At 69.7% G+C, this 56,492-nt stretch carries 56 protein-coding genes and 3 tRNA genes (2 of these 59 only partly in view); 33 read left to right on the top strand and 26 right to left on the bottom strand.

Features of this window, described 5'->3' with window-relative positions:
• Positions 1–180: the 5' portion of a Gmad2 immunoglobulin-like domain-containing protein gene (locus tag ncot_RS12640; protein ID WP_168617931.1), read on the bottom strand. 867 nt of this gene lie to the left of the window's left edge; only the first 180 of its 1,047 coding nucleotides appear in the window; its start codon is at positions 178–180; its stop codon lies beyond the left edge, outside the window.
• A complete protein-coding gene (locus ncot_RS12635) occupies positions 177–749 on the bottom strand; it encodes a SigE family RNA polymerase sigma factor (protein WP_168617930.1) in 573 nt (190 codons plus the stop codon). Before ncot_RS12635 ends, ncot_RS12640 begins: the two co-directional genes overlap by 4 nt.
• 87 nt (positions 750–836) lie before the next feature.
• Here ncot_RS12635 and ncot_RS12630 point away from each other — a divergent pair, with 87 nt between their 5' ends.
• The 9 genes from ncot_RS12630 (at position 837) to era (ending at position 8,918) form a co-directional block, all read left to right on the top strand.
• Positions 837–1,193, top strand: coding sequence for a histidine triad nucleotide-binding protein (locus tag ncot_RS12630; protein ID WP_168617929.1), 357 nt, complete (start codon positions 837–839; stop codon positions 1,191–1,193).
• A gap of 53 nt (positions 1,194–1,246) precedes the next feature.
• Positions 1,247–2,248, top strand: coding sequence for a PhoH family protein (locus ncot_RS12625; protein ID WP_168617928.1), 1,002 nt, complete (start codon positions 1,247–1,249; stop codon positions 2,246–2,248).
• Positions 2,245–2,694, top strand: coding sequence for an rRNA maturation RNase YbeY (gene ybeY, locus ncot_RS12620; protein WP_168617927.1), 450 nt, complete (start codon positions 2,245–2,247; stop codon positions 2,692–2,694). The genes ncot_RS12625 and ybeY overlap by 4 nt, the downstream gene beginning before the upstream one ends.
• The gene (locus tag ncot_RS12615) at positions 2,691–4,007 is read left to right on the top strand and encodes a hemolysin family protein (protein WP_168617926.1); all 1,317 of its coding nucleotides are present in this window, start codon (positions 2,691–2,693) and stop codon (positions 4,005–4,007) included. Before ybeY ends, ncot_RS12615 begins: the two co-directional genes overlap by 4 nt.
• A complete protein-coding gene (locus tag ncot_RS12610; RefSeq protein WP_168617925.1) occupies positions 4,000–4,332 on the top strand; it encodes a cytidine deaminase in 333 nt (110 codons plus the stop codon). The genes ncot_RS12615 and ncot_RS12610 overlap by 8 nt, the downstream gene beginning before the upstream one ends.
• Before the next feature lie 104 nt (positions 4,333–4,436).
• A complete protein-coding gene (locus tag ncot_RS12605) occupies positions 4,437–5,834 on the top strand; it encodes an FAD-binding oxidoreductase (protein WP_168617924.1) in 1,398 nt (465 codons plus the stop codon).
• A 26-nt stretch (positions 5,835–5,860) separates the two neighbouring features.
• The gene (locus ncot_RS12600; protein WP_206064960.1) at positions 5,861–7,123 is read left to right on the top strand and encodes a cyclopropane-fatty-acyl-phospholipid synthase family protein; all 1,263 of its coding nucleotides are present in this window, start codon (positions 5,861–5,863) and stop codon (positions 7,121–7,123) included.
• A gap of 20 nt (positions 7,124–7,143) precedes the next feature.
• The gene (locus tag ncot_RS12595) at positions 7,144–7,920 is read left to right on the top strand and encodes a siderophore-interacting protein (protein ID WP_168617922.1); all 777 of its coding nucleotides are present in this window, start codon (positions 7,144–7,146) and stop codon (positions 7,918–7,920) included.
• Complete coding sequence (gene era, locus ncot_RS12590) at positions 7,917–8,918, top strand: GTPase Era (RefSeq protein ID WP_168617921.1); 1,002 nt, start codon at positions 7,917–7,919, stop codon at positions 8,916–8,918. Before ncot_RS12595 ends, era begins: the two co-directional genes overlap by 4 nt.
• 120 nt (positions 8,919–9,038) lie before the next feature.
• Here era and ncot_RS12585 read toward each other — a convergent pair whose 3' ends face one another.
• Genes ncot_RS12585 through ncot_RS12575 form a run of 3 tightly spaced genes read right to left on the bottom strand, consistent with a single transcriptional unit; the run spans position 9,039 to position 11,183 of the window.
• Positions 9,039–9,875 (bottom strand): septum formation family protein, encoded by an 837-nt coding sequence (locus ncot_RS12585; RefSeq protein WP_168617920.1) that lies wholly within the window; start codon positions 9,873–9,875, stop codon positions 9,039–9,041.
• Complete coding sequence (locus ncot_RS12580; RefSeq protein ID WP_240937892.1) at positions 9,872–10,678, bottom strand: septum formation family protein; 807 nt, start codon at positions 10,676–10,678, stop codon at positions 9,872–9,874. The genes ncot_RS12585 and ncot_RS12580 overlap by 4 nt, the downstream gene beginning before the upstream one ends.
• Positions 10,679–10,691: 13 nt before the next feature.
• Positions 10,692–11,183: a flavodoxin family protein gene (locus ncot_RS12575; protein WP_168617919.1), complete on the bottom strand. Its 492-nt coding sequence runs from the start codon at positions 11,181–11,183 to the stop codon at positions 10,692–10,694.
• A 154-nt stretch (positions 11,184–11,337) separates the two neighbouring features.
• On the opposite strand from ncot_RS12575, the gene leuA reads away from it, so the two are divergent.
• Entirely contained in the window at positions 11,338–13,107 is a 1,770-nt protein-coding gene (gene leuA, locus ncot_RS12570; protein WP_168617918.1) for a 2-isopropylmalate synthase, read from the top strand.
• A 467-nt stretch (positions 13,108–13,574) separates the two neighbouring features.
• Here the strand turns inward: leuA and ncot_RS12565 are convergent, their stop codons facing one another.
• Both ncot_RS12565 and ncot_RS12560 read right to left on the bottom strand, forming a co-directional pair.
• A complete protein-coding gene (locus ncot_RS12565) occupies positions 13,575–14,045 on the bottom strand; it encodes a GNAT family N-acetyltransferase (RefSeq protein WP_168617917.1) in 471 nt (156 codons plus the stop codon).
• Positions 14,042–14,854, bottom strand: coding sequence for an ion transporter (locus tag ncot_RS12560; RefSeq protein ID WP_206064959.1), 813 nt, complete (start codon positions 14,852–14,854; stop codon positions 14,042–14,044). The genes ncot_RS12565 and ncot_RS12560 overlap by 4 nt, the downstream gene beginning before the upstream one ends.
• Positions 14,855–14,896: 42 nt before the next feature.
• On the opposite strand from ncot_RS12560, the gene ncot_RS12555 reads away from it, so the two are divergent.
• From ncot_RS12555 to recO, 3 genes are read left to right on the top strand one after another with little or no spacing between them, the layout of a single operon-like run.
• On the top strand, positions 14,897–15,427 hold the full coding sequence (locus ncot_RS12555; protein WP_168617916.1) for an FKBP-type peptidyl-prolyl cis-trans isomerase: 531 nt from the start codon (positions 14,897–14,899) through the stop codon (positions 15,425–15,427).
• 35 nt (positions 15,428–15,462) lie between these two features.
• Entirely contained in the window at positions 15,463–16,320 is an 858-nt protein-coding gene (locus ncot_RS12550) for an alpha/beta fold hydrolase (protein ID WP_168617915.1), read from the top strand.
• Positions 16,321–16,337: 17 nt separating this feature from the next.
• Positions 16,338–17,066, top strand: coding sequence for a DNA repair protein RecO (gene recO / locus ncot_RS12545; RefSeq protein WP_168617914.1), 729 nt, complete (start codon positions 16,338–16,340; stop codon positions 17,064–17,066).
• A gap of 40 nt (positions 17,067–17,106) precedes the next feature.
• Here the strand turns inward: recO and ncot_RS12540 are convergent, their stop codons facing one another.
• Entirely contained in the window at positions 17,107–17,559 is a 453-nt protein-coding gene (locus tag ncot_RS12540; RefSeq protein ID WP_168617913.1) for a MarR family transcriptional regulator, read from the bottom strand.
• A 46-nt stretch (positions 17,560–17,605) separates the two neighbouring features.
• On the opposite strand from ncot_RS12540, the gene ncot_RS12535 reads away from it, so the two are divergent.
• Together ncot_RS12535 and ncot_RS12530 are read left to right on the top strand one after the other, a co-directional pair.
• Positions 17,606–18,388 (top strand): isoprenyl transferase, encoded by a 783-nt coding sequence (locus ncot_RS12535; RefSeq protein ID WP_168617912.1) that lies wholly within the window; start codon positions 17,606–17,608, stop codon positions 18,386–18,388.
• A 58-nt stretch (positions 18,389–18,446) separates the two neighbouring features.
• Complete coding sequence (locus ncot_RS12530) at positions 18,447–19,517, top strand: type IV toxin-antitoxin system AbiEi family antitoxin domain-containing protein (protein WP_168617911.1); 1,071 nt, start codon at positions 18,447–18,449, stop codon at positions 19,515–19,517.
• Between the two features lie 119 nt (positions 19,518–19,636).
• On the opposite strand, the gene ncot_RS12525 is transcribed toward ncot_RS12530, so the two are convergent.
• Genes ncot_RS12525 through ncot_RS12510 form a run of 4 tightly spaced genes read right to left on the bottom strand, consistent with a single transcriptional unit; the run spans position 19,637 to position 22,827 of the window.
• Entirely contained in the window at positions 19,637–20,065 is a 429-nt protein-coding gene (locus ncot_RS12525) for a transcriptional repressor (RefSeq protein ID WP_168617910.1), read from the bottom strand.
• Positions 20,052–21,038, bottom strand: coding sequence for a metal ABC transporter permease (locus ncot_RS12520; RefSeq protein WP_168617909.1), 987 nt, complete (start codon positions 21,036–21,038; stop codon positions 20,052–20,054). The genes ncot_RS12525 and ncot_RS12520 overlap by 14 nt, the downstream gene beginning before the upstream one ends.
• Positions 21,038–21,853: a metal ABC transporter ATP-binding protein gene (locus ncot_RS12515; RefSeq protein WP_240937891.1), complete on the bottom strand. Its 816-nt coding sequence runs from the start codon at positions 21,851–21,853 to the stop codon at positions 21,038–21,040. The genes ncot_RS12520 and ncot_RS12515 overlap by 1 nt, the downstream gene beginning before the upstream one ends.
• Complete coding sequence (locus tag ncot_RS12510) at positions 21,850–22,827, bottom strand: metal ABC transporter substrate-binding protein (protein ID WP_168617908.1); 978 nt, start codon at positions 22,825–22,827, stop codon at positions 21,850–21,852. Before ncot_RS12510 ends, ncot_RS12515 begins: the two co-directional genes overlap by 4 nt.
• A gap of 106 nt (positions 22,828–22,933) precedes the next feature.
• Between ncot_RS12510 and ncot_RS12505 the strand changes: the two genes are divergently transcribed.
• The 5 genes from ncot_RS12505 (at position 22,934) to ncot_RS12485 (ending at position 27,734) form a co-directional block, all read left to right on the top strand.
• Positions 22,934–23,248 (top strand): antibiotic biosynthesis monooxygenase family protein, encoded by a 315-nt coding sequence (locus ncot_RS12505; RefSeq protein ID WP_168617907.1) that lies wholly within the window; start codon positions 22,934–22,936, stop codon positions 23,246–23,248.
• A gap of 169 nt (positions 23,249–23,417) precedes the next feature.
• The gene (locus tag ncot_RS12500; protein WP_168617906.1) at positions 23,418–24,815 is read left to right on the top strand and encodes a glycine--tRNA ligase; all 1,398 of its coding nucleotides are present in this window, start codon (positions 23,418–23,420) and stop codon (positions 24,813–24,815) included.
• A 48-nt stretch (positions 24,816–24,863) separates the two neighbouring features.
• Complete coding sequence (locus tag ncot_RS12495; protein ID WP_168617905.1) at positions 24,864–25,505, top strand: hypothetical protein; 642 nt, start codon at positions 24,864–24,866, stop codon at positions 25,503–25,505.
• 89 nt (positions 25,506–25,594) lie between these two features.
• Positions 25,595–26,728 carry a tRNA dihydrouridine synthase DusB gene (dusB, locus tag ncot_RS12490; RefSeq protein WP_168617904.1) on the top strand — a complete coding sequence of 378 codons (1,134 nt, stop codon included), beginning with the start codon at positions 25,595–25,597 and terminating at the stop codon, positions 26,726–26,728.
• 130 nt (positions 26,729–26,858) lie between these two features.
• Positions 26,859–27,734, top strand: coding sequence for a hypothetical protein (locus tag ncot_RS12485; RefSeq protein WP_168617903.1), 876 nt, complete (start codon positions 26,859–26,861; stop codon positions 27,732–27,734).
• A 92-nt stretch (positions 27,735–27,826) separates the two neighbouring features.
• On the opposite strand, the gene ncot_RS12480 is transcribed toward ncot_RS12485, so the two are convergent.
• Positions 27,827–28,489, bottom strand: coding sequence for a maleylpyruvate isomerase N-terminal domain-containing protein (locus tag ncot_RS12480; RefSeq protein ID WP_168617902.1), 663 nt, complete (start codon positions 28,487–28,489; stop codon positions 27,827–27,829).
• A gap of 306 nt (positions 28,490–28,795) precedes the next feature.
• Between ncot_RS12480 and ncot_RS12475 the strand changes: the two genes are divergently transcribed.
• The 4 genes from ncot_RS12475 to ncot_RS12460 all read left to right on the top strand — a co-directional run bounded on the left by ncot_RS12475 (position 28,796) and on the right by ncot_RS12460 (position 32,732).
• The gene (locus ncot_RS12475) at positions 28,796–30,037 is read left to right on the top strand and encodes a deoxyguanosinetriphosphate triphosphohydrolase (RefSeq protein ID WP_168617901.1); all 1,242 of its coding nucleotides are present in this window, start codon (positions 28,796–28,798) and stop codon (positions 30,035–30,037) included.
• Positions 30,038–30,142: 105 nt separating this feature from the next.
• The gene (gene dnaG / locus ncot_RS12470; RefSeq protein ID WP_168617900.1) at positions 30,143–32,068 is read left to right on the top strand and encodes a DNA primase; all 1,926 of its coding nucleotides are present in this window, start codon (positions 30,143–30,145) and stop codon (positions 32,066–32,068) included.
• Positions 32,065–32,571 (top strand): hypothetical protein, encoded by a 507-nt coding sequence (locus ncot_RS12465; RefSeq protein WP_168617899.1) that lies wholly within the window; start codon positions 32,065–32,067, stop codon positions 32,569–32,571. The genes dnaG and ncot_RS12465 overlap by 4 nt, the downstream gene beginning before the upstream one ends.
• An 88-nt stretch (positions 32,572–32,659) precedes the next feature.
• Positions 32,660–32,732, top strand: a tRNA-Asn gene (locus tag ncot_RS12460).
• A gap of 26 nt (positions 32,733–32,758) precedes the next feature.
• Here ncot_RS12460 and betC read toward each other — a convergent pair.
• On the bottom strand, positions 32,759–34,651 hold the full coding sequence (gene betC, locus ncot_RS12455; RefSeq protein ID WP_240937890.1) for a choline-sulfatase: 1,893 nt from the start codon (positions 34,649–34,651) through the stop codon (positions 32,759–32,761).
• Here betC and hrpB point away from each other — a divergent pair.
• Complete coding sequence (hrpB, locus tag ncot_RS12450) at positions 34,605–37,022, top strand: ATP-dependent helicase HrpB (protein WP_346766620.1); 2,418 nt, start codon at positions 34,605–34,607, stop codon at positions 37,020–37,022. The genes betC and hrpB overlap by 47 nt on opposite strands.
• 79 nt (positions 37,023–37,101) lie before the next feature.
• Here hrpB and ncot_RS12445 read toward each other — a convergent pair.
• The 3 genes from ncot_RS12445 to ncot_RS12435 form a co-directional block, all read right to left on the bottom strand.
• Positions 37,102–37,175 (bottom strand) — tRNA-Ile (locus ncot_RS12445).
• Between the two features lie 110 nt (positions 37,176–37,285).
• The gene (locus ncot_RS12440; RefSeq protein WP_168617896.1) at positions 37,286–38,704 is read right to left on the bottom strand and encodes a serine/threonine-protein kinase; all 1,419 of its coding nucleotides are present in this window, start codon (positions 38,702–38,704) and stop codon (positions 37,286–37,288) included.
• 98 nt (positions 38,705–38,802) lie between these two features.
• Entirely contained in the window at positions 38,803–39,351 is a 549-nt protein-coding gene (locus tag ncot_RS12435; protein ID WP_168617895.1) for a DUF2784 domain-containing protein, read from the bottom strand.
• Positions 39,352–39,469: 118 nt separating this feature from the next.
• Between ncot_RS12435 and ncot_RS12430 the strand changes: the two genes are divergently transcribed.
• The 3 genes from ncot_RS12430 (at position 39,470) to ncot_RS12420 (ending at position 41,899) form a co-directional block, all read left to right on the top strand.
• Positions 39,470–40,279, top strand: coding sequence for a protein phosphatase 2C domain-containing protein (locus ncot_RS12430; protein ID WP_168617894.1), 810 nt, complete (start codon positions 39,470–39,472; stop codon positions 40,277–40,279).
• 25 nt (positions 40,280–40,304) lie between these two features.
• Positions 40,305–41,228: an alpha/beta hydrolase gene (locus tag ncot_RS12425; RefSeq protein ID WP_168617893.1), complete on the top strand. Its 924-nt coding sequence runs from the start codon at positions 40,305–40,307 to the stop codon at positions 41,226–41,228.
• A gap of 146 nt (positions 41,229–41,374) precedes the next feature.
• Complete coding sequence (locus ncot_RS12420; RefSeq protein WP_168617892.1) at positions 41,375–41,899, top strand: DUF3145 domain-containing protein; 525 nt, start codon at positions 41,375–41,377, stop codon at positions 41,897–41,899.
• Between the two features lie 162 nt (positions 41,900–42,061).
• Here the strand turns inward: ncot_RS12420 and ncot_RS12415 are convergent, their stop codons facing one another.
• From ncot_RS12415 to aceE, 8 genes are all read right to left on the bottom strand, one after another.
• Positions 42,062–42,931 carry a crotonase/enoyl-CoA hydratase family protein gene (locus ncot_RS12415; protein WP_168617891.1) on the bottom strand — a complete coding sequence of 290 codons (870 nt, stop codon included), beginning with the start codon at positions 42,929–42,931 and terminating at the stop codon, positions 42,062–42,064.
• Between the two features lie 169 nt (positions 42,932–43,100).
• Positions 43,101–44,522 (bottom strand): carboxyl transferase domain-containing protein, encoded by a 1,422-nt coding sequence (locus ncot_RS12410; protein WP_168617890.1) that lies wholly within the window; start codon positions 44,520–44,522, stop codon positions 43,101–43,103.
• On the bottom strand, positions 44,522–45,772 hold the full coding sequence (locus tag ncot_RS12405; protein ID WP_168617889.1) for a beta-ketoacyl-[acyl-carrier-protein] synthase family protein: 1,251 nt from the start codon (positions 45,770–45,772) through the stop codon (positions 44,522–44,524). Before ncot_RS12405 ends, ncot_RS12410 begins: the two co-directional genes overlap by 1 nt.
• Before the next feature lie 59 nt (positions 45,773–45,831).
• Positions 45,832–46,077 (bottom strand): acyl carrier protein, encoded by a 246-nt coding sequence (locus ncot_RS12400; RefSeq protein WP_057324717.1) that lies wholly within the window; start codon positions 46,075–46,077, stop codon positions 45,832–45,834.
• Positions 46,078–46,147: 70 nt separating this feature from the next.
• Positions 46,148–47,149: a beta-ketoacyl-ACP synthase III gene (locus tag ncot_RS12395; RefSeq protein WP_168617888.1), complete on the bottom strand. Its 1,002-nt coding sequence runs from the start codon at positions 47,147–47,149 to the stop codon at positions 46,148–46,150.
• Positions 47,150–47,151: 2 nt separating this feature from the next.
• A complete protein-coding gene (locus ncot_RS12390) occupies positions 47,152–48,333 on the bottom strand; it encodes an acyltransferase domain-containing protein (RefSeq protein ID WP_168617887.1) in 1,182 nt (393 codons plus the stop codon).
• 100 nt (positions 48,334–48,433) lie between these two features.
• Complete coding sequence (locus ncot_RS12385; protein WP_168617886.1) at positions 48,434–49,648, bottom strand: helix-turn-helix domain-containing protein; 1,215 nt, start codon at positions 49,646–49,648, stop codon at positions 48,434–48,436.
• A gap of 19 nt (positions 49,649–49,667) precedes the next feature.
• The gene (aceE, locus tag ncot_RS12380; RefSeq protein ID WP_206064958.1) at positions 49,668–52,424 is read right to left on the bottom strand and encodes a pyruvate dehydrogenase (acetyl-transferring), homodimeric type; all 2,757 of its coding nucleotides are present in this window, start codon (positions 52,422–52,424) and stop codon (positions 49,668–49,670) included.
• 163 nt (positions 52,425–52,587) lie between these two features.
• Between aceE and ncot_RS12375 the strand changes: the two genes are divergently transcribed.
• Positions 52,588–53,019 (top strand): DUF3052 domain-containing protein, encoded by a 432-nt coding sequence (locus tag ncot_RS12375; protein ID WP_057324722.1) that lies wholly within the window; start codon positions 52,588–52,590, stop codon positions 53,017–53,019.
• Positions 53,020–53,066: 47 nt separating this feature from the next.
• Positions 53,067–54,671 (top strand): AMP-binding protein, encoded by a 1,605-nt coding sequence (locus ncot_RS12370; RefSeq protein WP_168617885.1) that lies wholly within the window; start codon positions 53,067–53,069, stop codon positions 54,669–54,671.
• A 65-nt stretch (positions 54,672–54,736) separates the two neighbouring features.
• On the opposite strand, the gene ncot_RS12365 is transcribed toward ncot_RS12370, so the two are convergent.
• Entirely contained in the window at positions 54,737–55,525 is a 789-nt protein-coding gene (locus ncot_RS12365) for a septum formation family protein (protein ID WP_168617884.1), read from the bottom strand.
• A gap of 79 nt (positions 55,526–55,604) precedes the next feature.
• Here ncot_RS12365 and ncot_RS12360 point away from each other — a divergent pair, with 79 nt between their 5' ends.
• The 3 genes from ncot_RS12360 to ncot_RS12350 all read left to right on the top strand — a co-directional run.
• Positions 55,605–56,069 (top strand): peroxiredoxin, encoded by a 465-nt coding sequence (locus ncot_RS12360; RefSeq protein WP_168617883.1) that lies wholly within the window; start codon positions 55,605–55,607, stop codon positions 56,067–56,069.
• A 175-nt stretch (positions 56,070–56,244) separates the two neighbouring features.
• A tRNA-Val gene (locus ncot_RS12355) sits at positions 56,245–56,319 on the top strand.
• 164 nt (positions 56,320–56,483) lie between these two features.
• A protein-coding gene (locus ncot_RS12350; RefSeq protein WP_168617882.1) for an AMP-binding protein crosses the window boundary here: on the top strand, positions 56,484–56,492 show its start. Its footprint extends 1,524 nt past the window's final position; 9 of the gene's 1,533 nt are visible here — the first part of the coding sequence; the start codon lies at positions 56,484–56,486; its stop codon lies off the right edge, out of view.

Below are 56,492 nucleotides of genomic sequence, written 5' to 3'. Positions count from 1 at the left end.
GATCGTGGCGGCGGTGGCGATGACGGCACCACCGGCGCCGTAGAGCCACGGACGACGGGAGGTCGTCGAGCTGGCCCGGGTCCGCTCGCGGATGCTCCCCAGGGCATCGTCCGGCTCGATGTCGGAGACGGCGTCGGAGAGCAGCTCCCGCAGCGGATCGTTGTTCTCGGGGCGGTTCATGACTGGTCCTCCAGGACTTCTCCGAGCTGGTGACGCAGGGCGGTGGCGCCCCGGGAGGCGTGGCTCTTGACTGCTCCGCGACTGATGCCGAGGGTCTCGGCGATCTGGGCCTCGCTGAGATCGAGGTAGTAGCGCAGCGCCAGCACCTCGCGTTGCCGGCGGGGGAGCCTGCTGAGCGCGTCGAGGACGGCCGCGCGTCGCTCGTGGTCGATCGTGGCCTGGTCGGCTCCCGGAGTCGTGCGCGGTGCCGCGTGCTTCTCGGAGGCGATGTGGCGATCGACCACCTTGCGGTGCCTCAGGACCGAGCGCGAACGGTTCACCACCGCCTGCCGGAGGTAGGCCAGCGCCTTGTCGGGCTCCCGCAGCGTGTGCCAACGACCGTGCATCGCCACGAAAGCGTCCTGGACCACCTCCTCGGCCGTGCCGACGTCACGCACGAGGAGCACCGAGAGGCGGACCAGGGAACGCCAGTGGGCGGCGTAGAGCTGCTCGACCGCCGAGTCGGCGTCGAGCGGCCGAGCCGGCGTGGTCACCGGTCTGGTCGCAGTCGTCGCCCATGCATGGGTCATCACGCTAGTGGCACGCGCCGCCGACCCCGGGGGTTTACACGCCGACAGCACTTTCTTGCTCCAGCACTCACACCTAGGGTTGGGGGCATGACGACTCCCGTGCCTCCTGACGACTGCATCTTCTGCAAGATCGTGGCGGGTGACCTGCCCGCCGAGGTCGTTCATGCCAGTGACTCCTCGGTGGCGTTCAAGGACCTCAACCCCCAGGCGCCCACGCACTTCCTGGTCATTCCCCGCAGCCACTACGCGAATGCTGCGGAGCTGGCCGTCCACGAGCCCTCGGCGCTGGCCGACCTCTTCACGACCGCCCGCGATGTCGCCGAGGAGAAGGGGCTCGAGGGCTATCGGGCGGTGTTCAACACGGGTGCTGCCGCCCAACAGACCGTGTTCCATGCCCACCTGCACGTCCTCGCGGGCCGTGAGCTGACCTGGCCGCCCGGCTGAGCGGGCAAACGCGATGGGCGTACGCCGGGGTGGCGCCGTAGCATGGAGGCCTCATGACTGAATCCCAAAGCGCCTCCGGTCCACGGGGCAAGGCCACCAAGCACACCGTCGTGGTGCCCGCGAGCGTCAACATGGTCAGCCTGCTCGGCCCCCGCGACGAACACCTCTCCCTGATCGAGAACGCCTTCGACGCCGACGTGCACGTGCGCGGCAACCAGGTGACCCTGCACGGCGCCCCCGCGGAGATCGCGTTGGTCGAGCGCCTGCTCGAAGAGCTGGTCACCATCATCCGCACCGGGCAGGGCATCACCGACGAGACGGTCGAGCGGGTGATGTCCATGCTGCGCACCGAGACCACCGAGCACCCGGCCGAGGTCCTCTCCCTCAACATCCTGTCCAACCGCGGCCGCACCATCCGGCCCAAGACGCTCAACCAGAAGCGCTATGTCGATGCCATCGACAAGCACACGATCACGTTCGGCATCGGCCCGGCCGGCACCGGCAAGACCTACCTGGCGATGGCCAAGGCAGTGCAGGCCCTGCAGGCCAAGGAGGTCAACCGGATCATCCTCAGCCGGCCCGCGGTCGAGGCCGGCGAGAAGCTCGGCTTCCTGCCGGGCACCCTGACCGAGAAGATCGACCCCTACCTGCGCCCGCTCTACGACGCGCTCCACGACATGATCGACCCCGAGAGCATCCCGAAGCTGATGGCGGCCGGCACGATCGAGGTGGCGCCGCTCGCCTTCCTGCGCGGGCGCTCGCTCAACGACTCGTTCATCATCCTCGACGAGGCCCAGAACACCACGCCCGAGCAGATGAAGATGTTCCTGACCCGCTTGGGCTTCGGCTCCAAGATCGTGGTCACCGGTGACGTCACCCAGGTCGACCTGCCCTCCGGGATGAAGTCGGGCCTCCGGATCGTCGAGAACATCCTCACCGACGTCAAGGACATCTCGTTCAACCGGCTCACCGCCCACGACGTCGTCCGCCACCGGCTGGTCGGCAAGATCGTGGCCGCCTACGAGAGCTTCGACGTGAAGGGGACGCACCAGTGACCATCGAGGTGCTCAACGAGTCGGGCCACGAGCTCGACGTCCACCACCTGGCCACGCTGAGCCGCTTCGTGATGGACGAGATGCGGGTGCACCCCCAGGCCGAGCTGTGCATCAAGGCCGTCGACGAGCCCACGATCGCCCAGCTCAACGAGCAGTGGATGGAGAAGCAGGGCCCCACCGACGTACTGGCCTTCCCGATGGACGAGCTGCGACCGGGCCTGGTCAACGAGGAGCCCGAAGAGGGTGTGCTCGGTGACCTGGTGCTGTGCCCCGACGTGGCCGAGAAGCAGGGGGAGACCGCAGGGCACGGCAAGCTCGCCGAGCTCGAGCTGCTCACCGTCCACGGCATCCTGCACCTGCTCGGCTACGACCACGCGGAGCCCGAGGAGCACAAGGAGATGTTCGGCCTCCAGGACGACCTCCTGGCCAGGTGGCGCTCCCGATGACCAGCGGCGATCTCTGGCTGCTGGGTTCAGCAGCCGTCCTCGTGGTCCTTGCCGGCGTGTTCTCCGCCGCCGATGCAGCCTTCTCCTCCTTCTCCCGCGCCCGGGCCGAGGAGATCGTGGCCGAGAAGAAGCCGGGCGCCAAGAAGCTGTTGGCGATCCTCGATGACCCGGCGCGCTGTCTCAACACCACGCTGATGCTGCGCATCCTGTGCGAGGTGGCCGCGATCGTGCTGGTGGCCCGGTTGGTCTCCAGCAACGTGTCCGGCTGGTGGGCCTCGATCCTGATCGCGATCGGCGCGATGCTGGTGGTCTCCTTCGTGGTGATCGGCGTCGCCCCACGCACCCTCGGACGCCAGCACGCGATCACCGTGGCGTTGCTGTGTGCCGGACCGATCCAGGCGATCACCCGCGTGCTCGGCCCGATCCCGCAGCTGCTGATCCTCATCGGAAACGCGCTCACCCCCGGCAAGGGCTACAGCGACGGCCCGTTCTCCTCGGAGACCGAGCTGCGTGAGCTGGTCGACATGGCCGAGGCCTCGAGCGTGATCGAGGACGGCGAGCGCAAGATGATCCACTCCGTCTTCGAGCTCGGCGACACCACCGTGCGCGAAGTGATGGTGCCGCGCCCCGACGTGCTCTTCGTCGAGCGCCACAAGAACCTGCGGCAGACGATGTCGCTGTTCCTGCGCAGCGGCTACTCGCGGATCCCGGTCGTGGGGGAGAACCTCGACGACGTGGTCGGGTTCGCCTACCTCAAGGACGTAACCAAGCGGGTCTTCGACAACGCCGACGCCGAGACCACCGAGCGCATCGACCAGCTGCTGCGTCCCGTGCACTGGGTGCCGGACAGCAAGCCCGCCGATGAGCTGCTCTCCGAGATGCAGGCCCGGCGCCAGCACATCGCCGTGGTGGTCGACGAGTACGGCGGCACGTCCGGCATCGTCACCATCGAGGACGTGCTCGAGGAGATCGTCGGCGAGATCACCGACGAGTACGACCAGGGCGAGATCGAGATCGAGGTCTTCGAGGACGGCTCGACCCGGGTCTCCTCCCGCTACCCCGTCGACGACCTCGACGAGCTGTTCCCGGGTCACGTCTTCGTCGACGACGACGTCGACTCCGTGGGGGGCCTGCTGGCCAAGGAGCTCGGCCGGGTGCCGATCCCCGGATCCACGATCGAGGCCCACGGCCTGCGCTTCGAGGCCGAGGCGCCGACCGGGCGCCGCAACCGGATCGGCACCGTGCTGATCAGCAAGGTCGAGCCGGCGCCGCAGTCGGCGGAGGACGACGACTACGCTGAGCCGCATGCCTGATCTCGCTCCCGAGGACGCCAAGCTGGTCACCCTTGCCCGGGCCACCCGGGCCCGGACCCGTGCCGTTGAGGGCGCCGCCGTGCGGGACACCGACGGACGCACCTATGCCGCCGGCACCGTCGACCTGCCGTCGTTGAAGATCTCCGCGGTCCAGGTCTGCGTGGCGATGGCCTTCGCGTCGGGCTCGACAGGTCTCGAGGCCGTCGTGGTGCTCGGTGGGGCGACGGAGCTCGCGGATGCCGACCGGGCTGCCCTGGACGACTTCGCCGGCCCCGGCGTCGTCGTACGCCTCGGGGACCCGAAGGGCACCCTCCACACCCGATAGTCCCCAACGTCAGGCAGGTCGAACCGGTGGTTCCACCTGCGGCACGTTGGGGACTACCGAGACATGGTTGGGATGGTCAATTAGTTTCGCGCTACCGTGGGGACGTGACCTTCACAGGTGGGTGGGGAGCCCACGACGACGCCGTACGCCGACTGCTCGACTCGTATGCCGAGATCTCGCCGCAGGGACCGATCAGGTTGGCCAAGCGCACCAGCAACCTCTTCCGCCCACGTTCCGCGGCCGGTGCACCGGGCCTCGACGTCAGCGGCCTGGACGGGGTGATCGAGGTCGACGTCGAGAACCGGACCGCCGACGTCCAGGGCATGTGCACCTATGAGCACCTGGTCGAGGCGACCCTGCCGCACGGACTGATCCCGCTGGTGGTCCCGCAGCTGCGCACGATCACCCTCGGCGGAGCGGTCACCGGGCTCGGCATCGAGTCGACCAGCTTCCGCAACGGGTTGCCCCATGAGTCGGTCATCGAGATGGACATCCTCACCGGCGCCGGTGACGTCGTCACCGCCAGTCCCGACGAGCACGCCGACCTCTTCGCGACCTTCCCCAACTCCTACGGCTCGCTCGGCTACGCCACCCGGCTCAGGATCGAGCTCGAGGAGGTGCCGGGGTACGTCGCGCTGCGTCATGTCCGCTTCGACGACACCGACCAGCTGGGCAAGGCGATCGAGGCCATCGTCGAGTCCGGCGAGTGGCAGGGCCAGCGTGTCGACGGGCTCGACGGCGTGTTCTTCGAGCCCGGAGAGCTCTACCTGACCCTCGCCAGGTGGAGTGACGGTCACGAGCCGGGTGCTGCCACCGACGCGCAGCCGTTGGTGGGCGACTACACCGGCCAGCAGATCTACTACCGGTCCGTGCAGCAGCGCGCGACCGACCTGCTCACCATGCACGACTACCTGTGGCGGTGGGACACCGACTGGTTCTGGTGCTCCGGCGCCTTCGGGCTGCACGACCCGAGGATCCGCAGGCTGTGGCCCCGCCGCTGGCGCCGCTCCGACGTGTTCCACAAGCTGGTCGGGCTGGATCGTCGCTTCGGCATCATCGACCGGATCGACCGGCGCAGGGGACGCCCCGCCCGCGAACGCGTGATCCAGGACGTCGAGGTGCCGATCGGCGAGCTGCCCGCCTTCCTCGCGTGGTTCGACGACAACGTGGGGATGCGACCGGTGTGGCTGTGCCCGCTGCGCCTGCGCGGCGAGCGCACCTGGCCGACCTACCCCCTCGAGCCGGACACGACCTATGTCAACGCGGGCTTCTGGGGCACGGTACCCGTGGGTGACAGCGCGCAGGAGGCGCCCACCAACCGGGCCATCGAGTCGTGGTTGGGCGACCACGACGGCCACAAGTCGCTCTACTCCGAGGCGTTCTACGACCGCGACGAGTTCGACCGGCTCTACGACGGAGCGAACCTCGCCACGGTCAAGGACCGCTACGACCCCGACCACAGACTGACGACCCTCTATGACAAGGCGGTGCGACGGCATTGAGTATTGCCAAGCCACAAACGGATCCGGTGACCATCGGTGAGGCCATCGAGTCCCTGTTGAAACACGGGGTGCCGGTGCGCTTCACGGCGTACGACGGCTCCTCGGCCGGCCCCGATGACGCGGAGCTGGGCATCCACCTGCGCAACGAGCGCGGGCTGTCCTACATCATGACCGCGCCCGGCGACCTCGGCATGGCGCGGGCCTACGTGATGGGCGACCTCGACCTGGTCGGCGCGCACCCCGGCAACCCCTACGCGCCGATGGAGCTGCTGCTCAGCCACCTGAGCTTCCGGCGCCCCACCGTCACCGAGGCACTGCGCCTCGTGCGTGGCCTGGGCATCGACAAGCTGGTGCCGCCACCGGTCCCGCCCCAGGAGCACCTGCCACGTTGGCGCCGGGCCATGGAGGGCCTGCGCCACTCGCGCGGCCGCGATGCGGAGGTCATCTCACACCACTACGACGTCTCCAACCGGTTCTACGAGCTGGTGCTGGGGCCGTCGATGACCTACACCTGTGCCCTCTACGACGATGCCGGCGTCAGCCTCGAGGAGGCCCAGGCCGCGAAGTACGACCTGATCTGTCGCAAGCTCGCGCTGCAGCCGGGGCAACGGCTGCTCGACGTCGGCTGCGGCTGGGGCGGCATGGTGCGCCACGCCGCCCGGGAGTACGGCGTGAAGGCGCTCGGAGTCACGCTCTCGCTCGAGCAGGCCCAGTGGGCCAAGGAGGCCATCGATCGTGAGGGCCTCTCCGACCTGGCCGAGGTCCGCCACCTCGACTACCGCGAGGTGATGGACACCGACTTCGACGCGGTCAGCTCGATCGGCCTGACCGAGCACATCGGCGTGCGCAACTACCCCGCGTACTTCGGCTTCCTGCGTGAGAAGCTGCGCCCCGGCGGCCGCCTGCTCAACCACTGCATCACCCGGTCCCACAACCGGCCCACGTCGACGGGTGCGTTCATCGACCGCTACGTCTTCCCCGACGGCGAGCTGATCGGCTCCGGCACGATCGTGGCCGCGGCCCAGGACGCGGGGCTCGAGGTGCAGCACACCGAGAACCTGCGTCGGCACTACGCGTTGACGCTCGCGGGCTGGTGCCGCAACCTGGAGGCCAACTGGGACGAGTGCGTGGCCGAGGTGGGGGAGGGGACGGCGCGGGTCTGGGGCCTCTACATGGCCGGATCCCGGCTCGCGTTCGAGCGTGACGAGATCGAGCTCCACCACGTGCTCGCAACTCGCAACGACGAGTCGGCGGACTCGTTCCCGCTGCGCCCGGACTGGACCGCCTGACGGCGCGATAGCCTTCGCGGGTGAGCACCCGAGCAGAGCAGTACGACGCCGTGGTGCTGCGTCGTGAGCAGATCTCCCCGCACCTGGTCCGCCTGGTCATCGGTGGCGAGGGACTGGCGTCGTTCCGCAGCACCGGCATCCCCGACGAGTGGGTGGGCCTCGTGGTGCCCGGCCAGTTCCAGAGCCGCTACTACACGGTGCGGTCCTGGCAGGGCGGCGAGCTCGTCGTCGACGTCGCCGTGCACGACGTCGGACTCGTCACCGAGTGGGCGATGCGTGACTGCACCGGCGACGGCGTGACCATCACCGAGGCGAAGGGCTCGTTCGCGATGCCCGCCGGCGCCCGTTGGCTGCTGCTCGTGGGAGACCTGACCGCGATGCCGGCGATGGCACGCATCAGCGCCACCGTGACCGACGTACCCATCCGGATCTGGGCCGAGGTCCCCTCCGACGTGGCCGACTACCTTCCCGCGGACGCCGACGTCACCTGGCTGGAGCAGCCGGGCGACGGGCAGAGCGCGTTGGCGCAGGTGGTCGAGGGCATCGACTGGCCCGAGGGTGAGGGATACTTCTGGATGGCGGGGGAGTCCGCGCAGATGCGGGCGATCCGCAAGCACCTGATGCGTGAGCGAAGGCTCCCGTCGACGGCGTACGACGTGATGGGCTACTGGCGCGGGGTGGCCAAGCGGCAACCGCGGGCCGTGGACCCGGGCCCGATCTATCGGGCCGGCAAGGCCGCAGGCAAGTCAGACGAACAGATCTGGGCCGACTACGACGCAGCACGGGAGAGCGAATGAGCGAGCACGGCAAGTCTGAGTCGGACCGGGACTTCGACGTCTCGGGAGTGGCACCGGCCGGCCCCCTGCACGGCGAGCGTGCGGACGGCTTCCGCAGCGGCTTCGTGTCGTTCGTCGGGCGTCCGAACGCCGGCAAGTCCACGCTGACCAACGCCCTGGTCGGCTCCAAGGTGGTGATCACCTCGTCGAAGCCGCAGACCACCCGCACCGTCGTGCGCGGCATCGTGCACCGCGACGACGCCCAGCTGATCCTGGTCGACACCCCGGGGCTGCACCGTCCCCGCACCCTGCTCGGCGAGCGGCTCAACGACCTGGTCAAGACGACGTGGGCCGAGGTCGACGTGGTCGCGGTCTGCTTCCCGGCCAACGAGAAGATCGGCCCCGGCGACACGTTCATCGTCAACGAGCTGGCGAAGGTGCGCCGCACGGTCAAGGTGGCCATCGCCACCAAGACCGACCTGGCCACCCCCGAGCAGATCGGGGAGCACCTGCTGGCGATCCAGGCGCTCGGCGTGGAGACCGGCACGGAGTGGGCCGAGATCATCCCGGTCTCCGCCAAGGGCGGCGACCAGGTGACGCTGCTCGCCGACATCCTGGCCGGGATGCTGCCCGAGGGTCCGCCGCTCTACCCGGACGGTGAGCTGTCCGATGCGCCCGAGGAGGCGATCGTCGCCGAGCTGATCCGCGAGGCGGCACTCGAGGGGGTCCGGGACGAGCTGCCGCACTCGATCGCGGTGGTCGTCGAGGAGATGCAGCTGCGCGAGGACCGGCCGGCCGACAAGCCCCTGCTCGACATCCATGCCTTCCTCTACGTCGAGCGCGACTCCCAGAAGGGCATCGTGATCGGGCACAAGGGCTCGCGCCTGAAGCAGGTCGGCACCGATGCGCGCCTGCAGATCCAGGCCATTCTCGGCACCCCGGTGCACCTGGACCTCCGGGTCAAGGTGGCCAAGGAGTGGCAGCGCGACCCGCGTCAGCTGCGCAAGCTCGGTTTCTGAGTCGTTCGCGCAGCAAGAATTGCCCGTTCGCGCAGCAAGAATTGCCCGCTGGCGCAGCAAGGACTGCCCGTTCGCGCAGCAAGGACTGCCCGTTCGCGCAGCAAGAATTGCCCGTTCGCGTCAGGAGGTGGGGGCCCAGCAGAATCCGTGGTGCTGGCCGGCCTGCCACTGCTTCTTCGTCGGCCACTCATAGCTCCAGGTGAACTTGAGCGGGTCGTCGGCCTCGTCACGCACGGCGTCCTTGCAGGTGTCGCCATCCGCGGCCTTGGCCGCCTCGGCACCGGGCCAGGTGCCGTTCCTGCCGGCCGGCACGTCGACGGTCGAGATCGCTCGCCACGAGCTGTCGCGGGCGCAGGGAACCCGCTCGAAGCCCTGGGTCCCGGGGCGGTCGGTGCCGCACATGCCGAAGCTGTCCCGTCCTTCCTGGGTGGCCAGGATCCCCTTCATCGATGCCTTGAGGGGGCTCAGCTGCTGGCGCCCGGCGAGGGCCACGACCTCGCAGCGGTACCAGTTCTGTCCGCCGTCGGACTCCTCGACCGTCGGGCTGAACCACACCGCCGACAGCATGCTCAGCTCCAGGTCCTCGGCGGTGCCACCCACGAACGCCGCCATCTGCTCCGGACACGACGAGGCCACCTGCCGCTGCACCCGCTCGGAGTCGACGGCGACCAGGTGGCCGTCGACGACCGTGTCGAGCTGGCCGACGTGGACCGTCTGCGCGGTGTGCTCGGTCTTGCAGGGCACCGCCTTCCGGTCGCTCGTCGGCGCGATGGCCTCGTCGTAGGCCAGGTCGTAGCAGGCGCCGACGTCCGGCCGGGGCGCCGGTTCGGCGGGAGTCGGCTCCGGTGTGCTCGTCGGTGTCGCGGTGGGGGTCTGGTCGGCGGCTGGCTCGTCGGCGCCGGAGCACCCGGTCAGGAGCCCCAGGGCGAGCACGACGGCGGCGACGACGCGGATCACTTGTTGGTCCTTGCCCAGCAGATGGAGCGCCGGTTCCCGGCGTTCCACTCCGCCTCGTGGAACCACGTGTAGGCGTAGTCGTAGTCGACCGGGTAGCTCATCCAGGCGCCGACCGAGTCGGAGCAGAAGTCTCGGGTCTTGACCTCGACCAGTCGGTCGCCGGGGTAGGGCTCGTCGTCCTGGCCGACCTTGATCGTGGTGACCGCACGCCAGTTGTGCGGTTGCGAGCAGGGCACCTTGACGTCGCCAACGACGGTCGGTCCCTCGGCACAGACCATCCACTCGTCGTTGGGACGACCGCTGAGCAACCCCTTGGCGGTGACCGGGAGGTCGACGTACGACTTGGACTGCTCGCCGCCACCGACCACGTCACAGCGGTACCAGCGCGCGCCGTCGTCCCACGCCTTCTCCGAGGGGCGGAACCAGGCCCAGCTGACCACCGTGCGCATCACCAGCGACTCATCGGCACCGAGGAACTTCTCGAACTGGGTGGAGCACTTCTGGTAGGCGAAGGCGGCGACCTCCGGAGCGTCGTGGGCGGCGGAGGCGAACTTCTCGGGCAGCTGGCCGATGGCATAGGTCTCGGCGGTGTGGTCCTCGCTGCAGTCCACGGTCTCGGTCGCGTTGCTGGCCTGCTGGACGTCCTCGGGCTGCAGGTCTCGGCAGGCACCCAGCTCGGGCGCCTCGACCGAGTCGACCTGGTCGGGGTCGACGTTGTCAGCCGCGCCGTCGTCGCCACAGCCCGACAGGAGGACGGCGAAGGCCAGGAGGACGGCCGGCAGCAGTCGTCGAGAAGGGGGCACAGGATCGCAGTCCTCAGGTCGTGAGCAGTGCCGCGATCGTACCGCCCAGCTCGTAGGCAGCCGCAGTCTCGGGATCGCCCACGTCGCCGAGCACCTCCAGCACGTCGTAGCCCTGGCGCCAGCCGAGAGCCCCCACGATCGACTGCACCGACCGGACGGCTCCGGCGGTGTCGTAGCGGCCGTGCACGTAGAGGCCGTAGGGCCGCTTGTTCGTCTGCCCCTCCGACTCCCCGGCGGCACCGGTGGGATCGAGCGCCCCACCGACCTGCAGGAACGTGGAGTCGAAGAAGTGCTTCAGGGCTCCGGACATGTAGCCGAAGTTGGCGCTGGTGCCGAGCAGGTAGCCGTCGGCCGCGAGCACGTCGTCCGCGGTGGCCTCCAGGGCCGGTCGGACGACGACCTCGACGCCCGCGATCGCGTCGTCCGAGGCGCCCGCGACCACCGCGTCGGTGAGGGCCTGCAGTGAGCGGGTGGGGGAGTGGTGCACGATCAGCAGCTGGGACATGGTCACAGGCTAACCAGACTGCGTTATGGTGGAACCGTCATGAAGATGCGCAGCCTCCTCCTTCGCTGCCGCAGCGAGGCCTGAAAGCCGGCCCCCTCGTTGCGGAGAAGCGTGCTGCCGCCCGGCACCCCAGACTTCAAGCAGCGAGGTTTCCATGACCAATCTGAGCAACACCGGCAATCGGCAGTCCACCAGCGGCATGCCGTTCCAGCGCTACACGCCGTTCGTTCCCGTCGACGTCCCGGACCGCACCTGGCCGACGAAGAAGATCACCCATGCTCCGCGTTGGCTCTCCACCGACCTGCGCGACGGCAACCAGGCCCTGATCGACCCGATGACGCCCGCCCGCAAGCTGAGCATGTTCGAGCTGCTGGTGAAGATGGGCTACAAGGAGATCGAGGTCGGCTTCCCGAGCGCCAGCCAGACCGACTTCGACTTCGTGCGCAAGCTGGTCGTGGAGGACCGGATCCCCGACGACGTCCAGATCTCGGTGCTCACCCAGGCCCGTGAGGACCTCATCGAGCGCACCATCGAGTCGCTGGTCGGTGCCGACCGCGCCACGGTCCACCTCTACAACGCCACGGCCCCGCTGTTCCAGCGGGTGGTGTTCGGGGTCACGCCCGACGAGTGCCGCAACATCGCCGTCCGTGGCACCGAGATGGTGATGAAGTACGCCGAGGAGCTGCTCGGCGGCATCGTCGGCAGCGAGGACTTCGGCTACCAGTACAGCCCCGAGATCTTCACCCAGTCCGACACCGACTTCGCGCTCTCGGTCTGCGAGTCGGTCTCCGACGTGTGGCAGCCCGAGGCGGGGCGCGAGATCATCCTGAACCTGCCGGCCACCGTCGAGATGTCGACGCCGAACACCTACGCCGACCAGATCGAGTACTTCGGCCGGGGCATCACACGTCGCGAGCACTCCGCGATCAGCCTGCACCCCCACAACGACCGGGGCACGGCGGTCGCCGCGACCGAGCTGGCCCTGATGGCCGGTGCCGACCGGGTCGAGGGCTGCCTGTTCGGTCATGGCGAGCGCACCGGCAACGTCGACCTGGTCACCCTCGGGATGAACCTCTTCAGCCAGGGCATCGACCCGCAGGTCGACTTCAGCGACATCGACGAGGTGCGCCGCACGGTCGAGTACTGCACGAACCTGCCGGTGCACCCTCGCCACCCCTACGCCGGCGACCTGGTCTACACCGCGTTCTCCGGGTCCCACCAAGACGCGATCAAGAAGGGTCTCGAGGACCTCGACAAGCAGGCCGCCGAGAAGGGCGTGCCGGTCGAGCAGCTCGACTGGGAGGCGCCGTACCTTCCGATCGACCCGAAGGACGTCGGCCGCAACTACGAGGCCGTGATCCGGGTCAACAGCCAGTCCGGCAAGGGTGGTGTCGCCTACATCCTCAAGGCCGAGCACAACCTCGAGCTGCCGCGTCGCGCCCAGATCGAGTTCAGCCGGGTGGTCCAGCAGCGCACCGACTCCGACGGTGGCGAGATGACTCCCGAGGCGATCTGGGAGGTCTTCCGCAACGAATACCTCGACCGCGAGAGCCCGCTCAAGCTCAACTCGGTGCACACCTCGTCGGCGGCCGGTGAGAAGGACCAGCTCAACGTCAACGTCTACGTCGACGAGGAGCTGCGTGCCCTCTCCGCCAGTGGCAACGGGCCGATCAACGCCTTCACCAACGCGTTGAACGAGCTCGTCGAGTCCGAGCAGGCGGCGGGCAACCCGACGTACGCCGACCGAGGTGACGTGCGGGTCCTCGACTACCACGAGCACGCGCTGTCCGCCGGCGGCGACGCGATCGCCGCGGCCTACGTCGAGTGCGCCGTCGGCGACCAGGTCCTGTGGGGTGTCGGCCTCGACGCCAACATCGTCACGGCGTCGCTGAAGGCAGTGGTCTCCGCGGTCAACCGCGCCTGAGGCGGCACGGTGGTTTCGAGACGGCTCGTGCCTCGCCTCCTCAACCAACGGGCGATGCCTGAGGCGGCACGGTGGTTTCGTGACGGCTCGTGCCTCGCCTCCTCAACCAACGGGCGATGCCTGAGGCGGCACGGTGGTTTCGAGACGGCTCGTGCCTCGCCTCCTCAACCAACGGGCGATGCCTGAGGCGGCACGGTGGTTTCGCGACGGCTCGTTCCTCGCCTCCTCAACCAACGGGCGATGCCTGAGGCGGCACGGTGGTTTCGTGACGGCTCGTGCCTCGCCTCCTCAACCAACGGGCGATGCCTGAGGCGGCACGGTGGTTTCGAGACGGCTCGTGCCTCGCCTCCTCAACCAACGGGGGATGCCTGAGGCGGCAGGTGGTTTCGAGACGGCTCGTTCCTCGCCTCCTCAACCAACGGGTGACGGTGGTTGAGGAGGGAGCGCCAGCGACCGTCTCGAAACCACTACTGCGGCAGCACCATCTCGTCGACCAGCAAGTCGGACCCCTCCCTGAGGGGTTCGGCCCTGCCGGTCGCCACGAAGCCGTAGTGCTCGTACGCCGTCCGCGCGGCCCGGTTGCCCCGCGTCACGTCGAGCACGACCCGGTGGCCCCGGGCCCGGATGGCCCGGACCAGCTCGTCGAGGACCAGCTTCGACAAGCCGCGCCGACGGAACTCGGGGACGGTCCACATCGCGATGATCTGCACCAGCCCGTCACCGATCTGGAAGCCGCCTCCCATCGCGGCCGGGACGCCGTCGACGAAAGCGACCACGGGTGACGAGCGCATCCGGTCGCGCCACAGCTCCTCGGTGAACGCCTGCTCGCGGGCCAGCGTCGACCCGAACGCGTCCGGGGCGTCGGCGAGCGACCGCAGGCGGATCTCGCGCCAGGTCTGCCACTCGTCGGGCCCGAGGGTCCTGACGACCGTGCTCATCTGCTGCTCCTCGCGGCGCGGGCGGCCTGCTCCTCGTCGTACTTGCCGCGGATCGCGGCCCGCATCTGGTCGATGTTCTCACGCAGGGCATCGGAGATCAGCTCGTCGGTGCGTGGGTCGTTGAGCACCTCGAAGATCAGTCGGAAGACGGTGTCGCTGACCAACCGGACGACGTCGTCGTGGAACGGGAGGAACTTGAGTCGCCCCATCTGTTGGTCCCTCTTGACCAGCTCCACGATCATCGCGTCGAGCTCGGCGCGGTTCTCGTTCAGGGCCCGGGCGATGTTGGTGGTGTAGTTGCCGGTCTGCAGCACCGCGGTGACCTCGTCCATGACCGCGATCGTGACCGGCCGCTTGATCACCTCCACGATGCTCTCCGCACCCTGCTTGACGAGGGCAGCCGTGACCCGGTCACCGAAGGCCCGGTCTGCGGCCCGACCCAGGCGCGCCAGCACGATGAAGATGCGCAACAACCGGAACGAGCGGAAGGCCGGGTTGGAGACGGGGATCATGCCCAGCACCTCGTACCAGTACTTCAGGGGGAACTTCCACCCCTCGCCCGCGCGTCGCCAGCGCCAGACGAACTCGACGGCGAAGATCCCGCAGATCATGTAGTCGGCGATGATCACCGTGCGCTCGGTGTCGGGGTCGACCTCCCAGAAGGTGATCCAGCCCAGCAGGGCGACGGAGATGATCGCAAGCACGAGCATCGCCCAGTCCCCGAACCCGACGGGCGGCTTCGAGGGGTGGCTCGCGAGGGGTGACTGCTTGACGGTGGATCGCGCGGTGGCCGGGGCGTGCGAGGACATGCGGTCAAGACTCTCAGGAATGTGCCGGATAGGCTCGCCGCCATGCGTACCGCCCGGAGAATCACCTCAGCCCTTGCCGTCACCGCATTCGTGCTCACCGTCGCCGCCGCCTGCTCGGACGACGACGCGGGTTCTGCCGACAAGCAGAGCGCCGCCGACCGGGTGTGCACGGCCGACGACATCGAGGTGGACGGCGGGTTCGGCGAGAAGCCGGAGGTCACGCTTCCCGAGGACTGCACGGCGCCGACCGAGATCGTGACCAAGGACCTGGTCGAGGGCTCGGGCCCGGAGGCGCAGGAGGGTGGCGGCGTCCTGACCGACTACCTTCTGGTCTCGTGGTCGGACCAGCAGGTCCAGGACAACTCCTTCGACCGCGGCCAGCCGTTCCCCGTCGAGCCGCTCGGCCAGGCCCAGGTCATCCAAGGGTGGAACGAGGGCCTGATCGGCATCCAGAAGGGCGACCGCCGCCTGATCATCATCCCGCCGGAGAAGGGCTACGGCACGACCGGCCAGGGGACGATCGGGCCTGACGAGACGCTGGTCTTCGTCGTGGACGCGGTCGAAATCCGCTGACGCCGAAGTCGTCCGACTGCCGGTAGATTGCCGGCATGCCCCGCACTCCCTTGGTCTCCGAACGCATCGGCCAGTTCTTCCTGGGGGAGGACCGGCTCGAGTACACCGAGTACGGGTCCGGTGACCGATGGGTGGTGCTGGTCCACGGTCAGCTGATGCTGCGCCGGATGTGCCAGCCGCTGGCCCGGGTCCTGGCCGCGGAGGGCATGCACGTGCTCACCATCGACCTGCTCGGCCACGGCCGGTCCGATCGTCCGGCCGACCCGTTGGTCTACTCGATGACCGCCTTCGGCGAGCAGGTGGTGGCGCTGCTCGACCACGTCGGTGCGGAGGAGGCGGTCATCGGCGGGACCTCGCTGGGCGCCAACGTGTCCCTCGAGGTGGCCGCGATCGCGCCCGAGCGGGTGCGCGGGCTGCTCGTCGAGATGCCGGTGCTCGACAACGCCGTGGAGGTCGGGTTGGTGGTCTTCGGCCCGGCGATGCTGGCCGCCCGGTTCCTGCCCTTCACCGTCGCGACCGCGCGCACGCTCACCCGGTGGGTGCCACGCGGACTGGTCCCCTTCTGGGCCGGGGTCGGCCTGGACACCTGTGACCAGCAGCCGGCGGCGATGGCCGCGGTGCTGCACGGCATCGTCTTCGGGCGCATCGCCCCACCCTCCAAGCTGCGTCGCGCGATCGACGTACCGACGATGGTTGTGGGGCACCCGGCCGACCCGATCCACCCGGCCGCGGACGCGGCGATGCTCGCCGAGGAGGTGCCCGGCGCCCGCTTCGTGCAGGCGCGGAGCATCCTCGAGTGGCGGTTCCGGCCCGAGCGACTCGACAAGGAGGCGGTCGAGTTCGTGGAGGAGTGCTGGGAGACACGCCCCGACGCCGGGATCCGCAAGGCCTGACGCGGCACAATGGGGGTGTGCCCCTCTATCGAGCCGAAGCCGTCGTGCTGCGCACCCACAAGCTGGGTGAGGCGGATCGGATCATCACCCTGCTGACCCGCAACCACGGGCTGGTGCGCGCGGTCGCCAAGGGCGTACGCCGTACGTCGTCGCGGTGGGGTTCCCGCCTGGAGCCGTTCACGCACGTCGACCTGCAGCTGGCCGAGGGGCGCAACCTCGACGTGATCACCCAGGCAGAGACGCTGACCCCGTTCTCGTCGACGCTGGGCGCCGACTACGACCGCTACACCTCGGGCACCGCGATGCTGGAGACCGCCGAACGGCTGATCCACGAGGAGCGCCAGCCGTCACTGCAGCAGTTCCTGCTGCTCGTCGGTGGGTTGCGTGCCCTGACCACACCAGAACGACGGCCCGGGCAGGTGCTCGACTCCTACTTCCTGCGGTCCCTGTCGGTGGCCGGCTACGCCCCGTCCTTCGACCGCTGCGCACGGTGTGACGCGCCGGGGCCGCACCGCTGGTTCAACCCCGCGGCCGGGGGCATCCTGTGCAGCAGCTGTCGGCTTCCGGGCTCGGCGAACCCGGCCTCCGAGACCGTGGCGGTGCTGGGCGGGCTGCTGGCGGGCGACTGGCCGTTGATCGAGGCCAGCGAGCCGCGGCACCTCAAGGAGGCCAGCGGCCTGGTCTCGGCCTACCTGCACTGGCACATCGAGCGCCGACTGCGGTCGCTGGCGTACGTCGAACGCTGACCCCCGGCTCGGAGCCGCGGTTCAGGTCGGGCCGGTGCGGTCAGGTCGGGGTGCCGTGCTCGATCCACTTTTCGACGGTCGCGTTGAACCGCTGGAGCGAGCGCAGGAACTCGGCCCGTTCGTCCGGGGTCCACGCGGCGAGGAGCCGGTCGAGCATCTCGCGACGGTGATCGCGTGCCTCGGCGACCGCGGCGGCCCCGAGCTCGGTCAGCTCGAGCAGCGAGGCCCGGCGGTCGTTCTCGTCGACGGACTTCTCGGCCAGGCCCAGGCGTACGACGGTCTGCACCTGGCGGGTGATCGTGGACGGGTCGAGGCGGAACGTCTGCGCGATGGCGCCGAGCCGTTGCGGCCCCTCGTCGGCGAGCAGGCACAGGATCCCGTAGCTGGAGCGCTCCAGCTCGACGTCGCCGGAGGCCGTGCCGATGTGAATCGCCTGGGTGCGGCGCAACAGGGTGAACAGCTGCTGCTCGATGACGTCGTTCTGATTGTCCACGCTGGCAGCATAGAGCCACGGCGGGCGGCACGCTTAGTGTTGGCCCGTGAACCGAGAACCGCGTCGTCCCACTCCACACCCCTCTGGCGCCACGCCTCCTCCCATCCCCAAGGAGCTCGTCCCGCGCCACGTGGCCGTGGTGATGGACGGCAACGGCCGCTGGGCCAAGGAACGCGGGTTGCCGCGGACCAAGGGGCACGAGGCGGGGGAGTCGTCGTTGTTCGACGTGGTCGAGGGGGCCATCGAGATCGGCGTGAAGGCGGTCTCGGCGTACGCCTTCTCGACGGAGAACTGGGCACGGTCGCCCGACGAGGTCCGCTTCCTGATGGGCTTCAACCGCGACGTGATCCGCCGCCGACGTGACGAGATGCACGAGCTCGGCGTTCGGGTGAAGTGGGCGGGCCGGGCGCCGCGGCTGTGGAAGTCGGTGATCAAGGAGCTCCAGGTCGCCGAGGAGCTGACCAAGGACAACACGGTCTGCACCCTGACCATGTGCGTCAACTACGGCGGACGGGCCGAGGTGGCCGACGCGGCCCGCTCGATCGCGCGTGAGGTCGCTGCCGGTCGGTTGAACCCGGAGAAGGTCGACGAGAAGACGTTCGCCAAGCACCTCTATGTCCCGGACCTCTCCGACGCCGACCTGGTCTGGCGCACGTCGGGGGAGCAGCGGCTCTCGAACTTCATGCTCTGGCAGGCCGCGTACAGCGAGTTCGTGTTCTCCGACGTGCTCTGGCCCGACGTCGACCGACGGCACCTGTGGGCCGCCATCGACACCTACGCCCGCCGTGATCGTCGCTACGGTGGCGCGCTCCCCAACCCGACCGCTTGACCCCACCTCGCCCCGCCGAGTCGGCGCGTGTTGACGGTGTGTGGTGCCGAGTCGGCGCGTGTTGACGGCGTACCTGCATCTGGCTGCTCGATTTTCAGGCGGTCATCCACAGGTTGACACCGGGAGCCTCGCGCGCTGGTGGAACCGGCGCTTGTCTGGGTGCATGATCATCCACCCCAATCAACCGGTCGAATCCTGGTTCCCACTGGATCCCAGCGAGCCCTTCACCCGGCGTGAGGCTCGCGCGGCTGGTCTCACTGACCGCAACCTTCGGGAGATGATCGACCTCGGCCTGTTGCGCCGACCGCTGCGCGGGGTCTTCCTCGATCACCGGCAACCCGACGACCTGGGCACGCGCGTGAAGGTCCTGGCGAAGGTGGTGCCGCCCGGTGCCTTCGTGGCCGATCGGACCGCCGGCTGGCTGCACGGCGCGGAGATGATCCTGGCACCCAACGACCACCTAGCGGTTCCGAAGGTCTCGGTGTTCCACCTTCCCGGTGCCGATCGCACCAGACTGGCGCTGGCCGACAGCGGCGAGCGCCGGATGCGCCCCGATGACCTGTGCGAGGTCGGTGGCATCCTGGTCACCACGCCGCTTCGAACTGCACTCGACCTCGGTCGTCTCCTACGACGACAACAGGCATTGGCGGGACTCGACTCCATGCTCCGACGCGGCGGGTTCAGCCACGACATGCTGCTCGCCTCGGTCGAACGGTTCGCCAAGCAGCGGGGCGTGCGCCAGCTCAGAGAGCTCGCCCCGCTGGCGGACGGTCAGTCTGCGTCGCCCGGAGAATCTGGGCTGCGGCTCCACTGGCTTGATGCGGGCCTGCCACGTCCTACCCTCCAGATCCCCCACATCGAGGACGGAGTCACCCTCTTCTTCCTCGACATGGGACTCGAGGAATTGCGGTTCGCCGCCGAGTACGACGGGGTTGCCTGGCACTCGTCGTCCGAGGACGTCGAGCATGATCGGGCCCGCCGCGACTACCTGCGGACGAACTTCGGCTGGCGGATCGATGAGTTCCGCAAGGAACACGTCTACGGACGCGACCAGAACGCGGACTGGATCCTGCGGGACGCGATCGTCGAAGCCCGACGGACGTTCGACCATCGCATTCGGTTCCTGTGATTCCGTGAACTCGTGCCGGCTCGGCGTCGTACGGCGTGAGCTCGTGCCGGCTCGGCGTCGTACGGCGTGAACTCGTGCCGGCTCGACGTCGTACGGCGTCAACTCGTGCCGGCTCGGCGTCAGGAGCAGGCCGCGCAGGTGCCGAACATCTCGAGCGTGTGGCTGATGTCGCGGTAGCCGTGCTCGGCCGCGATGGTCGTGGTCCAGCGCTCGACGGCCGGGCCCTCGACCTCGACCGTGGCGCCGCAGGCGCGACAGACCAGGTGATGGTGGTGGGTGTCCGAGCAGCGCCGGTAGGCGGCCTCGCCGTCCTCGGTGCGGAGCACGTCGACCTCGCCGGCGTCGGCGAGCAGCTGCAGGGTGCGGTAGACCGTGGCCAAGCCGACGTTGTCGCCCTTCGTGGCGAGCAGGGCGTGGATCTCCTGGGCACTGCGGAAGTCGTCGAAGCTGGCCAACACGTTGGCGACCGCGAGCCGTTGCTTGGTGGGACGACCGCCGGCGACCGGCGCGGAGCGCGGGGTCTCGGTCGGTCGATCAGTGTTCGTCATAGTGGATCCCGTGGGGTGCGTGGCGGTGGCCGTCGTGCAGGTAGTCGACGTGGTCACCGTGCGGAACGGCCGGGTGGCCGCAGTTCTCGCCGTGCTCGTGGGGGTGCTCGTCGATCTCGTCGTGCGCCAGTGGATCGAGCTCGGCGAACGGCAGCCCCTGCCTGCGTCGGCGACGCAGCAGGACACCCATCGGCCAGGTGAGCAGGAAGCAGGCCAGCGCGAGCAGCACGATGGTGGGCCCGGGAGGTACGTCGGCAACGAGTGCGGCGAACATCAGTCCACCGAAGGAAGCGGTGACACCGAGCAGCATCGAGGCCAGCAGGGTGGCCCGGAAGCTGCGGGTCAGCTGCTGGGCCGTGGCCACCGGCACGATCATCAGGGCGGAGACCAGCAACAGCCCGACGGTGCGCATGGCGACGGTCACCGAGACCGCCGCGAGGACGGCGACCAGCACGTTGTAGAAACGGATGTTGAGCCCGGCGACCTGCGCGAACTCCTGGTCCTGGGCGACGGCGAACAGCTGCGGTGAGAGGCCGACCCCGATCAGGATCACGAGCGCGGCCAGGGCCATGGTGACCCACACGTCCGTCACCGAGATCGTGGTGATCGAACCGAAGAGGTATTCCTGCAGCCGGGCCGCGCTCTGGCCGGCCACGCCGGTGATCAGCACGCCACCGGCGATCCCGCCGTAGAACAGCAGCGCCAGGGCGACGTCGCCGTTGGCGTGGCCCTGCTCGCGGATCACCTCGATGACGATCGCGCCGAGGATCGCGACACCGATGGCCGTCCAGGTCGGCGAGGTTCCGGTGAGCAGCCCCAACGCCACACCGGTGACCGCCACGTGGCCGATGCCGTCGCCCATCAGCGCCAGTCGGCGCTGCACCAGGTAGGTGCCGACGACCGGGGCGGCCAGGCCCGTGAAGACCGCGGCGATCATCGCGCGGACCATGAAGTCGAGCGTGAGGATGTCCATCAGTGCGACTCCTCGGTGCGCTCGATGTCGAGGGGCGAGGCCACGTGCGCGGTGTGGTCTCGGGTCGCCACCTCGACGTGGTGATGATGGCTGTGCCCGTGGTCGAAGAGCGGTCCGTGCACCTCGTGGTCGGCCAGCGGCGCCCCGTCGTAGGCGATCCGGCCGTCGCGCATGACGACGGCCCGGTCCACCAGGGCCGCGAGGGGGCCGAGCTCGTGTGCGACGAGCACGACCGTCGCGCCGCGTTCCTTCAGGGTGGACAGGGCACGCGCGAGTGCCTGCTGGTTCGGGAGGTCGACACCGGCGGTGGGTTCGTCGAGGAAGAAGAGCTCCGGCTCGCCGGCCAACGCGCGGGCGATCAGGGCGCGCTGCTGCTGACCGCCGGAGAGCGTGCTGATGCCGTCGCGTGCACGGTCCTCGAGGCCGACGACCTCGAGGGCTTCACGGATCGCCCGACGGTCCTTGGGGAGCAGGGGGTGCAGGAGACGACGGCGGGTCAGGCGACCCGAGGCGACCGTCTCCCACACCGACGTGGGCACCCCGCTGGCGGCGGTTGATCGTTGGGGCACGAAGCCGACGCGGTGCCAGGCGTGGAAGGCCGAGTGCTCGGTACCGAAGATGGTGATCTGGCCGGCGACGAGTGGCCTCAGCCCGGTCATCGCGCGCACCAGCGTGGACTTCCCGGAGCCGTTGGCACCCATCAGGGCGAGGAAGTCTCCGGCCCGGACGGACAGGTTGATGTGACGGAGAATGGGCCGGCCGCCGATGGCGACTGACCCGTTCTCGATGCTCAGGACCGTGTCGGGCTGGTTCAACAGCCGTTCGCCTTCTTCAGGGCGACGAGGTTGGCACGCATGAGGGCAACGTAGTCCTCCTCCGAGGTCTTGTCGCTCAGGCCCTCGATCGGGTCGAGCACCTGGCTCCTGATGCCGAGGTCGTCGGCGATGGATTCGGCGGCCTGCTTGGAGCCCAGGGCCTCGGAGAAGACCGTGGTGATGCCGTCCTCGCGGATCAGCCTCTCCAGGGCAGCGCGGGTCTGCGCGGTCGGCTCGGCGCCGGGGGAGAGGCCGGTGATCGCCTCGAAGTGCAGGCCGTAGCGGGACTGGTAGCCGAAGGCGTCGTGGTTGACGACCACCGTGTTGCGCTGGCAGGAGGCCAGCCCGTCGGCGTACTCCGCGTCAAGGTCCTCGAGCTCCGCGCGGAACTCGGCGGCATTGGCCTCGAAGTCGTCGGCGTGCTCGGCGTCGAGGTCGCTGAGCTTGGCGGCGAGAGCGTCCGCGAAGTCAGCCATCAACAGGGGGTCGAGCCAGAAGTGCGGGTCGAGCTCGCCGTGGTCGTGGCCCTCGTGGTCCTCCTCGGCGTGGTCCTCGTGCTCGTCCTCGTGGTCCTCCTCGGCGTGCCCCTCCTCGTGCGCCTCGTGCTCGGAGGAGGGCAGCAGGGTCACCACGTCAGCCGCGTCGAGGGTCTCGCCCTCGGCGGTCTGCTCGACGGCCTTGTCGACGGCGGGCTGGAAGCCGTCCTCGAAGACCACGAGCCGCGCCTCGGCCACCTCGCCGGTCTGGCGGACGCTCAGCTCGAGCTCGTGCGGCTCGATGCCGGGGTTGGTGAGGTTCACGACGTCGAAGTGGTTGCCCGCCACCCGCTCCGTGGCGTAGGCCAACGGATAGAACGCCGTGGTGATCTGCCGACCGGAGGCAGCACCTTCCTCGGACAGGGCACTGCATCCGGCAAGGAGGACGACGGTGCCGAGGGTGGAGGCGGCGATGCGCAGGGTGGCGGACAAGTTCATGGGAATCATTCTCAAACTGATTGAGAACGATTGTCAAAACGTCAACACGTGCCGGCTCGGCGTCGTACGGCGTCAACACGTGCCGGCTCGGGGCTAGGTTGGGGGTGTGTTGGTGGTGAACCGGTTCCGGGTGCCCGAGGGCGATGCGGCGTTCCGTGGTGACCTCGAGGCGGCGCACGCCCTGCTGTCCGAGCGACCCGGCTACGTCGACGGCACGATCGGACGCAACGTGGACGAGCCCGACCTGTGGGTGATGACCACCCGCTGGGTCAACGTCGGCGCCTATCGCCGCGCGCTCTCGTCGTACGACGTGAAGCTGGGCGCGGTGCCACTGCTGAGCCGGGCCGTCGACGAGCCCAGCGCCTACGAGATCGTCGAGCCCGGTGCGGACCTGAACCAGTCGTTCGCCCGGCAGACCTGACGGCGGCGCAACCCGGGCCGAAAACCGCACGACGCGCTGGTTAGGCTTGAGCCTCCAGACCGGCAGCCAGCCGGCCGAAGAGGTCTCGAGACGGTCGCAGAGCGACCTCCTCGACCAACGAGACGAGACGGTCGCAGAGCGACCTCCTCGACCAGTGAAGGAGCTCCCCGTGGCCAAGGCCCCCGCATCCACCGTCGACAACGTCGTCTCTCTCGCCAAGCGCCGAGGTTTCGTCTTCCCGTGCGGTGAGATCTACGGCGGCACCCGCTCCGCGTGGGACTACGGCCCGCTGGGCGTCGAGCTCAAGGAGAACATCAAGCGCCAGTGGTGGAAGGCGATGGTGCAGGGCCGCGAGGACGTCGTCGGCCTCGACTCCAGCATCATCCTGCCCCGCGAGACCTGGGTCGCCTCGGGCCACGTCGACACGTTCAACGACCCGCTGACCGAGTGCCAGTCGTGCCACAAGCGCTACCGCGCCGACCACCTCCAGGAGGCCTATGCCGAGAAGAAGGGCATGGACAATCCTGACGACGTCGACCTCAAGGACGTCGCCTGTGCCAACTGCGGCACCCGCGGCGCGTGGACCGAGCCGCGTGAGTTCTCCGGCATGCTCAAGACCCACCTCGGCGTCGTCGAGGACGAGTCCGGCCTGCACTACCTGCGGCCCGAGACCGCCCAGGGCATCTTCCTCAACTTCGCCAACGTGGTGACCTCCAGCCGCCGCAAGCCGCCGTTCGGCATCGCCCAGATCGGCAAGAGCTTCCGCAACGAGATCACCCCCGGCAACTTCATCTTCCGCACGCGTGAGTTCGAGCAGATGGAGATGGAGTTCTTCGTCAAGCCCGGCGAGGACGACGAGTGGCACAAGTACTGGATCGAGGAGCGCACCCGCTGGTACGTCGACCTCGGCATCAACCCCGACAACCTGCGCCACTTCGTGCACCCGCAGGAGAAGCTGAGCCACTACTCCAAGGGCACCACCGACATCGAGTACCGCTTCAACTTCGCCGGCTCCGAGTGGGGTGAGCTCGAGGGCATCGCCAACCGCACCGACTTCGACCTCACCACCCACGCCAAGCACTCCGGCCAGGACCTCTCCTACTTCGACCAGGCCAACAACGAGCGCTACACGCCCTACGTCATCGAGCCGGCGGCCGGTTTGAGCCGCAGCCTGATGACGTTCCTGGTCGATGCCTGGTCGGAGGACGAGGCGCCCAACACCAAGGGTGGGGTCGACAAGCGCACCGTGCTGCGGCTCGACCCGCGCCTGGCGCCGGTCAAGGTCGCCGTCCTCCCGCTAAGCCGCAACGCCGACCTGTCGCCCAAGGCGAAGGGCCTGGCCGCCGAGCTGCGACGCAACTGGACCGTCGACTTCGACGACTCCGGCGCGATCGGCCGCCGCTACCGCCGGCAGGACGAGATCGGCACTCCCTACTGCGTCACGGTCGACTTCGAGACGCTCGACGACAACGCCGTCACGGTGCGCGAGCGGGACTCGATGGAGCAGCAGCGGATCAGCCTCGACGGCATCTCGACGTACTTCGCTGAGCGTTTGCTCGGTGCGTGACACGCGTTTCGGCGGACGGCCCGGGCTCGCGACGTGCACAATGACGCCATGAATTCTCGTGCCAGTCGTCTTGCCTCGCTCGCCCTCGTCGCCGCTGTCGCCCTCGCGGGCTGCGGCGGCGACGACGAGGGGGACAAGAAGGACGGCAGCTCGGCGAACCCCTCGTCGAGCTCGTCCGCGCCCGATGACGGCCTGACCGAGCCCGGCTCCAGCCTCGGGCTCGGTGAGCCGGCCACCTTCCTGTGGCAGCCGAACAAGAAGACCGACGGCGAAGCCGAGATCGCGGTGACTCGCATCGACAAGGCGAGCGTCAAGGCGTTCTCCGGCTTCAAGCTGTCGGACGAGATGAAGAAGTCGACCCCCTACTACGTCCACCTCAAGGTGACCAACACGGGCAAGCCCGACCTGGGAGGTTTCGAGCCACCGGTCTTCCTCGACAACGGTTCGTCGATCCTCTATCCGGCCGCGCACATCAACGGGTTCGCCCCGTGCTCGAACCGCACGCTCCCGGCCAAGTTCAGGACCGGCAGGTCGGCCCAGCTGTGCATGGTGTTCCTGGCTCCCGCCAAGACCGAGCTGAAGACCGTCGCGCTGCGTCCCGACGAGGCCCTCGAGCAGATCGACTGGACCGGTGACCTCACCAGGCCCGGCGAGAAGGTCGGCAAGAAGTCGAAGGGCAAGAAGCGCTGACCTCCTCGCGTCACCCGCACCTGTGACGCGGTGTCCAGGTCACGTGGCCGGATTTCGGCTGCGGCGCCCCTGAGGAGGACAATGGCGTCATGCAGCTGGGCACCCTGACCGTCGAGACCCCGGTGGTGCTGGCCCCGATGGCCGGCATCACCAATGCCGCCTACCGTCGGCTGTGCCTCGAGCAGATGGCCTCCGTGGGCGCCGACGGGGTGTTCGTCTGCGAGATGATCACCTCCCGCGGACTGGTCGAGGGTGACGCGATGACGAAGTCGATGCTCGCCTTCGACGAGCTCGAGACCCGTCGCAGCGTGCAGCTCTACGGCACCGACCCGGCGTACGTCGGCAAGGCCGCGGAGATCCTCTGTGCCGACTACGGCGTGGCCCACATCGACCTGAACTTCGGCTGCCCGGTGCCCAAGGTGACCCGCAAGGGTGGGGGCGGAGCGCTGCCGTGGAAACGTGGACTGCTCGCCGACATCCTCGAGCAGGCGGTCCGCGCCGCCACGCCGTACGACGTCCCGGTGACGATGAAGACCCGCAAGGGCATCGACGACGACCACCTGACCTACCTCGATGCCGGTCGGATCGCCCAGGAGTCGGGGATCGCTGCGATCGCCCTGCACGGCCGCACCGTCCAGCAGGCCTACTCGGGGCAGGCCGACTGGGAGTCGATCGCGGCGCTGGTCGACCACGTCGACATCCCGGTGCTCGGCAACGGGGACATCTGGGAGGCAGCGGACGCGCTGCGGATGGTCGAGGAGACCGGCGTGGCCGGTGTGGTCGTCGGACGTGGCTGCCTGGGCCGCCCGTGGCTGTTCCGCGACCTGGCCGCCGCCTTCCGTGGCGAGGAGGTCGCGACCCTGCCGACACTGGGCGAAGTGGCGGCGATGATGCGGCGCCATGCCGAGCTGCTGAGCAAGCACATGGGGGAGGAGCGGGGCTGCAAGGAGTTCCGCAAGCACGTCTCGTGGTACCTCAAGGGCTTCCGTGCCGGTGGTGCGTTGCGTCACGCCCTGGCGTTGACCGACAGCCTGGCCACCCTCGACACCCTGCTCGCCGAGCTCGACCCTGCCGAGTCCTTCCCGGTGGGTGAGCTGGGCGCGCCCCGGGGGCGCCAGGGCGCCGCCCGCAAGCGTGTCGTGCTCCCGGACGGATGGCTCGACGACGCTGACGGAGCAGGCTTCGTCCTGCCCGAGGAGGTCGCGGAGGTCTCCGGAGGGTGAGCCGGAACACGGAGTGACCGTGGGACCAAATGGGACATATTGGGTTGGTTTATGTTTCACTCGACGCTCGTGCCTGACGCCAACCATGTCGGTGCACCGTCCTTGACAGCTATCGCAAAGGATCAGCGCTGTGGCAAACAGAAGCCACAAGCGGGACACCAATGCCCGCCGCAAGCCCCGTCTTCTCCTCATCGCCGGACCCCTCTCGGTGGCCGCCACACTCGCCGTCGTGGGTGTGGGCGTGCTCGGTTCCGACCCCGACGTCCAGGAGGTCGTGAGCGCCAACCAGGCCTCGATCGGCGACCACGCCCGGCGTGACAAGCCGGTTTCCCGTTCCGGTGCCGACCGTGGCGCGCCGCTGGAGGTCAAGAAGCTGGCGACCTCCGCGCGCTTCGCCGGCGACGCCCAGCTGAAGGCGACCAGGAACGCCGTCGCGAACGCCTCCGTGGATCTGTGGACGACCGAGGAGCTGAACCTCTGGGACGGCCCGACCGACGAGGCCACCCAGCTCGGCACGATCGAGTCGGGCAAGAAGGTGCTGACCACCGGTCGTGAGCTGAACGCCCGCGCCGAGGTCGTCGTGGACGGCGAGTCGCGCTGGGTCACCGCCGAGTACCTCGCCGACGAGAAGCCCGTCGAGGGCCCGGCCGGCCTCGGTGGCTCCTGCACCAACGGCACCTCGGTGGCCAGCGGTGTCAGCCCCAACATCGTGAAGGTGCACGAGGCCGTGTGCGCCGCGTTCCCCGAGATCACCACCTACGGCACCTTCCGTGGTGACGGCGAGCACGCCCAGGGCATCGCGGTCGACATCATGGTCAGCGGCGCGCGTGGCTGGGAGGTCGCGGAGTTCGTCCGCGCCCACGCCTCCGAGCTGGGAGTCAGCTACGCGATCTACTCCCAGAAGATCTGGTCGGTCCAGCGCTCCAGCGAGGGCTGGCGCGGCATGTCGGACCGTGGCTCGACGACCGCGAACCACTACGACCACGTGCACGTCACGACGTACTGATCGTTCCTGCCCCGGCGTGTGGGCAACTCACGCGCGATCCACTGTCACCAGGTGACAGTGAATCGCGCGTGACTCATTTCAGACGCGACGACTCATCCCAGGGCCGGGAACCGATCCCGGATCGCACCACCGTCCTCCGGGACGGGCTCTCGGCCGGTGCCGATCAACGTGGCCTCGAGATCCGTCCACCCCGTGGGCAGCGGCTCCCCGACGAGAGCCTCGATCGTGGCCCGGGCCAGCGCCAGCGCACTGTCCGGAGCGGGATCCTCGGAGCGCAGGTCGAGGTGATGGACGACGTCCTCGACTGCCCAGACAGTGAGGAAGTCACCAGCGGTGAAGACGTGTCCCTGCCACAGGCAGTTCCCACGGGGGAGTGATGCGATGCCGCGCAGGAGCGCGTCCGCGACTTCGTGCAGGTGACGGGTCGCTGATGCCGGTCGCAGGTACGTCGTGGAGCGTCGCCGCTGCGCCATCAACGCGGGGATCGGATCGTCCGCGACGAACTCGGCGGCGAACGCGGGCCAGTAGGTCGCTGCATCGACGGTGGGTTCTGCATCGACCGACGAGACCAGACCGCCGAGCATGTCCTCCCAGCCGGCGATGACGTGCACCATCACGTCCATTCGCGTCCAACCGTGGCAGCGCGAGGCACCCAACAGGTCGAGTTCGGACAGCGCGTCCACGGCGCGCACGAAGCCGACGACGGACTCGGCGCACGCGGTGCGGGCCGTCGCTGTGGGGACAGTCAGTCTCATGCACCCACCCTAGGAGTGCCGTGACCTCGCGTCGTCTCCTGCAGCGGGGCCGGCGGCATTCCAGGGGGGAACCTCGGGGGCACTGCCTGCGGTGGACCAATTGGTCCACCGCACGCAGGGACGCGCCGAGGCCGGTCGGCGGCGCACGAGCAGTGGCGCACCGCGGACCCCGGAAGTCGTGGAGGTGGCTGGTGCCCGACGTGCCACGTCGAGGACCAGCGGCACCGCCGAAGATCTTCGGGTGGCCGGACCCGGCGCGGGCCATCCCCGACGAACTTCCTGCGGCACCCATTAGTCTCAGGCCTGATGAGGATCAACGAGTACGACGACCGCGACCGAGAGCGGATCGTCCCGGAGCCGCCGAAGCGGGTGGACGCGCCCGTCCGCACCGCGTTCGAGCGGGACCGGGCACGGGTCGTGCACGCCGCCGCATCACGCCGGCTCGCGGCCAAGACGCAGGTGGTCGGCCCGCAGAGCGACGACTTCGTGCGCAACCGGCTGACCCACTCGCTCGAGGTGGCCCAGATCGCCCGCGACCTCGCCCGTGCCCTGGGCTGCCACCCCGACATCACCGAGACCGCGGCCCTGGCCCACGATCTCGGCCACCCGCCCTTCGGTCACAACGGCGAGCAGGTGCTCGACCGGCTCGGTGAGCCGTGCGGTGGCTTCGAGGGCAACGCCCAGACCTTGCGGATCCTGGCCCGCCTCGAGGCGAAGACGTTCGACTCCGACGGCCGCTCGGTGGGTCTCAACCTCACCCGGGCGACCCTCGACGCCTGCACGAAGTATCCGTGGCTGCGTGACGCTCCCGGCACCAAGTTCGGTGCCTACGCTGACGATGTGCCGGTCTTCGACTGGATGCGCGACGGGCGCAGCGACCGTCGCAGGTGCGTCGAGGCACAGGTCATGGACCTCGCCGACGACGTGGCCTACTCGGTGCACGACGTCGAGGACGGTGTCGTGGCCGACCGGATCGACCTCGGTCGGCTCGCCTCCGCGGAGGAGCGTCGCGCCGTGTGGCAGACGGTCCGGGAGTGGTACCTCCCCGACGCCGCCGACGACCAGCTCGAGCAGGCGCTCGCCGGCATGCAGTCGCAGGCCAGCTGGCCGACCGCGTCGTACGACGGCACCCGGCGCTCGCTGGCGAACCTGAAGAACGTCACCAGCGACCTGATCGGGCGTTTCTGCGGGGCAGTGCAGGGCGCCATGCTGGAGGCCTACGGCACGGAGTCGTTCGTCCGCTACCGCGCGGACCTGATCGTGCCGGAGCAGACACTGGTCGAGATCTCGGTGCTGAAGGGAATGGCTGCGCACTACGTGATGCGCTCCGACGAACGCATCGAGACGATGGCGCGTCAGCAGGAGCTCCTGGCAGAGCTGTTCGAGGCGCTGGTCGACCGGCCCGACCGGCTCGACCCGGCATTCGCCCGGGACCACGCCGAGGCCGTCGACGACGCGGCTGGACTGCGTGTGGTCATCGACCAGCTCGCGTCGCTGACCGATGCCTCGGCGCTCGGCTGGCACCGGCGCCACGTCGTCGGGGACTGAGGGCCCGGTCTCCGGTCGCCGGACAGTGCAGGCGGACGGTGGCTCCTCCACAGCGTCCGGCGACCGGCCCGCACCGCCAGCCCCCCTGGACGTAGACTCCGCGACGTGGCAGGACGGATCAGGGACGACGACATCGCGGAGGTCCGCGAGAAGGCCCGCATCGACGAGGTCGTGTCGTCCTACGTGACCCTCCGCAACGCCGGCGGGGGCTCGATGAAGGGCCTGTGCCCCTTCCACGACGAGAAGTCGCCGTCGTTCCACGTCACTCCTGCGAGGGCCTTCTTCCACTGCTTCGGTTGCCAGGAGGGGGGCGACGTCTTCACCTTCCTGATGAAGATCGACGGCGTCTCCTTCGCCGAGGCCGTCGAGCGCCTTGCTGACAAGTACGGCGTCCAGCTGCGCCGCGAGGAGGGCGGCGCACCCGAGGCGCCCCGCGGGCCCAGGCGCAGCCAGATGATCGACGCCCACAAGCAGGCCCAGGCCTTCTACGCCGACGCTCTCGGCTCACCCGACGCACTGGCTGCCCGCCAGTTCCTCGACGGACGCGGCTTCGACAAGGATGCGGCCGAGACCTTCGGGGTCGGATTCGCCCCTCGTGACGGCGACGCCCTGTTCAAGCACCTGCGCCAGAAGGGCTTCTCCGAGGAGGAGCTGGTCACCGGCGGCCTCGTGGCCCGCGGTCGCAGCCTCTACGACCGGTTCCGCGGGCGCCTGGTGTGGCCCATCCGCGACTCGTCGGGTGACGTGATCGGGTTCGGCGCCCGGCGCATCTTCGACGACGACCGCATCGACGCGAAGTACCTCAACACCCCTGAGTCACCGATCTACAAGAAGTCCCAGGTGCTCTACGGCATCGACCTGGCTCGTCGCGAGATCGCCCGCAGTGGGAAGGCAGTGATCGTCGAGGGCTACACCGACGTGATGGCCTGCCACCTGGCCGGCGTACCCACCGCCGTGGCCACGTGCGGCACCGCCTTCGGCGACGACCACGCCCGCATCCTGCGGCGTTTCCTCCACGACCACGACGACTCGCGCGGCGAGGTGATCTTCACCTTCGACGGGGACCAGGCCGGTCAGAACGCCGCGATGAAGGTGTTCCGCAGCGACCAGAACTTCGCCTCGCAGACTTACGTCGCGGTGGCCCCCGACGGCCTCGACCCCTGTGACCTGCGCATCCAACGCGGGGACGAGGCGGTGCGCGAGCTGGTCGAGAACCGTCGCCCCCTCTATCGCTTCGCCCTCGAGAACGTGCTCGCCCGCTTCGACCTCGAGCGTGCCGACGGACGGGTCGACGCGCTGCGCGAGGCGGCCACCATGGTGTCGAGCGTGCGCGACAAGTCGAAGGTGGAGGCGTTCTCCCGGGAGATCGCGCAGATGGTCGGGGTCGACGTCGACGAGGCCCGCCGAGAGGTACGCCGTGCGGCCGCGCGCCCGGCTCGGGGCAGCGGGGCGGCGCGGCAGCAGCCGGGAGCCGGCAACGCTGCCCCGAGCCAGGACCCAGCACGTCAGGCAGCCCAGCAGGCGCCCCAGCAACCCCCTGCCCCGCCGCTGCCCAACCTGCGCGATCCCCGCTTCTCCATCGAGCGCGCCACGCTGAAGCTCGTCCTGCACCACCCCGCCCTGGTCGAGCCTGCGGCCCGCGACCTGGGGCCCGATGACTTCACGCACCCGACCTACCGTGCGGTGTGGGAGGCGATCGCGGCCTCGGGCGGACCGGCGTCCGCCGACGCCGGATGGACGGCGAGGCTGCGTGACCAGACCACCGACCCGACGGTCTCGGGTGTGCTCACCGAGCTGAGTGTCGAGCCCTTGATGACGTCGAAGGAGCCCGACCTGGCCTACGTGCACGCGCACGTCTTCAAGCTGATGGAGCTGACCGCCACCCGGCGCCTGACCGACGTGAAGAGTCGACTCCAACGCACCGACCCGGTTGCCCAGGCGGACGACTACAGCACGTCCTTCGCCGAGCTGATGTCCCTCGAGCAGCGGCGCCGGCACCTGCGAGAGCGAGCGATGGGGAGCCAGCAGTGATCCGTTTGCGCCACCAACTCCCGGACGAGGTCCGGACCGCTGCAGTGGGGCCGGGCGAGAAGGCCCTGGCAGGAGCAGTGACGGCCGACGGCCGCGTGGTCGTCGGCACCCGTGATGCGCTCTACGTCGACGCGCAGCGGATCCCGTGGGAGATCGTGGAACGCGCCGACTGGGACAAGGACGAGGCCACGCTGACGGTCTCCGAGGTCGGCAGCTGGGGGCGGGAGCGTCCCGCCCACGCGTTGCCGCTCGAGGAGCCCGGCCGCCTGCTCGAGCTGGTCCGGGAGCGGGTCACGGCGAGCATCGTCCTCCAGCGTCACGTGCCCATCCACGGGAAGCGCGGGGTGATCGTGATCGGCCGACGCGCGCCGCGTGGACACCAGCCGGTGGAGTGGGTCTACGAGTTCGACGAGGGCGTCGACCCCGACGATCCGGAGGTGCGCCGACGGGCGGAGGTGGCCTTGGCAGCCGCTCGGGACGAGGTCGGGCCCGGCGCGCACTGAGCCCGGGCAGGGGTCGAATCCCTGGAACAGCGAGCCTGATTTCGCGTGGCCACCCAGTCCTTGCTATTCTTCCGGCGCTGCCAAACGATCCCCTGTAGCTCAACTGGCAGAGCATTCGGCTGTTAACCGGAGGGTTGCTGGTTCGAGTCCAGCCGGGGGAGCAAGTGAAGGGCCTGACCTGCGGGAATCACCGCCGGTCGGGCCCTTCGTCGTTGACCACGCGGCTGGGTGCCGGGGGGAAGCGCGCGCCGCGCTCGACCTCGTTGAGGTCGAGGTGGTTGCGCATGTACTGCGCACTGGCGTCCACCGGCGGTGCGTACTCCCACGGGGTGACCTTGCCGGTGCGCAGCGCGGCGTCCACCAGCCGCCGACGCGACTGGTCGGCGATGACGTCGTCGTACAGCGCGTCGAGGTCCCATCCCTCGGCGACGCTGCGGCGGAACGCGGTGACGGCTCCCTCGAGGCCCGGCTCATCGACCAGGTTCTTCCGCTCGGCCGGATCCGTGGCGAGGTCGTAGAGCTGGTCGGGGTCGACGGGGGAGTGCACGAACTTCAGGTCGCCCCGTCGGAGCATCAGGATCGGGGCGACGGCGCCCTCTCCGCAGTACTCGCCGATGACCTCGCGAGGAAGCGGATCGTGCGTCGGCGGCTGGTCGCCGCACAGGTCGAGCAGGGAGCGGCCCGCCAACGGGGTCACGCTGGGAGGCACGCGGTCACCCGCGAGCTCGGTGACCGTGGGCAGGACGTCGACCAGCGACACCGGTTCGCCGACCCGCTTGGGCGCGAACCGTCTCGGCGCGTTGACGATCATCGGGATCCGCGCGGAGTCCTCGAAGAAGCTCATCTTGTACCAGAGCCCGCGTTCGCCGAGCATGTCTCCGTGGTCGGCGAGCAGCACCACGATGGTGTCGTCACGGACCTGCAGCGCGTCCAGGGTCGACATCAGCCGCCCGGTCCACTCATCGAGGTAGGAGAGGTTCGCGTAGTAGGCGCGACGCGCGCGCCGGGTGTCGTCGGCCGTGATCTCGACCTCGTCCATCGCGCTCAACCGCCGCAGTCGCTCCGTGTGCGGGTCGAGCGGCACGTCGTCGCGTCCGACCGAGGGCAGCGGGATGTCGACACCGTCGTAGAGGTCCCAGTAGCGCGAGCGCGTGACGTAGGGGTCGTGCGGGTGCGTGAAGCTGACCACAAGCAGCCAAGGCCTCTCGTCGTCGGCCCGGGCCAGGTCGTGCAGCGCCCGGATGCCCTGGTGGCCGACCTCGTCGTCGTAGAGGAGCTGGTTGGTCACCTCGGCCGTGCCGGCCTCCTTGACGGAGTCCATGTTGTGCATCCACCAGTCGATGCGCTCGTCGGGCTGCAGCCAGTTCGGGGTCCAGCCGAAGTCGGCGGGATAGATGTCGGTGGTGCGCCGTTCCTCGAAGCCGTGCAGCTGGTCGGGGCCGACGAAGTGCATCTTGCCGTCCAGCACGGTGCGGTAGCCGGCGAGCCTCGCGTAGTGCGCCAGTGTCGGCTGCGTGCTCGGCAGGTAGGCGGCGTTGTCGTAGCCACCCGTGCCCGACGGCAGCCGCCCCGTCATCATGCAGTAGCGCGCCGGGGTGCACAGCGGGCTGTTGGAGTACGCCGCGTCGAAGACCACCCCCGTGCGCGCCAGCTGGTCGATGGTCGGGGTGAGGGTCACCGGGTTGCCGTAGCAGCGCAGGGCCGACGGTGCGACCTGGTCGAACATCACCACCAGGACATTCGGCTGCGACAGCCCCGCCGTCTCCATGGTGCGAGTGTGCCACTCGGGAGCCACCGCGGCGAGCGTCACCGGGGTTCGCTCGAGGACGGTGGCGTGCACCCGGGCGGCGTCGGGCACACTGCAGGGGTGTCCGACCCGATCCAGGGGCTGCTCGCTGCGCCGCCCGACCTGCCCGTGCTGGTTGGCCTGTCGGCCATCGCGGGTGCGATGGAGTCCGTCGGCGCTGCCGTGGTGCACGCACCTCGGCGCTGCCGTGGTGCACGCACCTCCGGGCACCGGGAAGACGACCTTGGTGCCGCCGGCAGTGGCAGCCGGGGTGCGCGGTCGGGTCGTGGTCACCCAACCCAGCCGGATCGCCGCGCGTGCGGCCGCCAGACGCCTCGCGACCCTCCTCGGGGAGCCGATCGGTGAGACCGTCGGGTACGCCGTTCGCGGGGACCGCAGGGTCCGGCACGGCACCCGGATCGAGGTCGTGACGACGGGGCTGCTGCTGCGCCGGCTCCAGCAGGACCCCGAGCTGCCCGGGGTGGACGCGGTGATCCTCGACGAGGTGCACGAGCGCCACCTGGACGCCGACCTGACGCTGGCCCTGCTGCTGGACGTTCGCGCCACCCTGCGCGAGGACCTGCGGCTGGTCGCGATGTCAGCGACGATCGAGGCCGAGCGCACCGCTGCGCTGCTCGGGTCCGGCAATCCGGTGCCGGTGGTCGACGTCCCGGGTGCGCTGCACCCGGTCGAGCCGGTCTGGTGCCCGCAACCAGCCGGGCAACGACGCACCGACGACCGCGGGATCACGCCCGCGTTCCACGACCACGTCGCCGCCACCGTGCGACGCGCGCTGGCCGAGCACGAGGGGGACCTGCTGGTCTTCGTCCCGGGTGTGGCGGAGGTCGACGCGACCGTACGTCGCCTGGCCGGCACCGGTGTCGACGTACGTCCACTGCACGGGCGGCTCCCTGCGGCCGAGCAGGACCGCGCCCTCAGCGAGGGACCTGGCCGTCGGGTGGTGGTCTCGACGGCGGTCGCCGAGTCGTCGCTGACCGTGCCCGGGGTGCGTGTGGTCGTGGATGCCGGCTTCTCGCGGGAGTCCCGGGTGGACCACCGGCGCGGCCTGGCCGGCCTGGTCACGGTCGCGGTCAGCCGCGCCTCGGCCGAGCAGCGTTCCGGGCGTGCCGGCCGACTGGGACCCGGTGCGGCGCTGCGCTGCTGGTCGGAGGCCGACCACGCCCACCTCGCTGCGCACCCCGAGCCGGAGATCGCCACCGCCGACCTCACCTCGTTCGCGCTCGAGGTGGCACGGTGGGGGAGCCCGGACGGCGCCGGGCTGGCCCTGCTCGACGCGCCGCCGGCCCATGCCCTGGATGCCGCTCGTGCGACGCTCCGGGAGATCGGCGCGGTGGACGACGCGGGGCGGATCACCCACCGGGGCGGGCTCATCGCGGACGTGCCGACGGACCCGCGCCTGGCCCGAGCCCTGATCGACGGCGCCGAGCTGGTCGGCCTACGACGAGCCGCCGAGGTCGTCGCGATGCTGGCCGAGGACGTCCGAGCACCCGGCGGGGACCTCGTCGCCGCACTGCGCTCCCTGCGGGGCGGCGACCGAGCGAGTGGTCGAGCCGGTCGAGGAGCGGGGTCGGCCGGACGGGAGCACTCGACCTGGCGGGCCCAGGCGCGACGACTGGAGCGTCTGGTGGAGACGAAGACGCCGGGCGACGGGTCGGCGAGCCTCACCGACGACGTCGCCGTCGGGCTCGTGGTGGCGCTCGCGCACCCCGACCGGATCGCGCGCAGGCGCTCGGGGTCGAGCAGCTATCTGATGACCTCGGGCACCGGGGCGGAGCTCGACCCGCGCAACCCCGGCCCCTTGGCAGGCCTGGAGTGGTTGGCCGTCGCCGACGCCTCCCGCCGCCCGGGGCGCCGGGAGGCGACGATCCGCTCGGCGGCACCGATCACCGAGGACCTCGCGCTCGAGGCGGCGGCCCCGCTGTGGACCGAGTCCTCGGACGTCACCTGGTCGGACGGGCGGGTGCGCTCCCGGCAGCGGACCCTCCTGGGGGCCATCGAGCTGACGTCGGTGCCACTGCCCGACCCACCTCTCGACCTGGTCGCCGGGGCGATCGGCGAGGGCTTGGCGCGCGACGGGCTCGACGTCTTCACCTGGTCGGAGTCGGCCACCTCCTTGCGTGCTCGCCTGTCGTTCCTGCACCGCATCCTCGGTGACCCGTGGCCGGACGTCAGTGACGCAGCGTTGACCGAGAATCTCCAGTCCTGGTTGGGCTCTGAGCTCGCCCGGGTGCGCAGCGCCAAGGACCTGCAACGCATCGACATCACCTCGGCACTGCGTCGCCTGCTGCCCTGGCCGGAGGCCGGGCGGCTCGACGAGCTCGCACCCGAGCGGGTCGTGGTGCCGACGGGCTCCGCCCTCCGGGTCGACTACCGGGCCGACCAGCCGGTGCTCGCCGTACGCCTGCAGGAGGTGTTCGGCTGGGCCTCGGTCCCGACGCTCGCCGACGGACGGGTGCCGCTGCTGTTGCACCTGCTCTCGCCGGCCCGACGTCCGGCCGCGGTCACCGCCGACCTGGACTCGTTCTGGGACAACGGCTACCCGGGAGTGCGCTCCGACCTGCGTGGTCGCTATCCGAAGCACGCCTGGCCGGACGACCCCCGCACGGCGCCGGCCACGCGGCGTACCAAGCGTGCCGGTGACTGAGTGGGCTCCGCTGGGTCACTGTGTGGATCCTCCGGCACTGCGCGCCGGAAGATCCACACGGTGCGCCACTGCGCGCACGTGGGGCGGGTGGGGCTCGAACCCACGACCCAAGGATTATGAGTCCTCTGCTCTGACCGACTGAGCTACCGCCCCTCGGCGCAGCAGCCTACCGAGCGCCGCGGCACACCCGTCCGTCGAGGGTGCTCCACCGGGCTTCGCAGCCGGTCTTCTCGCGGGTGCTCGTTCGCGGTGCTCGTCCGAGGTCAGAGCTCGTCGTTGATCTTGTAGGAGCCGTCGGCATAGGTCAGGCGCAACCGCACGTCGTCGCTCGACTTCTCACCGCCCTTGACGGTGTAGTCGACGTGATAGCTCACCTCGAGGGTCTCGGGATCGGCCACGATGTCGGAGACCTTGGCGCTCGCCACGCCGCCCCAGAACCCGCTGTAGGAGTCGTAGCCACCGCTGGCGTCCTGGAAGGCCGGCGTCAGCATGGTCCAGGTCGTGGCCGGGTCCTTGGTGACGGTTCCGAGGTAGTCGGTGACGAACTGCGACATGCCCTCGGCGGTCGGCGCGTCGGACGGCGGGGTGTCGGAGCTCTTGGGCGTGCCCTGGCTGGTCCGGTCACGGTCCGCGCCGCTCGCACGTCCCGGATCGCCGTCGTCGCGAACCATCAGCCATGCGCCGAGCACGACTGCTGCGACGAGTGCCAGGGCACCGATCATCGCGGGCCCGCGCGACCGCTTCGCGTCGTCGGCGGGGGTGAACACGGCGGTTGGCTCGACGGGCTCGACGGGCGTGTGACGCGCCGGATCGGCGGCCGGGTGCTGCGTCGCGGCAGCGGGCGGAGCCGAGGCCGGCACGGCGACGGACACGGGGGCGGGTGCCCGTCCCGGGCCACCGTTGAGGAATCGGGCGACGTCCTGGGCCGACCAGCGCGCCCTCGGGTCGCGGTGCATCGTCGCCAGCAGCAACGGCTCGAGCCAGCCGGCCCGGTCCGTGCGCGGCGGCTCCTCGTGGACGATCCGGTAGAGGGCCCCGATCAGGTTCTCCGTGGTGTCGTACGGCGGCCCGCCGGTCACCGCGTGGAAGACCGTCGCACCCAGCGACCACACGTCGCTGGCCGGGCTGGCAGGGTGGCCGGAGGCGACCTCGGGGGAGAGGTAGCCGGGACTGCCCGTGACCATGCCGGTCTGGGTCAAGGTCGGGTCGTCGCCGGTGCGCGCGATCCCGAAGTCGCTGAGCTTCACGGTGCGGTCGCTGGCGACCAACAGGTTGCTGGGCTTGATGTCGCGGTGCACGATGCCGGCCTCGTGCGCCGCGGCGACGGCGGTCGCGGCCTGGCCGACCACCCGGGCCGCGTCGTCGGGGGTGAGCGGGCCGTCCCTGCGGATCAGCTCGCCGAGGTTCACCGAGGGGACGTACTCCATCACCAGCCAGTGGGCGTCGCCCTCCCTGACCAGGTCGTAGACCGCCACCACGTGCTCGTGGTTGAGCATCGCGGAGACCCGCGCCTCCCGGCGTACGCGCTCGATGTCGGTGTCGTCGGTGCCAGGGGTCAGCCCCACGCGCTTCACGGCGACCTCGCGGTCGAGGACCACGTCTCGGGCGAGCAGGACCGCGCCCATGCCGCCGCGCCCGATCTCGCGCCCGATCTCGTAGCGCCCTGCGATGAGTGTCCCCACGACACCTCCTTCCTCGAACCCCGTGATTCTAGTCGGCGGGTGTCACCCGGGAGCTCGACACCTCGGTGCTTCCCGCACGCCGTTCCGGTCGGCCCGGCTCAGCCCGGCTCGCCGAGGACGGCGATGTCGAAGGTGGGGCCGAAGTCCTGGGTGGCCCGTTGAAGGCCCTCGCGGTACTCGATCCGCAAGCGGTCGAGGTGCAGGTCCACGGGCGTGCTCGAGTCGACACTGAGCATCAGCTGGTCGGCGCCGCCGAGGTGCAACGAGCTCCCTTCGGCGGGCAGCACGTCGGCGCAGAAGCGCTCGGGCTCGGTGGTCTGCGAGATGGCGCCGTCCCTGCAGATCCAGGTCCTGAGGTCGAGTCCCTCGGTGGTGAGCGGATCCCCGGTGGACGAGGTGGTCTCCATCTCGACCCCGGAGATCTCGATGTCCCGGTCGACGTCCACGCTCACGCCGACATACACCTGCTGCCCGGTCTTGACGGTCACCTCGATGCTGCGATCGCTGGTCGGCAGCGGTGACGGGCGGCCCGTCCACCACAGCCCGACGGCCACCAGGACGCACAGTGCTGGGACCCACAACCAGGCCGTCCAACGCCTGCGCCTGACCTCGAGCCCGCCGGGTGCGGGACCCGAATCCGTCTGCATGCTGCTCAGGTTAGGCCAGCGGGGGTGCTTTGGCCGGGTTTGTGCCAGCGAGGCACGATTGTCTTGACGAATCCCCCGTCAGCCGCTCTACTTCCTGCAGTTGCGAACAGGGGTGCCCATGCTGAGATTCACCGGAGTCGGTGTCACCGACGTGGGGCACGTGCGCGACCACAACGAGGACTCGGGCTTCGTCGGCCCCTACCTGGCCCTGGTCGCCGACGGTGTCGGCGGTGCCGCGGCGGGGGAGATCGCCTCCGCAACCACGACGTACGCCGTGACCGCCGGTGCCTCGGCCCTGCCGGACGCGGATCCGCGTGCGGCGCTCGCCGAGGCGGTGGCCGCGGCCCGCCGACAGCTGCTCGACGGTGTCGCGAAGGACCTGCGTCGAGCCGGTATGGCCACCACCTTGACCGCGGTGGCCACCGACGGGACACGCGTGGCGCTGGCCCACGTCGGGGACTCCCGGGCCTACCTCGTCCACGAGGGGCACCTGGTCCAGCTCTCCACCGACCACACCTTCGTGCAGCAGCTGGTGGAGGAGGGCCACCTCACGCCTGCCCAGGCGCGGGTGCACCACTGGAAGAACGTCGTCCTGCGCGCGCTGCCGGGCAGCGACACCGGAGAGATCGAGGCCGCCGACGTCCTGGAGCTCGAGGTGTCGCCCGGTGACCGGATCATGTTGTGCAGCGACGGGTTGAGCGACCTCGTCGACGACGAGCTGATCGCTGAGGGGTTGCTCATCGCCGACCCGCGCTCGGCCTCGGCCCGTCTGGTCTCGGAGGCGTTGGCGGCCGGTGGCAACGACAACGTGACCTGCGTGGTGGTCGACGTGATCGACGGCCCCCGGGTCGTCGGAGACGGTCAGTGGCTGGGGGCTGTGCGCGACCCGGCGAACGTCGTGGACCCCTCGGCCGCCGAGATGTCGTGAGCGCGCCTCGCCGTACGATCTCGCCATGAGCCACCGTCTGGCCCGCCCGGCCCTCGAGGGGACTGTCGCGGTGCGTGACGGCCGGCGCCTGAGCTTCGCCGAGTACGGCTCCACGAGCGGGCGTCCCGTCATCTGGATGCACGGCACCCCGGGCGCGCGGCGCCAGATCCCCATCGAGGCCCGGGCGTACGCCGTGGCGCACGGCCTGCGGATCATCGGCATCGACCGGCCCGGCATCGGATCGTCGACGACTCACCTCTACCCGCAGGTCATCGACTGGGCGGCCGACCTGGCGATCTTCGCCGACACCCTGGGGCTCGAGGCCTTCGACCTGATCGGGCTCTCCGGGGGTGGGCCCTACGTGCTGGCCGCCGGGGCCGCGCTGCCCGAGCGGGTGCGCGGGGTGGCCGTTCTGGGCGGCGTGGCTCCCACCCGGGGCCCGGACGCCGCGCCCGACGGCATCGTGCAGCTGGCAGTGCACCTGGCTCCGTTGCTCTCGGCCGCGCGCGTGCCGCTCGGGATCACGCTCACCCAGGCCATCCGGATGGTCAAGCCGTTGGCCGGCCCGGCGCTGGCTCTCTACGCAGCGCTCCAGCCGGTCGGGGACAAGACGTTGCTCGGGCGACCGGAGTTCAAGGCGATGTTCCTCGACGACCTGCTCAACGGAACCCGTTTCCAGAGCTCGGCGCCGCTCAACGACCTGGTGCTGTTCACCCGGGACTGGGGCTTCCGGCTCGCCGACGTGCAGGTGCCGGTGCGCTGGTGGCACGGCGATGCGGACCACATCGTGCCGTTCGCGCACGGGCGGCACGTGGTCGATCGTCTGCCCGACGCGCGGCTGTTCACGATGGACGGCGAGAGCCACCTGGGTGGACTGGGCGTCGCCCAGGAGGTGCTCGACGTGCTCGGCGCCCTCGGTCCGCGACGTGGTGAGGCGCAGAACAGCTGAAAAGTTGCCGATCGACTGGTTTTGGTCGGCAACTTGGGTCACAATGGCTTCATAACTACACATCTGTCACTTGGGTGACTCCACTCGAATTGTCGCGAGACCGCTGGGGAAGGCGTATCTCGACGCCTTGAGATGAAGGAGCCACAGTGACCACGACTGCAACGCGCACCAGCAGCCCCACGACGAGGGGAATCCTCTTCGTGCACTCCGCGCCGTCCGCACTGTGCCCACACATCGAGTGGGCCGTGGGCGGCGTACTCGGGGTTGCCGTGAGCCTTGAGTGGACCCCCCAGCCTGCCCAGGCCGGGACCTACCGTGCCGAGCTCTCCTGGACGGGGGACGCCGGCTCGGCTGCTGCTGTTGCCTCGGCCCTGCGTGGCTGGAACCACCTGCGCTTCGAGATCACCGAGGAGCCCACCTCGAGCACCGAGGGCAGCCGCTACTCGTTCACCCCCGAGCTCGGCGTCTTCCACGCGGTGACCGGCCTGCACGGCGACATCATGATCCCCGAGGACCGCCTCAAGGCCGCCGTCGTCAAGGCGGCACTGGGCGACACCACCGTGCTCAACGAGATCGACAAGCTCCTCGGCAAGCCGTGGGACGACGAGCTCGAGACCTTCCGGCACGCCAGTGACGGCGCTCCGGTGCGCTGGCTGCACCAGGTCGTCTGAGAGTCCCTCCTCCTCATCGGCAGCGACGCGGTGTCCGTGTCACTCCCGCTGCGACCGGTCGCCTGTGGAGTGACACAGCACCGCCCCGGTGCCGGCGTGCGACGGTCTGCGTACGTCGGTCTGACTACGACGGTCTGCGTACGTCGCGGTCCGGCCCAGCGCTCACCAGGGGTGGAACGGGGGCATCTCCGAGGCCTTGCTGGTGAACTCGGGGTCGCGCTTCTCGAGAAAGGCTGCGACCCCTTCCTTGCCGTCGCCGATCGAGGTGTAGAACATCGACAGCGAGTCGACCTCGTGGGCCACCATCGGGTGCGGCGCCGCACTGTTGCGGTAGAGCATCTGACGGGCCAGGGCGACCCCGACCGGGGAGCGGTTCCTGGTGAACTTGTGGGCCAGGGCGTACGCCGCGTCCAACAGCTCGTCGGCCGGGTGCACCGACTTGACCAGACCGCCCTCGCGCGCCTCCTCCGCGGTGAGGATGTCGGCGGAGTAGATCCACTCCAGGGCCTGGGATATGCCGACGATGCGGGGCAGGAACCAGGTCGAGGCCGCTTCGGGGGTGATTCCGATCCGGCCGAAGACGAACCCGATGCGGGCCTTCTCGGAGGCCAGCCGGACGTCCATGGCGCACAGCATCGTGGCGCCGATGCCGACCGCGGCGCCGTTGACGGCTGCGATGACCGGCTTCTTGCACTCGAAGATCGCGAGCGTGACCCGGCCGCCGGTGTCGCGCACGCCGTCGGCGATGGCCGGGTCGTCGCGGCGCTCACGCAGGTCGTCGAGCGTGGGTGACTGGCTCTCGTCGAGCCCGAAGACGTTGCCCTCGCGGGTCAGGTCCATGCCCGCACAGAACGCCTTGCCGGCCCCGGTCACCACGATCGCGCGGACCTCGTCGTCCTCACTGGCCCGGCGGAACGCGGCCTCCAGCTCGTCGGCCATGGTGACCGTGAACGAGTTCATCTGCTCGGGCCGGTCCAGGGTGAGCGTCAGGATGCCGTCGGTGACGTCGTAGCGCAGGGTCTCGTAGGTCATGGACGCAGGCTATCCCCCGCGTCTCGCCGGGGTTCGGCGGCTCGTGCGCGGTGCTGGTGTCACTGTGCACGTGACCGGTCACGTGCACAGTGACATGGACAGTGACACGGACAGTGACATGGACACCGCGTCACACGGGGAGTGGGCGGTGGGGAGTGGGCGTGGTGGGTCAGAGGGGGATGTTGCCGTGGTCGCCGCGGGCGTTGGGGTCGGCGGCACCGGCCAGGGCACGGGCGAGCGCGGAACGCGTGGCTGCCGGCTCGACGATCTCGTCGACGACACCGATCTCGACGGCCTTCTCGACGCCACCCGCGATGCGCTCGTGCTCGGCGGCCAGCTCGGCCTCCACCTGCGGACGGATGTCGGGGGCGACCTCGGCCAGCTTGCGGCGGTGCAGGATCCGGATCGCCGCCACGGCGCCCATCACGGCCACCTCGGCACCGGGCCAGGCGAAGACGCGGGTGGCACCCAGCGAGCGCGAGTTCATCGCGATGTAGGCGCCGCCGTAGGTCTTGCGGGTCACCAGGGTCACGCGGGGGACCACGGCCTCGCCGAAGGCGTGCAGCAGCTTGGCACCACGGCGTACGACGCCGTCCCACTCCTGCCCGACACCGGGCAGGTAGCCGGGCACGTCGACCAGGACGATCAGGGGGACGCCGAAGGCGTCACACATGCGCACGAAGCGGGAGGCCTTCTCGGCCGAGGCGGAGTCCAGGCAGCCGCCCAGGCGCATCGGGTTGTTGGCGATCACACCGACCGTGCGGCCACCCATGCGACCCAGCGAGGTGACGATGTTGGGCGCCCAGCGGGCGTGCAGCTCCTGCACCGTGTCGGTGTCGAGGACCTCCTCGACGAGCGGGTGCACGTCGTAGGCGCGCTTCTTCGACTCGGGGAGCACGGCGGACAGGTCACGGTCCGGGACGGCGTCCAGGTCCATCGTGCCCTGGGCACCGAGCAGGCTGGCCACCCGGCGTCCGCTCTCGAGCGCCTCGGCCTCGGTCTCGGTGAGGATGTGGACGACGCCGGAGCGGCGCCCGTGCGGCTCGGGACCGCCGAGGCGCGCCATGTCGACGTCCTCGCCGGTGACCGAACGGACCACGTCGGGACCGGTGACGAAGATGCGGCCCTGGGGGCCGAGGATCACCACGTCGGTCAGGGCGGGACCGTAGGCGGCGCCGCCGGCGGCCGGGCCGAGGACGACGGAGATCTGCGGGATCTTGCCGGAGGCCCGGGTCATGATGTGGAAGATCTCGCCGACCGCGTGCAGCGACAGCACGCCCTCCGCGAGGCGGGCGCCACCGGAGTGCCACAGCCCGACGACGGGTACGCCGTCAGCGAGGGCACGCTCGTAGGCGATCACCACCTCCTTGCAGCCGACCTCGCCCATCGCGCCCCCCATGACGGTGGCGTCGGAGCAGAAGGCGACCACGGGGGCACCGTCGACCAGGCCCTTCGCGGCGAGCATCCCCGAGTCGTCGTCCTCGGTGAGCAGCTCGACGGAGCCGTCGTCGAAGAACGCGGCCAACCGGTGCTTCGGGTTGCGCGGGTCCTCCTCGCGGGGCAGCTTCGTGCGGACGGCCGTGGCAGTCATCAGATGCTCCCGAACGCGACGGCGACGTTGGCTCCACCGAAGCCGAAGGAGTTGTTCAGCGCCACGATGTCACCGGTCGGCAGGTCGCGCGCCTTGGTGGCGATGTCGAGCTCGACCAGGGGATCGAGGTTGTCGAGGTTGATCGTCGGCGGGCTGACCCGGTCGCGGATCGCGAGCACCGTCGCCACCGCCTCGAGGGCGCCGGCGCCACCGAGCAGGTGGCCGGTCATCGACTTGGTGCTGGTCACCACACAGCTGTCGACCGCGTCGCCGAGGGTGGCGTGGAGCATCAGGCCCTCCGCCACGTCACCCTGCGGGGTGGAGGTGGCGTGGGCGTTGACGTGCTTGACGTCGCTGGGGCTGAAGTCGCCGGCCTCGATCGCGAGCTGGATGGCGCGGGTGCCGCCGCGACCCTCGGGGTCGGGCTGGGCAATGTCGTGGGCGTCGTTGCTGATGCCCGAGCCCATCACCTGGGCGTAGATCGTGGCGCCGCGGGCCAGCGCGTGCTCCTCGGACTCGAGCACCAGGATGCCGGCGCCCTCGCCGAGGACGAAGCCGTCGCGGCCGGTGTCCCACGGGCGCGAGACCGAGGTCGGGTCGCCGCCCTCCTCGCTGCCGGTCTTGGACAGTGCCATCATCTGCGCGAAGGCGGCCATCGGCAGCGGGTGGATCGCGGCTTCGGTGCCGCCCGCGACGACCACGTCGGCGCGGCCGAGGCGGATCTGGTCGATGGCCATCGAGATGGCTTCATTGCCCGATGCGCAGGCCGAGGTGGGCGCGTTGACGGCGCCGCGTGCGCCGACGTAGAGCCCGACGTTGGCGGCCGGTGCGTTCGGCATCAGCATCGGCACGGAGAGGGGGGAGACCCGGCGGGCGCCCTTCTCCTTGAGCGCGTCGTAGTTGGACAGCAGGGTGGTCACCCCGCCGATCCCGGAGGCCACGGCCACGCCGGTGCGGGTGCCGTCGAGCTCGACACCCTCGAGGCCCGCGTCGCGCCATGCCTCCATGGCGGCGACCATCGCGAACTGTGCCGACCGGTCGAGGCGGCGGGCCTTGACCCGGTCGAGCACCTCAGCGGGCTCGACCGCGATCCGGCCGGCGATCTTGACCGGGATGTCGGCTGCCCACTCGTCGTCGAGACGACGTACGCCGGAGGTGCCGGCCAGGAGCGCCGACCAGGTGCTGGCGACGTCTCCGCCGACAGGGTTGGTGGTGCCGAGTCCGGTGACGACCACGCGCTTGAGTGACATGCGGTTCCTTCGTGATGGTGGATGCGGGCCCCGAGGGGCGCGGGCTTGGGTGGGCTGGGTCAGCTGGCGGCGTTCTCGATGAACGACACGGCGTCGCCGACGGTCTTGAGGTTCTTCACCTGGTCGTCGGGGATCGAGACGCCGAACTTCTCCTCGGCGGCCACGACGACCTCGACCATGGACAGCGAGTCGACGTCGAGGTCGTCGACGAACGACTTCTCCAGCTGCACGTCATCGGCGGGGATGCCGGCGACCTCGTTGACGATCTCGGCGAGGTCGGAGCGGATCTCTTCGGTGGTGGCCATGCTGGGTTTCTCCTTGTGTGTTGCGGGAAATGGGCGGGTCGTGCAGGTGAAAACAGGTGGTGCGGATCGATCAGGGAAGGGTGACGACCTGGGCGGCGTAGGCCAGGCCGGCACCGAAGGCGATGAGCAGTGCGGTGTCCCCGCTGCGGGCCTGGCCGTCGGCGACCATCCGCTCGAGGGCCATCGGCACGGAGGCGGCCGAGGTGTTGCCCTGGTCGACGATGTCGCGGGCGATGCGCACTGTGTCGGGCAGCTTCATCGAGCGGGCCATCGTGTCGGTGATGCGGTTGTTGGCCTGGTGGGGCACGAAGACGTCGAGCTGGTCGGCGGTGATGCCGGCCCGGTCGAGGGCCTCCTTGGCGACCTTCGCCATCTCGAACGCCGCCCAGCGGAAGACAGCGCTCCCCTCCATGACCAGGTGCGGCATCGCGGGGGAGTCGGAGGCGATCACGTCGCGCCAGTCGTGGTTCTGCCGGATGTAGTCGTAGTGCTCACCGTCGGAGCCCCACACGACCGGGCCGATGCCGGGGGTGTCGGACGGTCCGACCACGACCGCGCCGGCGCCGTCGGCGAAGATGAAGGCGGTGCCCCGGTCGGTGGGGCTGGTGATGTCGGAGAGGCGCTCGACGCCGACGACCAGCACGTTGCGCGAGGACCCGCCGCGGATCATGTCGGCGGCGAGGGAGACACCGTGGCAGAAGCCGGCGCAGGCCGCGGAGATGTCGAAGGCGGCTGCGCCCTTGGTGCCCAGCTCGTGCGCGATGAGGGTGGCTGCCGCGGGCGTCTGCATCAGGTGGCTGACGGTGGCCACGATGACGCAGTCGATCTGCTCGGGCTCGAGGCCGGCGTGGTCGAGTGCCTGCTTGGCTGCCGCGACCGACATCATCGTCACGGTCTCGTCGTCGTCGGCGAAGCCGCGGGTCTTGATGCCGGAGCGTTGCTGGATCCACTCGTCGCTGGAGTCGATCGCCTCGACCACCTCGGAGTTGGGCACCACGCGACGCGGACGGTAGGCGCCGATGCCGAGGATCCTCGAGTGGGCGGAACCGGTCGCCGTGGTCAGGGTGGCCATCGTCATGCCCCCTTCGGGTGCAGGCGCAGCAACGGCTGACCGGGAGAGACCAGGTCGCCGTCCTCGACCAGCCACTCGACGATCGTGCCGCCGTGGTTGGCGTTGACGTCGACGCTGTCGCGCAGGCTGGCGACCGCGCCGATGCGGGCGTTCTCGGCCAGGTCGACGGCCTCGGCAGCGGTTCCGTCGCGGTGGAAGGTGCCCTTCATCGGGCTGACCACCATGCGCCAGGTCGGGGTGGTGTTGATCTCGGAGACCTCGCCGTGCTTCTCGCAGAAGGCCCGGGCGTCGTCGAGCTGGTCGGGGGTCTTCAGGGCGAAGGTCTCCACACCCTTCATCGCGCGCTTGGCGATGCCGGTGAGGGTGCCGGCGGGCGGCATCTCGAGGATGCCGGTGACGCCGAGGTCGAGCATGGACTCCATGCACAGGTCCCAGCGCACCGGGCGGCTGATCTGCTTGACGATGCGGGCCAACACCTTGCGGCCGTCGTGGACCACCTGGCCGTCGGCGTTGGAGATGATCTTGGTGCGCGGGTCGTGGGTCGACACCGATCCGGCCAGGCTGCCCATCCGGTCGACGGCCGAGGCCATGTGCTCGGTGTGGAAGGCACCGGCCACCGACAGCGGCATCAGGCGGGCCTTGGCCGGCGGGTCGGCCTGCAGGGCGGCGAGCTGCTCGACCGTGCCCGCGGCGACGATCTGGCCGGGTCCGTTGTTGTTGGCCGGGGTCAGGCCGTGCTTCTCGAGGGCGGCGAGCACCTCGTCGGGGTCGCCACCGAGCACGGCGGCCATGCTGGTCTCCCGCTGGGCGGCGGCGTCGGCCATCAGGCGGCCGCGTTCGCGCACCAGCACCATCGCCTGCTCGGCGGTGATCGCGCGGGCGCCGGCGGCGGCGGTCAGCTCGCCGACACTGTGACCGGCGACGGCTCCGATCTTGCCGAAGGCGTCGGCCGGGTGTGGGAACAGCTCGAGGGCGGCGACCAGGCCGGCGGCGACCAGCAGCGGCTGGGCGATCTCGGTCTTGCGGATGGTCTCCGCGTCGGCCTCGGTGCCGTAGTGCACCAGGTCGATGCCGGCCACGGTGGAGAGCCACTCGAAGCGGCTCCGGAAGACCGGGTCTTCCAGCCAGGGGGAGAGGAAACCGGGGGACTGGGCACCTTGGCCGGGAGCAACAATGACGAGCACGTTGTCCACTCTGCCGTGTCGGAGGTGTCGGGCGCGGGTCGGGCGCGCACGAAATCCGACGGCGGTTCTTTGTGGGGTCTCCACAAAAATTGGTTACTGGTCAGTCAGAAGTGGGGTCTGTTCCAGCCGAATCCACCAGTCGTCCACAGGTCAGCGCAACCCGCAGGGTGTAGGCGTCGCGTGGATCGGTCGGAGCCAGCCCGGTGACCTCGGCGGTCTGCCGGAGCCGGTAGCGGATGGTGTTGGGGTGCACGAACAGGGCGCGCGCCGTGCCCTCCACCGAGCCACCGTGCTCGAAGTAGGCGTCGAGGGTGCCGATCAGGGTGTCGCGTCCCTCGGCGAGGGGGGCGAAGACCTCGGCGATGAGCTGGCGACGCGCGGAGTCGTCGCCGGCCAGGACGCGCTCCGGCAGCAGGTCGTCGGCGCGGACCGGTCGGGGAGCGTCGGGCCAGGCGGTGGCCACCCGGAAGCCGGCCTGGGCAGCGGTGGCAGACCGGTGCGCATCGGCGAGGCCGGGGACCACCGGACCGAACACCACCGGGCCGTCGGCGAAGCGGTCGCTCAGGGTCTTGCCGGCGGAGTCCGGTTCTCGCACTCCACCGAGGATGACGACCATCCGATCACCCTGGATCGCGCACAACGCGTCCATGCCGGCGACCCGTGCGCCGCGGCGTACGGTGTCGAAGATGTCGACCCGCGAGCCGGTCGCGGCGCGGCCCAGCACCACGACCACCTCGCCCTCGTCGCGCCACCCGAGGGCGCTGGCCCGCGAGAGGACGGTCTCGTCGCTCTCGGAGCGGAGCACCGAGTCGACCACCAGGGCCTCCAGGCGGGCGTCCCACGCACCCCGTGACTCCGCGGCGCGGGCGTAGACCTCGGCCGTGGCGAAGGCCAGCTCGCGGCCGTAGCGCAGGAGACCCTCGTGGACGACCGGGGCCAGCTCCTCGTCGAGCAGGTCGTCGAGGTTCTGCTCGACGACGTCGATGGTGAGACGCACCAGCTCGACCGTCTGCTGGAGGGTGATCACCCCGGTCAGCGCCTGGGGCGCCGCGCCGAACACCTCCGCCGCGATCCCGGAGTCGTCCTCGACGGACAGGTCCCAGGAGTCGCCGTGGTCGCGGAACCAGGTGACGAACGCGCGGATGCCGGCCTGCACGATCATCCCCACCCACGAGCGGTCCTCGGCGGACAGCTCGCGGAACCACGCCTTCTGCTGGTCCATGCCGTTCATCGCGGCGGTGCTGAGTCGCCCGACCGCCCGCTGGAGCAGCTCGGAGGACCGCTCACGCGGGGTGGGCGGCGGATGACCGGTCATGGGTGGCGGCTGTGCCCGCCTAGGCGTCGCCGCCCTCCTGCATCACGTCGGCGACCGCGGTCGGGTCGTCGATGCGGTACTTGTCGAAGGCCTGCTTCACCAGCGCGGGGTCGATCTCGCCGGAGTCGGCCAGGGCCTGCAGGGCTTGGACGACGACCGACTCGGCATCCACGTGGAAGAACCGGCGAGCGGCGGGCCGGGTGTCGGCGAAGCCGAACCCGTCGGTGCCGAGCACGCGGTACTCGTTGGGAACCCAGCGTGCGATCTGCAGCGGCACCGCGGCCATGTAGTCGGAGACCGCGACGACCGGGCCCTCGTGTGAGCCGAGCTTGTCCGAGACGTACGCCGTGCGGGGCGTCTCGCCCGGGTGCAGCAGGTTCCACTCCTCGGAGGCGACCGCGTCACGGGCCAGCTCGTTCCACGAGGTGACCGACCAGGTGTCGGCCGAGACACCCCACTCGTCGGCCAGCAGCTGCGCGGCCTTCTCGATCCACGGGTAGCCCACGCCGGAGGCGAGCAGCTGCACCTTCGGGCCTTCCTTCGCCGAGGTCGCTGTCTTGTGCAGGCCCTTGAGGATGCCCTCGACGTCGACCCCCTCGGGCTCGGCGGGTTGCGCGACCGGCTCGTTGTAGACCGTGATGTAGAAGATCACGTCCTCGGCCTGCTCGCCGTACATCCGCTCGAGGCCGGACTGCATGATGTGGCTGACCTCGTAGGCCAGGGCCGGGTCGTAGTGCACGACCGCCGGGTTGGTCGTGGCCAGCAGCGGGGAGTGGCCGTCGGCGTGCTGGAGGCCCTCGCCGGTCAGTGTGGTGCGACCGGCGGTGGCACCGATCAGGAAGCCGCGGGCCATCTGGTCGGCCATCGCCCAGATCGAGTCGCCGGTGCGCTGGAACCCGAACATCGAGTAGAAGATGTAGAACGGGATCATGTGCTCGCCGTGCGTGGTGTACGACGAGCCGGCGGCGGTCGCGGAGGCCATCGCGCCGGCCTCGGAGATGCCTTCGTGCAGCATCTGGCCCGACTCCGACTCCTTGTAGGCCAGCAACAGCTTGCGGTCGACGGATTCGTACTGCTGGCCGCCGGGGTTGTAGACCTTCGCGGTCGGGAACATCGCGTCCATGCCGAACGTGCGGTACTCGTCGGGCGCGATCGGCACCAGGCGGTCGCCGATGCCCGGGTCCTTCATCCAGTCCTTGAGCAGGCGGACGACGGCCATGGTGGTGGCGATCTTGTTCTTGCCGGATCCTTGCTTGAGCTCGGCGTAGATCTCGTTGCCGGGCAGGGTCAGCGGCTTGGCGCGGTTGACGCGGCGGGGAATGGCTCCGCCGAGCGCGTTGCGACGCTCCATCATGTACTGGATCTCGTCGGCGTCCTTGCCGGGGTGGAAGAACGGTGCACCACCGGTGCGCTCGTAGGACTCGTCGAGCTCGCGGTCGCTGATCGGCAGGTAGAGCCGGTCGCGGTACTTCTTCAGGTCGTCGAGGGTCAGCTTCTTCATCTGGTGGGTGGCGTTCTTGCCCTCGAGGGCGTCGATCGTCCAGCCCTTGATGGTGTGCGCCAGGATCACCGTCGGCTGGCCGACGTGCTTGGTCGCGGCGTCGAAGGCCGAGTAGACCTTGCGGTAGTCGTGCCCACCGCGCGGCAGCTTCTGGATCTGCTGGTCGGTCATGTGCTCGACCATCGCGCGCAGCCGCTTGTCGACGCCGAAGAAGTGGTCGCGGACGTAGCCGCCGGACTCACGGGAGTAGGTCTGGAACTGGCCGTCGGGGGTGTTGTTCATCCGGTTGACCAGGACACCGTTGACGTCGCGGGCCAGCAGCGCGTCCCACTCGCGGCCCCAGATCACCTTGATCACGTTCCAGCCGGCACCGCGGAAGTTGGCCTCGAGCTCCTGGATGATCTTGCCGTTTCCGGTCACCGGGCCGTCGAGCTGCTGGAGGTTGCAGTTGATCACCCAGGTCAGGTTGTCGAGCTCCTCGCGAGCGGCGATGCGGATCGCGCCCAGCGACTCCGGCTCGGCCATCTCGCCGTCGCCCATGAAGGCCCACACCCGCTGCTGCGAGGTGTCCTTGATGGTGCGGTTGTGCAGGTACTTGTTGAAGCGAGCCTGGTAGATCGAGTTGATGCCGGTCAGGCCCATCGAGACCGTCGGGAACTCCCAGAACTCCGGCATCAGCCGCGGGTGCGGGTAGGACGGGAGACCGGCTCCCTTGCCGTGCTGCACCTCCTGGCGGAAGCGGTAGAGCTGCTCCTCGCTCAGGCGACCCTCGAGGAAGGCGCGGGCGTAGATGCCGGGGGAGCCGTGGCCCTGGATGTAGATCTGGTCGCCGCCACCGGGGGCGTCCTTGCCCTTGAAGAAGTGGTTGAAGCCGACCTCGTAGAGGCTGGCGGCGGACTGGTACGTCGCGATGTGGCCGCCGACCTCGAGGCCCTTGCGGTTGGCGCTGGAGACCATGACGGCCGCGTTCCAGCGGATGAACGCGCGGATCCGGCGCTCGACGTCCTCGTCGCCGGGGAACCACGGCTCGCGCTCCGGCGGGATCGTGTTGATGTAGTCGGTGCTGCGCAGCGCGGGGACACCGACCTGCTTCTCGCGGGCCCGCTCGAGCAGGCGCAACATCAGGTAGCGGGCACGATCGCGGCCGCGGTCGTCGATCATCGAGTCGAAGGACGCCAGCCACTCGCTGGTCTCCTCGGGGTCGATGTCAGGCAGTTGCGTGGGAAGACCCTCATGGATGACGGGGGGAGTCGAGGGCTTGGAGAGGTCGGTCACACGTCCATCGTTGCACGCTGAGGACCGGGAAGAAATCTACCCGACGGTAGGGTCTGATTTGCCCAAAGGTGCCCACTCTTGCGCGTCGAGGGTTGCGCGCAGGCGGGATGTCCGGTGGACTACGGGCACCAATTTCTTGCAATCGCGTGACTGGAGGCGTCAGTTGAGTTCGACCGCGGGTGGCGAGGCCACCCAGAATGCCGGTGCAGGTGCACGTCTGGGCTTCAAGCCCGGACTGGTGATCCAGGAACTTGGCTGGGACAACGACACCGATGAGGATCTCCGGATCCAGATCGAGGACTCCATCGACGCCGACATGGTCGACGGCGACTACGGCAACGTCGTCGACGCCGTCGTGCTGTGGTGGCGCGACGACGACGGTGACCTCGTGGACGCGCTGGTCGACTCGCTGACGGACCTCGTCGGCGGCGGTGTCATCTGGCTGCTGACGCCCAAGGTGGGCCGCCCCGGATCGGTCGACCCCGCCGACGTCGCGGAGGCTGCTCCCATTGCAGGGCTGTCGCAGACCACCACTGCCACGGTGAGCAAGGACTGGGCGGCCACCTCTCTCGTGGCGCCGAAGTCAGCCCACTGACCTCGATCGAAGACCCGCCGTCGCGGCGGCAGCCGAAAGGACGACCCATGGGCAAGGGGCGCGAACGCCTGCAATCAGGTGTCATCTCCGCGAAGGTGCTGGCCGGATCGGGTGTGATCCGCCCCTACTCCCCGGTGACGCTGGCCCGTCTCGGCAGGACGGTGCTGCAGTGGGGGACCGGGCCGGCCGGCGGGTTCGCCTCGCTGGCCGTGCGCCACCCGGACCGGCCCGGGCTGGTCGACGAGCTGGGCACGCTCACCTTCGGTGACATCCACCGGCGCAGCAACGCGCTGGCCTCCAGCCTGCGCTCTCGTGGCATCTCCGAGGGCGACGCCGTCGCGGTGATGTGCCGCAACCACCGGGGCTTCGTCGATGCCAGCCTGGCGGTCGCCAAGCTGGGAGCCGACGTGCTCTACCTCAACACCGCCTTCGCCGGACCACAGCTGGTCGACGTGCTCGAGCGCGAGAAGCCCAGCGCCGTCATCCACGACGAGGAGTTCACCGGGCTGCTCGAGGGGGCCGAGGTCGGGAACCGCATCCTCGCCTGGGTCGACGGTGCCACCGAGGAGAGCACGCTCGAGAGGCTGATCGCGGCGGGCTCGACCGCCGATCTCAAGCCGCCCACGCGCCACTCGCGCACGATCATCCTCACCTCGGGCACGACCGGTACGCCGAAGGGGGCGCCGCGCAACGAGGCCGGCATCGGTGCGGCGGTGTCGCTGCTGTCGCGGATGCCGTTGCGGGCCCGGTGGAAGACCCACATCGCGGCCCCGCTGTTCCACACGTGGGGCTTCGCGCACCTGGCCCTGGGCATGCTGCTCGGCTCGACGGCCGTGCTGACGCGTCGCTTCGACCCGGAGACCGCGCTGCGAGTCGTCTCCGACAACGAGTGCGACTCCGTCGTCGTGATCCCGGTGATGCTGCAACGCATCCTGCAGCTGCCCGCCGAGACCCTCGACGCCCACGACTTCTCCTCCGTCAAGGTGGTGGCCGCCTCTGGCTCGGCCCTGCCCGGCGACCTGGCCACGGCATGGATGGACAGGTTCGGCGACACCCTCTACAACATCTACGGCTCGACCGAGGTGGCCTATGCCTCGATCGCGACGCCCGAGGACCTGCGAGTGGCTCCCGACAGCGCCGGGAAGCCGCCGCACGCCACCGTCGTACGCATCGTCGACAACGACGGCGAGCCGGTGCCCGACGGGCAGTCCGGCCGGATCTTCGTCGGCAACGGTCTGCTCTTCGAGGGGTACACCGGTGGCGGGCACAAGGAGCTCATCGATGGCCTGATGTCGAGCGGCGACGTCGGTCGCTTCGACGAGTCCGGTCGGCTGTTCGTCGAGGGCCGGGACGACGAGATGATCGTCTCCGGGGGGGAGAACGTCTTCCCCAAGGAGGTCGAGGACTGCCTGTGTCGCCACGACGCGGTGGTCGAGGCCGCTGCGATCGGCATCGACGACGCCGAGTTCGGCAAGCGCCTGCGGGCCTTCGTCGTGGTCTCGGGCGCCGTCGACGACGAGGAGCTCAAGGACTGGGTGAAGGCCAACCTGGCCCGGTTCAAGGTGCCCCGCGAGTTCGTCTTCCTCGACGAGCTGCCGCGCAACGCCACCGGCAAGGTGCTCAAGCGCGAGCTCGCCGAGTGGCAGGGCTGAGCCCTCGAGCAGCTCTGCTCAGCAGACCGGGCGGGACGAAGGCGTCGGCCCGGACTGACGGCTGATCAGCTGCTCGACATCTTGTAGCAGGACATCCGGCGGTGTCCGCTCTCCCAGTAGGTCTGGCGCGGCCATGTGGCCCACCACTGGTTGGTCTGCGTCAGCTCGGCACACCGCTCGTCGGTCATCGCCTGGAGCGCCTTCTCGCCGGGGTACTTCGTGCCCTTGCCCTCGAACGAGCCGGCGAAGCGGTACTGGTGGGGCTTGTCGCAGGTGAGGTACTTGGCGTCCTCGTGGCCGTCACCGTCGGTGTCGGGTCCCGGCGTGATGCAGCGGGCGTACTGGTCGGGGATGCCGTCGGTGAACTCGTTGGTGAGGTAGGTGGTCTCGGGCAGCCGGAACGTCTCGTCGTTGAGCCGGGCCACCATGTCGCAGCGGAACCAACGGGCGCCGGCACTCCACTGCTTGGTGGTCGGTTCGAACCAGATCCACTCGAGGACCGTGCCGACCAGCTCGTCCTGGGTCAGCCCGGTCGCCGTGGCGAGGTGCTTCTGGCACTGGTTCTGCACCCGCTGCGTGTCGGAGCTGGTCGTTCCCTCGGGGAACATGCCGACCAGGTAGGTGTAGGTGTTGTGCCGGGAGTAGCAGTCCGACAGCGGCTTCCTCGAGCTCGTCGGGGCGTTGATCTGGCTGTCGTTCAGCCGGTAGCAGGAACCCTCGGTGGGCGCGCCGGCGAGCGGGTCGGAGTCGGGCGTGGGTGATGCCGCGGACGGACCCATCTCCGCGTTGAGCTCACTCGCCTGCTCCTCGCCACATCCGGAGACGAGCAGGAGCAGCCCACACACGAGCGCCACAGCGCTAGTGCGAAGATGGCGGTAAGACATGAACATCCCCCTTGGTCGTGAACAACCCGAATCCTAGGACAGGCTCCCGGTGACATCTCTGCAAGTGGGCGACGACGCTCCGGACTTCACTCTGCGTGACCAGTTCGGCCAGGACGTCGAGCTCTCCTCGTTCCGTGGGAAGAAGGCCGTGGCCCTCTTCTTCTACCCCTACGCGTTCTCCGGCGTGTGCACCGGCGAGCTCACCGGGATCCGTGACCGCCTCGACGAGTTCCTCACCTTCGACACCGAGGTGGTGGCGATCTCGTGTGACCCGATCTACTCGGTGCGCGCCTTCGCCGACCGGGACGGCCTCAACTTCCCGCTGCTCTCCGACTTCTGGCCGCACGGCGAGGTGTCGCGCGCGTACGACGTCTTCGACGAGGCCAAGGGCTGCCCCAGGCGGTCGTCGTACGTCGTGGACAAGGCCGGGCGCATCTCCTGGGCGGTGCACAACGCCATGCCCGAGGGGCGCGACCTCGACGAGCACCTGGGGCAGCTGCAGGCGCTGGCCTAGACCACTGTGAGCAAATCTCCGCGAGTTTTCGGGATCTGCGGGACAAGCCCGGCGGGCTCGGGTGAGACTGTGCGTGTTGCGGCCGCCGGAGACCCGAGACTCCGGCGGCCGCAGCTCTCATTTGCCCGCGGTTCACGTCGCCGGCGCCCAGTCGCGTAGTCTGTGCCGCGCTCCGGGGCGCATAGCTCAGCGGTAGAGCGCTTCCCTTACAAGGAAGATGTCGGGGGTTCGATCCCCTCTGCGCCCACCACGTCCTTCTCCACGTCGATCTCCGTGTCGATCTCCAGGTCGATCTCCACGTCGATCCGTTCGGCGCGCGGATCCGACCGTCCGCCGATGCGGGATCGTCGACGCGGTCCGGCACCCTCCGGCAGTGGCTAAGGTGGAAATCACAACACTTGTGATGGAGGCCTCATGCTCGTC

Source organism: Nocardioides sp. JQ2195, assembly GCF_012272695.1.
Taxonomy (GTDB): Bacteria; Actinomycetota; Actinomycetes; order Propionibacteriales; family Nocardioidaceae; genus Nocardioides.
Note: the sequence above shows the minus strand (reverse complement) of the source record. Positions and strands in the feature narration are given on the sequence as shown.

What these genes read in the sequence shown, in the direction of transcription:
- ncot_RS12635 (WP_168617930.1), bottom strand. Translation starts at nt 749, where the DNA reads ATGACCCATGCATGGGCGACGACTGCGACCAGACCGGTGACCACGCCG.
- ncot_RS12630 (WP_168617929.1), top strand. Translation starts at nt 837, where the DNA reads ATGACGACTCCCGTGCCTCCTGACGACTGCATCTTCTGCAAGATCGTG.
- ncot_RS12625 (WP_168617928.1), top strand. Translation starts at nt 1,247, where the DNA reads ATGACTGAATCCCAAAGCGCCTCCGGTCCACGGGGCAAGGCCACCAAG.
- ncot_RS12615 (WP_168617926.1), top strand. Translation starts at nt 2,691, where the DNA reads ATGACCAGCGGCGATCTCTGGCTGCTGGGTTCAGCAGCCGTCCTCGTG.
- ncot_RS12610 (WP_168617925.1), top strand. Translation starts at nt 4,000, where the DNA reads ATGCCTGATCTCGCTCCCGAGGACGCCAAGCTGGTCACCCTTGCCCGG.
- era (WP_168617921.1), top strand. Translation starts at nt 7,917, where the DNA reads ATGAGCGAGCACGGCAAGTCTGAGTCGGACCGGGACTTCGACGTCTCG.
- ncot_RS12575 (WP_168617919.1), bottom strand. Translation starts at nt 11,183, where the DNA reads ATGTCCCAGCTGCTGATCGTGCACCACTCCCCCACCCGCTCACTGCAG.
- leuA (WP_168617918.1), top strand. Translation starts at nt 11,338, where the DNA reads ATGACCAATCTGAGCAACACCGGCAATCGGCAGTCCACCAGCGGCATG.
- ncot_RS12565 (WP_168617917.1), bottom strand. Translation starts at nt 14,045, where the DNA reads ATGAGCACGGTCGTCAGGACCCTCGGGCCCGACGAGTGGCAGACCTGG.
- ncot_RS12560 (WP_206064959.1), bottom strand. Translation starts at nt 14,854, where the DNA reads ATGTCCTCGCACGCCCCGGCCACCGCGCGATCCACCGTCAAGCAGTCA.
- ncot_RS12555 (WP_168617916.1), top strand. Translation starts at nt 14,897, where the DNA reads ATGCGTACCGCCCGGAGAATCACCTCAGCCCTTGCCGTCACCGCATTC.
- ncot_RS12550 (WP_168617915.1), top strand. Translation starts at nt 15,463, where the DNA reads ATGCCCCGCACTCCCTTGGTCTCCGAACGCATCGGCCAGTTCTTCCTG.
- ncot_RS12525 (WP_168617910.1), bottom strand. Translation starts at nt 20,065, where the DNA reads ATGACGAACACTGATCGACCGACCGAGACCCCGCGCTCCGCGCCGGTC.
- ncot_RS12520 (WP_168617909.1), bottom strand. Translation starts at nt 21,038, where the DNA reads ATGGACATCCTCACGCTCGACTTCATGGTCCGCGCGATGATCGCCGCG.
- ncot_RS12510 (WP_168617908.1), bottom strand. Translation starts at nt 22,827, where the DNA reads ATGAACTTGTCCGCCACCCTGCGCATCGCCGCCTCCACCCTCGGCACC.
- ncot_RS12495 (WP_168617905.1), top strand. Translation starts at nt 24,864, where the DNA reads ATGAATTCTCGTGCCAGTCGTCTTGCCTCGCTCGCCCTCGTCGCCGCT.
- dusB (WP_168617904.1), top strand. Translation starts at nt 25,595, where the DNA reads ATGCAGCTGGGCACCCTGACCGTCGAGACCCCGGTGGTGCTGGCCCCG.
- ncot_RS12480 (WP_168617902.1), bottom strand. Translation starts at nt 28,489, where the DNA reads ATGAGACTGACTGTCCCCACAGCGACGGCCCGCACCGCGTGCGCCGAG.
- ncot_RS12475 (WP_168617901.1), top strand. Translation starts at nt 28,796, where the DNA reads ATGAGGATCAACGAGTACGACGACCGCGACCGAGAGCGGATCGTCCCG.
- ncot_RS12435 (WP_168617895.1), bottom strand. Translation starts at nt 39,351, where the DNA reads ATGCAGACGGATTCGGGTCCCGCACCCGGCGGGCTCGAGGTCAGGCGC.
- ncot_RS12430 (WP_168617894.1), top strand. Translation starts at nt 39,470, where the DNA reads ATGCTGAGATTCACCGGAGTCGGTGTCACCGACGTGGGGCACGTGCGC.
- ncot_RS12425 (WP_168617893.1), top strand. Translation starts at nt 40,305, where the DNA reads ATGAGCCACCGTCTGGCCCGCCCGGCCCTCGAGGGGACTGTCGCGGTG.
- ncot_RS12415 (WP_168617891.1), bottom strand. Translation starts at nt 42,931, where the DNA reads ATGACCTACGAGACCCTGCGCTACGACGTCACCGACGGCATCCTGACG.
- ncot_RS12410 (WP_168617890.1), bottom strand. Translation starts at nt 44,522, where the DNA reads ATGACTGCCACGGCCGTCCGCACGAAGCTGCCCCGCGAGGAGGACCCG.
- ncot_RS12405 (WP_168617889.1), bottom strand. Translation starts at nt 45,772, where the DNA reads ATGTCACTCAAGCGCGTGGTCGTCACCGGACTCGGCACCACCAACCCT.
- ncot_RS12400 (WP_057324717.1), bottom strand. Translation starts at nt 46,077, where the DNA reads ATGGCCACCACCGAAGAGATCCGCTCCGACCTCGCCGAGATCGTCAAC.
- ncot_RS12395 (WP_168617888.1), bottom strand. Translation starts at nt 47,149, where the DNA reads ATGGCCACCCTGACCACGGCGACCGGTTCCGCCCACTCGAGGATCCTC.
- ncot_RS12385 (WP_168617886.1), bottom strand. Translation starts at nt 49,648, where the DNA reads ATGACCGGTCATCCGCCGCCCACCCCGCGTGAGCGGTCCTCCGAGCTG.
- ncot_RS12370 (WP_168617885.1), top strand. Translation starts at nt 53,067, where the DNA reads ATGGGCAAGGGGCGCGAACGCCTGCAATCAGGTGTCATCTCCGCGAAG.